Here is a 55,604-nt window from a genome sequence, read left to right as displayed (position 1 = left end):
GGACCGGCAGCATGTAGCTCCATTTCACGCCGATCCGGTCGAGCTCGGCGAACGTCTCGTCGTGAGCGGCGACGCGGCGGGAGGCCACGTAGTCGGCGAGCAGGCGGACCTGCACTCCGCGCTGCACGGCGCGCTCCATCGCGGCGAAGAACCCTTTCGTCGTCGCGTCGAACGAGACGATGTAGAACTCCGCGTTCACGAACTGCGTGGCGGTGTCGATCTCCGCGGCCATCGCGTCGATCGAGGTCGTGTAGTCGCCGAGAAGGGTCGCGCTGTTGCCGCCGGCCGCGGGCAGGGCGCCCAGGCTGTGGTTCTGGTGCACGAGGCCTGCGAACCAGCCGGGCCAGGCGGAGCGATCGCCGGTCAGGTCGATGTCGGCCGACCGCTCGGCGATCATCCTGTTCAGGTCGGCCTGCTTCTCACGCCGCTTCTTCGGCAGCTTCACGTTGCCGATGAGCAGGAACAGGATGATGCCGATGAACGGGATCAGGAAGATGGCCAGAAGCCAGGCCATCGCGGCCGTCGGTTTGCGGTCCCTCGGCACGATGATCAACGCGGCGATGCGGATCGCCAGGTCGATGAGGATCAGGATGCCGCCGATCAGGGGCGGTAGCTGATCGTTCACCATCAGTAGTCTTCTCGACCCTCTGCGTCGACGTCGAGCTTCTTCTCATCTGCGCCCCAGGCGCTGAGAGCCAGTTCGAGCTGGCGTCGCAGCCAGTCGGGCGGCAGTGCCTCCTGCGAGTCGAGTGCGGCGAGCTGTCGAGCCCGTTGGTCCGAGGTTCCGGTGAGATCGTCCATGAGCGTTCCCTTCCGGGACTGAGTCTGCCGTTTCATGGCGGCGCGCACAATCATGCGTCGATTATGGGGCGTCGAGGCCGGCGCGCACGGTGTCGACGAGGCGCTCCCACGACTCCGAGAACGTCGCGATGCCGGCCGTCTCGAGGGTTGCGGCGACATCCGTCAGTGCGATCCCTTGCGCAGCGAGTCCGTCGACTACGTTCCTCGCGTCGTCGTAGTTGCCGGTGATCGTGTCGGGCGAGATCGTGCCGTGCTCCCACACCGCCTCCAACGTCTTCTCCGGCATGGTGTTGACGGTCTGCGGGGCGATCAGTTCTTCGACGTAGACCGTGTCGCGCATCCGCGGGTTCTTCACGCCGGTCGACGCCCAGAGCGGCCGCTGCCGGTTGGCGCCGTCCCGTTCGAGCGCCAGCCAGCGCGGACGGCGGACGGACTGCTCGAAGGCCTCGTAGGCGAGCCGGGCGTTCGCGACGGCAGCGCGCCCGGAGAGCGGCGAATCCGAGGCGCCCGCCGATTCGAGTCTGCGCTCGACCTCGACATCCACCCGGGAGACGAAGAACGAAGCGACCGACTGGATGGAACGGAGGTCGATCCCCGCATCTCGTGCGCGCACAAGCCCGGTCAGGTAGGCATCGATCACCTGGGCGTAGCGCTCGAGACCGAAGATGAGCGTCACGTTCACGCTGATCCCGGCCGCTGTCGCGTCGGCGATCGCGGTGACACCCGCATCCGTCGCCGGGATCTTGACGAAGACGTTCGCACGGTCGACCGCCGACCGGAGGCTGTGCGCCTCGGCGAGGGTGGCCGCTGCGTCGTGTGCGACTGCCGGGCTCACCTCGATCGAGACCCGGCCGTCGAGGCCTCCGGTGGCGTCGAACGTCGGAAGGAGGACGTCGCAGGCGGACTGCACATCGTGGGTCATCAGCGCGACGGCGGCATCGGCCGCATCGGCGCCCGATCGACGCAACTCGGCGAGCTGGTCCGCGTAGGCCCCGCCCTCGGCGAAGGCGTTTGCGAAGATGGTCGGGTTGGTCGTGATGCCGACCACGTCGCGCTCGGCGATCAGCCCGGCGAGTCCGCCCGAGAGGATCCGCCGGCGTGACAGGTCGTCCAGCCAGATGCTCACCCCGGCACGTCGCAGGTCGGCGGTCGCACTCATGAGCCGATGCCCTCGCTCACTGCCGTGACCTGGTCGAGCGGTACGTCCGGATCCTGCAGGGCGCCCAGGTCGACGGCGGCCTCCGACCGGATGAGCTCCCGGATGGCCTCGTTCACGTCCCAGGTGTTCACGTTCATGCCGGCGACCACCCGCGACCCGGTCATCCAGAATGCGATGAAAGCGCCGGATTCCCGATCACCGCGGTAGACGACGGTGGCATCCTTCGTCAGCGGCGCGAAACCCGAGTACTCCATCCCGAGGTCGAACTGGTCGGTGTAGAAGTAAGGGATGGCGTCGTGCACGGCGGGCTGGCCGAGCATCGCACGCGCTGCGACCGCACCACCGGTGAGCGCGTTCGCCCAGTGCTCGCTGCGCAGCCGCAGCCCGATCTGTGGGTGGTACGCGTTCGCGATGTCGCCCGCGGCGAAGATCCGGCCGTCGCTGGAACGCAGCGATGCATCGACGTCCACTCCGTTGCCCGTGCGGAGGCCGGCGTCGGCGGCCAAGCCGATCTGGGGGATCGCGCCCACCCCGACGAGGATCAGATCGGCGGGTACGATCTCGCCGTCACCCAGCCGGACGCCCGTCGCGATACCGCCGCTGGTCTCGATGGCCTCCACGACCATCCGGGTGCGGATGCGCACCCCTTTCGCTTCGTGCAGGCCGGCGAAGTAGGTGCCGAGCTCGTCGCCGAGCGCGATGGCGAGGGGGATGGGGTCGCGTTCGAGGATCGTCACCTCGTTGCCCAGTGTGCGGGCGGTCGCCGCCACTTCCATCCCGATCCAGCCCGACCCGATGAGGACGAGCGTGCGGCCCCCGCCGGCGATGGCCTCGCGCAGGCGGATGCTGTCGTCGACGGTGCGCAGGTAGTGGACGTTGGCCGCATCCGACCCGGGGATGGTCAGGATGCGCGGCTGCGATCCCGTCGCCAGCAGGAGACGGTCGTACCGCATCTGGACGCCCTCCTCATCCGTTACGGTCGCCGTCTGCGGATCGAGGCGGACGATGCGGGTGCCCAGCCGCAGCTCGACGTCGTTGTCGCTGTACCAGCCGACATCGAGCACGTCGATGGAGGCGCGGTCGTCGGTGCCCGCGAGGAACCCCTTGGACAGTGGTGGGCGGATGTACGGGATGTGCTCCTCGGCCCCGATGAGCACCACGCCTCCGTCGTAGCCTTCTTCCCGCAGCGTCTGGGCGGCGGTCGCGCCGGCGAGCGCGGCGCCGACGATGACGATGGGTTCTGCGGCAGTCATGGCTTTCTCTCGTTCTACTCGTGCCTCGGAAGCGAGGTCATGAAGCGTTCCCTGCCGTGCGCGGCGAGGGCACCGGTGAAATGCGAGGTGCGCGTCCGTGCGGTCGGCGCCAGCGCGCCCCGGATGGACATGCAGAGGTGCTCGGCTTCGAGCACGACGCCGACCCCGTTGGGCGACAGCTGCGTCTCCAGGTAGTCGGCGATCTCGACGGTCAACCGCTCCTGCAACTGGAGGCCGCGCGAGAAGTGCTCGACCACCCTCGCCAGCTTGGAGAGCCCCAGGAGCCGGGAGCCGGGAAGGTACCCGACATGGGCGACGCCGCGGAACGGCAGGAGGTGGTGCGCGCAGAGCGAGGTGAAGGGGATGTCGTGCACGAGCACCAGGTCGTCGTAGCCCTCCTCGTTCGGGAAGGTGGTCATGGTGAGCGGTTCGCGGTGCAGGAGCTCCCGGTACGACGCGGCGACCCGGCGCGGGGTGTCGGCGAGGTTGGGGTCGTCGAGATCCTGCCCGAGGGCGAGGAGCAGTTCCGCCACCGCGTTCTCGGCGCGCCGACCGGGCAGGGCCGCGATCCGGTCGGTCGTCTCCTGGAGCAGCGACATCGCCGCCTCCTTCTCGTAGCATCGGCTGTGTGCTGAGCGTAAGTTCGTCTCGTTTCTTTTGTCAAGATTTACTTTTTTAGAGATAGGATGGCCGCATGAGCCAGCCCCCAGAAGCGGACACGGCGACGCGCGCCCTCGCGGCGCTCGCCGACCCCACGCGGCGCGCACTGTACGACGTGCTGCGGCGAAGCGACCACGCTCTCGGACGCGACGAGCTCGCCGATCAGACCGGACTCGCACGTGCGACGGCGGCATTCCACCTCGACCGGCTCGTCGCCGTCGGCGCTCTCGAGGTCGAGTTCGAGCGACGCTCCGGCCGAACCGGGCCGGGCGCCGGCCGGCCGGCCAAGCTCTACTCGCTCGCTCGTGACGAACTGACCGCATCCGTTCCGGCCCGGCAGTACGAGCTCGCCGGAGACCTGCTCGCTGCGGCCGTCGAGTACTCCGACGAGGAAGGCGTGCCGGTGCGGGATGCCCTGGTCACGACCGCTGAGCAGCGCGGGCACCTGCTCGGCTCTGACGGCATCCCGCTCGTCGAGACCCTCGCGGGCGTCGGCTATTCGCCCGTCGACTGCGATGAGGGTGGATTCCGGTTGACGAACTGCCCATTCCACCACCTCGCCGCCCGTCACAGCGACCTCATCTGCACGGCGAACACCGCCTTCGTCCGCGGACTCGCCGACGAGTCGGGCGAATCACGCGACGTCTGGCTCGAACCGACGGCGGGGGAATGCTGCGTGCGCATCGGGGAGCTGCGTTCGTGAGCGGCGGCTTGACGACCCTGCTCGGGGTCGATGTCCCCATCGTTCTCGGGCCGTTCGGTGGCCTGTCGTCGGTCGAGCTGACCGCAGAGGTGAGCGAGCTCGGAGGCCTGGGCTCGTACGGCCTCTACGGCTACGACGCGGGCCGGATCGGCGAGACGATCACGGCGATCCGGGCGAAGACCTCGCGGCCGTTCTCGGTCAACCTCTGGCTCCCGGGTGACGAAGCGTCGGTCGACGACGAGGAGTTCGCCCGGTACGCTGAGGCGCTCCGCCCGTTCTTCGACGAGCTGGAGATCCCCGTCCCTCCGCGACCGACACAGTTCCTGCCCGCGTTCGACGAGCAGCTCGACGCGACCCTCGCGGCCGGACCTGCCGTGATCAGCTTCGTCTTCGGCGTCCCGTCGGATGCTGTCGTCGAGCGCGCTCACGCGCAGGGCGCCATCGTGCTCGGCACTGCCACGACGGTCGCCGAAGCGGTGGCGCTGGAGCGCGGCGGGATGGACGTGATCGTCGCGACGGGGATGGAGGCGGCCGGTCACCGGGTCTCGTTCCTCCGTGCGCCCGAGGACTCCATCGTCGGCACGTTCGCCCTCATCCCGCAGGTCGTGGACGCTGTGAGTGTTCCCGTGGTCGCGGCGGGCGGAATAGCCGACCGGCGCGGTGTGCGTGCGGCATTCGCCCTCGGTGCCGCGGGCGTTCAGGTCGGCACGGCCTTTCTCGCGACCCGGCAGTCGGCGGCGAACGACGCGCATCGTCGCGCGATCGCGGATGCGGCCGCCGATGTCTCCGTGCTGACCAGGGCGATGAGCGGGCGGTTGGCGCGAGGGCTGCCGAACCGGGCGATCCGCACGATCGAGGAGAGCGGCGTGGTCGCGCCGTTCCCGGTGCAGAACTGGCTCACCGGACAGTTCCGTGCCGAAGCCGGACGGCGGGGGATGGGCGACCTCCAGTCGCTCTGGCTGGGCCAGGCGGCCTCGCTCTCGCGGTTCGCCGAGGCGCGAGAGGTTCTCGGTGAACTCGCAGCGGGGATCCCTTAACAAACACCTATCACAGTGCAACAATTGCGATAGCGCAATGATAGGAGGTGACGCTCATGTCTGCGTCATCCGAGCAGCAACCGCTCGTCGCGTCTGAGCGCGACGGGCTAGAAGGAAAGTACACCCAGGTCGAGCCGGAGACGGCCGAACCTCGGACAGTGCCAGGACAGTACACCGAGCACGACGGGACCGGCCCCGATGGGACCATCGTCGGAACATACATCGGAGCCGAGCGCGACGGCCACGGGCCCCTCGTGCGCAGTTCCACGATGCGCCACGGCAACTTCCCCAAAGCAGAGCACTGACGGCCATCGCCCCTGTCGGCCACCCCGTGCCGGCGGGGGCGATCCTTGCACCGGCGCAGAACTGGGTGTAGACCGAGAGCTGTCTGATTCCGGACGTCGAGCGAGCACTCAGGGGTGTGCATGACAGACAACGGACCCGCTCCCGAAGCGTCGACACCATCTGCAGCGCCGCCACCTGCGGCGCCGGCTACCGGACCCGCGCCGCGCCGGCGCAGGCCGTGGCTGGTCGCAGTCATCGCGGTCGTCGTCGGGCTGGTCGTCGGAGGGCTGCTCGGCTGGGGAATCGGACGCATCGGTGCCAACGCGGCCTCGACCCCGAGCGCGAGCGGTCCTGCGAGCGGCAACGGGAACACCTGCGACGCGATCACCGTCTCGAACCAGGTGCTCCCCGCGGTCGTGACCGTCTCCGCCATCGGGGAGTCGGGTGGGGGCACGGGCACCGGGGAGATCATCCGCAACGACGGCTACATCGTGACCAACAACCACGTGATCTCGGGGGCGGTCGCGGGCGGTACCATCAGCGTCCTCCTGTCGAGCGGTGTGCAGTCGCCCGCGAAGCTCGTCGGGCGCGACCCGCGGTCCGACCTGGCGGTACTGAAGATCGACGCGTCGTCATCGCTGCCGACGGTGCCGTGGGGGCAGTCCGCTGCAGTGGTCGTCGGCCAACCGGTCGTCGCGCTGGGAGCCCCGCTCGGACTCTCCGGTACCGTCACGTCCGGAATCGTCAGCGCCCTCGGGCGCACAGTGCCGGTTCCGAGCGACAACGGTCAGAACGCCATCCTAGCGAACGCGATCCAGACGGATGCGTCGATCAACCCGGGCAACTCCGGCGGCGCCCTGGTGGACTGCGCCGGCAAGCTCATCGGGATCAACTCCGCCATCGCGACGGTGCCGAATTCGGCCGGTCAGGCCGGCGGCGGAAGCGTCGGGATCGGCTTCGCCATCCCCGCGGACTTCGCGCACGCGATCGTCGACCAGATCATCGCCACCGGCAAGGTCACCTACCCGTACTTCGGCATCTCGGTGGCGCCCCTTCCGCCTGCCGCAGCACAGGAGCTCAACGTGCCCGGCGGACTCTACGTCTTCTCGGTGGTCGACGGCGGCCCCTCTGCGCAGGCGGGGCTGCAGGCCGGCGACGTGATCGTCGAGGTGAACGGCCACGCGGCGACGAGCGTCGATGTGCTCACGCAGACGGTCATGACGACGAAGGCGGGCACCTCGGTGCCGGTGAAGTATGTGCGCGACGGCCAGACCCACACGACATCCGTGACCCTGCAGAACCCCGCGTCCTGACAGGAAGTTCGGCAGGGAGAGCTGACGGCGGGGGGCTGGGGGGCTTAGATGCCCGCACCCCCAACGTGAAGCTCGCTAGGTCGAACGGGCAAGCCCATCCCGCCGCTGAACTCCGAGCAGCGTCAGTTGCCATCGACGATATGAGCCAACTCGACCGTCGGATCACTCGTGTCCCCCGAGGCAGCACACAACTCGATCTGGCGACCCGGCCAAGTAACCGTGACAACGACGGCGTTCGCGTCGCCATGCGAATGGTCTGAGACATTCGGGCCTTCACTTTGCGGGACAACCGACTTTGCGTTCATTGGCAAGGGCGCGATCGTGGTGCCGTCGCTCGACTTCGGATACTCGTCGGCGCACGCCTGGAACACGTTCGCGACATCGAAGCCGTTCACAGTGGCGACGGCAGGCGCCGGCTCATCAGTCGCATCAGGGGTGTCCGATGGGAGCGATGACGGCTCATCAGTCGGTGGCCCCACCGGGGCATCCGCCGCTGCCGTTGAATGGCTGTGGACTGTCGCCGCCGTGCAACCAGTCAGGCTAAGCCCGACGATCAACGCTGCCGCCGCGAGAACCGTAACCTTCATGTCTACCCCCATCTCATTGGGCCAGCATATGCGGCAAAGATACGCGACCGCGAAGGGCCAGCGGGTATTGCGCGTGCCGCGTCGGCGCCAGCCGATCTTCTTCCCCCCAAATCAGCAGCTCCTGCCGAACTGGCCTGACAGGATGGGGCCATGCCCATCCTGAACAAGGACATGCAGGTCTGCATGTCGCTCGCAGCCCGGCCCAGCAACCTCGGCACGCGGTTCCACAACTACCTCTACGACGAGCTGGGGCTGAACTTCATCTACAAGGCGTTCACCACCACCGATCTCGAGGGCGCGGTGCGCGGGATGCGGGCCCTGGGCATCCGCGGATGCTCGGTGTCGATGCCGTTCAAAGAAGCGATCATCCCGCTGGTCGACGTGATGGAGCCGTCGGCCGTCGCCATCCGATCGGTGAACACGGTCGTCAACGACGGCGGTGTGCTGACGGCCTCGAACACCGACTACGAGGCCATCGCCCAGCTTCTCGCCGAGCGGAAGGTCGACCCGGCCCAGCGCGTTCTGCTGCGCGGCTCGGGCGGGATGGCCTCCGCCGTGGCAGCGGCCTTCCGCGATGCGGGCTTCGACCGCGTGACCATCGTCGCGCGGAACGCTGCTGCAGGCTCGGCCCTGGCCGAGCGCTACGGCTTCCACTGGGTCGCCGAAGACCCCGAGCCAGGGTTCGACGTCCTCGTGAATGTGACGCCGCTGGGGATGCGCGGGGACGCGGAGGACGTGCTCGCGTTCGGTGCGGATCACATCGAGCGAGCGTCGACCGTGTTCGATGTCGTCGCGTTCCCGTCGGAGACGCCCCTGATCGCGGCCGGGCGCGCGGCGGGCGCGGACCTGATCACGGGCGCCGAGGTGATCGCCCTGCAGGCGGCGCGTCAGTTCGAGCGCTACACGGGCGTGTCCCTGACGCCGGAGCAGGTGGCCAGGGCAGCGGAGTTCTCGCGCTCCGAGTAAGTGTCAGAGGCGGAGCGCGGCCGTCAGGCCGAGGCCCGACCTGGCGCATCGGTCACGCGTGCAGCACGCGGGACTCAGCCCTCGTCGTCGGCCTCGGCGATCGCCTCGATGGCTGCCTCGATCTCGATGGCGAGCGCCTGGACGATGTTCCCGGTCGCCGCCGCGACGCGCGGGGTGCCGACGATCGGCGCGATCGCAGTGAGGACGCCGCGGATCGCCTCGGCGTCGAGTCCCACCTCGCCGGCCGCACCGATGTTCAGCACATAGGAGACCGGCGGTGCATCGACCGCGACGAGGGCCGCGATGCGGACCAGCATCAAGGTCTGGGGATCGAGGGAGGAGGCCGCAAGGGAATCTGCGGTCAGTTGGGCGATCAGGTCGAGAACGGGGGCATCGTCAGCCATGATGGGTTCCTTCGTCGTGTGGTGGATGATGAACGTCTCCATCGCATCGGAAGCCGCTGCAGCGCGCATCACCTCATCAGGGTGAAACGTGCCTCAGGCGCCTAGGCTGTGGCTCATGGCTGGGCGGAAAGGCTGGGCGATCCCTCCGGTCCAGCGCGTCGCCGGGGAGCGCCCGCATCCGTCCTGGGCCCGGCGCAATTTCGTGACGCCCCAGTTCGTCTCCGGCACCGTGCTCGTGAGCGTCATCATCTCGGTCGCCGACGAGAGTCGCGGCCTGGCCGACGTGTTCACGATCACCATCGTCAGTGTGCTGGTCTTCTGGGCGACCGACGTCTTCGTGCAGGCGGTCGCGGCCGAGGGCAGGCGACCGGATGAGCCCATCCACCTTCTCGTCTCCATGCGGTTCGCCCTGCACCGGGCGAAGGGACTCCTGTACGCCGCGGTCGTGCCGCTCTTCTTCCTGGTCGCAGGCGTCAACGGGCTGCACGGCGGAGAGGCCGCGTACTGGGCAGCGCTGCTCTCCGGCGTCGTCATCCTGGCGGCGGTCGGCTGGGTGGCGTTCTCGAAACGTGGCATCCCCTGGTACGGGCACGTTCTCGGCACAGCGGCGACCGCGAGTCTCGGCGCCCTGGCGATCATCCTCAAGATCCTCCTGAAGTAGCGGCGGCGGCGACTCCGCCCGGCGGATCAGTCGTCGAGGCTGCCCATCGTCAGGTTGACGACCGTCCCGGTCAGTCCGCTCGCGCGGTCCGACGCCACGAAGGCGGCGACGTTCGCCGCCTCGTCGAGGGCCATCGTGCGGCGCGGATGGGTCGTGCTCGCCAGGAAGGCCTCGAACTGCTCCCAGGTCATCCCGGGCGGCCTGGTCTCGTACGAGTGCCGCATCGTATCGGTCTCGGGGATACCATGGGGCCGGATCGCGACCACCCGCACTCCGGAGGGTGCGAGTTCGGCGGACAGGTCGCGCGTCATCGCCTCTTTGACCGCCTGTGCCGGGCCGTATCCGCCGTTCAGCAGCGTGCCTTTGCGTGCCGGCAGCGCGGAGAGCGTCATGATCACGCCCGACCGGTTCGGAACCATCCGCCGGGCCGCCAGCCGGGACGTCAGGAAGTACGAGGTCGCGTACGCGGTGATGGGCAGCACGAAGTCTTCGGCGGACAACTCGGTGAGCGGGACGCCGAGGACGGTCGTATCCCGGAGGCCGACGGCGTTGAACGAGATGTCGACGCGACCTGCCCTGTCGATCACGGATTGCAGGTGATCGTCGATCGCACGTTCATCCAGTGCGTCGACGTCCGCCGCTTCGGCCTTTCCTCCGGCCGCGGCGATCGAGCCGGCGACCTCGTCGACGGCTGCGCGGCGACGGCCGGTGACGTGCACTTCCGCCCCCTCCGCCGCGAACGCGCGGGCGATCGCGCCGCCGATGGCGCCTCCTGCTCCGTACACCACGGCCACTTTGTCGTTCAGCAACATCTCTGTTCTCCCTGTCGGTCTGTGACGTACCCTCGGATCGTCCGGGTCGTCGATGATGCAGACACCATGCGGTGCGGAAACTGGGCGCGCCGCGACCGCCCAGTTCCGTGGCCGCCCGGTGTCAGTACAGCTGTAGGCAGTCGAAAGAAGGGTGGCGCTGGGATGACCGTTGTCGCCGGTGAGCTGATGACCAGGGCGCGGGCCGGGGACGGTGATGCCTTCCGCGAACTGGTGGAACCGCATCGCCGGGAACTGCAGGTGCACTGCTACCGGATGCTCGGGTCGTTCCAGGACGCGGAGGACGCGCTCCAGGACACGATGCTGACCGCCTGGCAGGGCCTCCGCGGTTTCGAGGGACGTTCCTCCCTGCGCACCTGGCTGTACCGGATCGCGACGAACCGGTGCCTCAACGCGCGTCGTTCAGCCGCTCGCCGCCCGGCGAAGGAGTGGGACATCCCTGACGTCGAACCGCCCGAGCCCACGAGGATGGGCGAGATCGTCTGGCTCGAGCCATACCCCGATATCCTCCTCGAGGGTTCGGCGAACGTGCCGCCTGGGCCCGAGGCCCGCTACGAGCAGCGGGAGTCCATCTCGCTGGCGTTCGTGACCGCCCTCCAGATCCTGCCGCCGCGCCAGGTCGCCGTGCTCATCCTGCGCGACGTTCTCGGGTTCCATGCCGCCGAGGTGGCGGACATGCTCGGCACGACCGTCGAATCGGTGAACAGCGTGCTCAAGCGCGCCCGTGCCGGGCTTCGCCGCACGCTGCCGGAGACCGACCGGGAGGCCATGCCCGCCGTGGACTCACCCGAGGAACGCGCACTCGTGGCAGCGTTCACGCACGCGTACGAGTCGGGCGATGTCGACGCTCTGGTCGGGCTGCTCACCACCGATGTGCGCATGACGATGCCGCCGATGGCCATCGAATACCTCGGTCGTGAGGCGGTCGGCGCGTTCTTCGAGACGGTCGTCTTCCGTCCGGGAAAGATCTACGATCTGGTCCCGACGCGGGCGAACGGCCAGCCCGCCTTCGCGATGTACCTGCGGGTCCCGGCCGGGGGCATCCGCCACGGGGTCGGGTTCTTCGTGCTCGACGTGCGCAGCGACGGAGTGAGCGGGATCACCCGGTTCGAGGGCAGCGTGCTGCCGTCGTTCGGTCTGCCACGCTCGCTGCCCGCGTAGCCGAGCCCGCGAACACGCGATGCTTGCGTCGAGTCGTCGCTAAGGAACCTCTCCGCGCGGCGTTTCGGTCGGTTAGCGCCGACTCGATCGGGCGGCGAAGCCGTTAACTGCCATGGCGCGGCTTGCGCGGCGCCCCGTCCGACCGGTCATCGCGCGGACCGCGGTCGTCCCGCCTGGCTCCGCGGCCACGGTCGGGCCGGATCTCGATGAGCTTGCCGCTGATACGCGTGTCCTTGAGCTTCGCCAGCACTCCGCCGGGGAGGTCGGCCGGAAGCTCGACGAGCGAGAAATCGGGAAGGATCTTGATGGCGCCGAAGTCCTCGCGGCTGAGACCCCCCTCATTGGCGAGCGCCCCGACGATCTGCCGCGGCTCGACCTTCTGCCGCCGGCCGACCTCGATGCGGTAGGCCGCCATCGGACCGCTGCTCGGTCGGGCGCGGCGCTCCGGGCGCTCCGGCCGCCCTCCGCGATCGCCGCGACCGCTGCGGTCGTCGCGGGCGCCGCGGTCGTCGCCGGCCCGGTCATCCCTCTCGAAGCGGCGGGAGAGTGCGTCGTCGGCGGAGAGGAGCAGCGGCTCGTCACCCTGGGCGACGACCGCGAGCGCGGCGGCGACATCGGCCTCCGGCACGTCGTGGTGCTCGACGTAGTGCCCGATGATGTCGCGGAAATGATCGATGCGATCCGCCTGTGCGAGTGCTTCAGTGATCGCGTCGTCGAACCGGGCGAGGCGGGTGACGTTCACATCCTCGACCGTCGGCAGCTGCATCTGGGTGAGCGGCTGGCGGGTGGCCTTCTCGATGGCGGAGAGCAGGCGACGTTCGCGCGGGGTCACGAAACTGATCGCGGCACCGCTGCGTCCGGCCCGGCCCGTGCGGCCGATGCGATGGACGTAGGACTCCGTGTCGATGGGGATGTCGTAGTTGACGACATGGCTGATGCGCTCGACGTCGAGTCCGCGAGCCGCGACATCCGTCGCCACCAGGATGTCCAGTTTTCCCGCCCTGAGCTGTTCGACCGTGCGCTCCCGCTGCACCTGCGCGACGTCGCCGTTGATCGCCATCGCGGAGTAGCCCCTGGCGCGCAGCTTCTCGGCGAGCGTCTCCGTCTCGTTCTTGGTGCGGACGAAGACGATCATCCCCTCGAAGTTCTCCACTTCGAGGATGCGCGTGAGCGCGTCGACCTTCTGCGGATACGACACCATCAGGTACCGCTGCGTCGTGTTCGCCGAGGTCGTGGTCTTGCTCTTGACCGTGATCTCCTCGGGGTCGTGCAGGTACTTCTTCGAGATCCGCCGGATCTGCGCGGGCATCGTGGCAGAGAACAGCGCGACCTGTTTGTCGTCGGGGGTGTCGGCGAGGATGGTCTCCACATCCTCGGCGAAACCCATCTTCAGCATCTCGTCGGCCTCGTCGAGCACGAGGTACTTGAGCTCCGAGAGGTCGAGCGTCCCCTTCTCGAGATGGTCCATGATGCGACCGGGGGTGCCGACGACGACGTGCACGCCGCGCCGCAGCGCGGAGAGCTGGATGCCGTAACCCTGGCCGCCGTAGACGGGAAGGACGTGGACGCCGCGGATGTGGGCGGCATGCTTCTCGAACGCCTCGCAGACCTGGAGTGCGAGTTCGCGGGTCGGGGCGAGCACGAGGGCCTGCGGGGACTTCTGGGACGTGTCCAGCCGGGAGATGATCGGCAGCGCGAACGCGGCCGTCTTGCCGGTGCCGGTCTGCGCGAGGCCGACGACATCGCGGCCGGCCAGAAGAAGAGGGATGGTCGCGGCCTGGATGGCAGACGGGGTCTCGTAGCCCACATCCTTGAGAGCCTTCAGCGTCGCATCGCTCAGCCCGAGCTCGGAGAAGGTGATCGCTTCGCTGGCAGTGTCTGCCTCGCTCGGCGCTGTTTCGGGAGGCGTCATCCTCCAACGGTAGTCCTTCGAACCCTAGCCATCCGCACCCGAACGGGTCGATGATGGGTTCGTGGACGAACGCGCTGCAGCGATCGGTGCCGGGTCATGAACCCGGCAGCGCGACGTGTGCAGCGCATCTACCTCACTCTGCTTCTCGGCAACACGCTGGCCGCATCGTTCATCTGGGGGATCAACACGATCTTCCTGCTCGACGCCGGACTGACGAACTTCGAAGCGTTCGCCGCCAACGCGTTCTTCACAGCAGGAATGGTGATCTTCGAGATCCCGACCGGTGTGGTCGCCGACACGATCGGCCGCAAGGCGTCCTACCTGCTCGGAACGATCACCCTGTCCGTCACGACGGGCCTGTACTGGCTGCTGTGGCTCTGGCACGCGCCATTCCCGTGGTGGGCGCTCGTCTCGATCCTGCTCGGGCTCGGGTTCACGTTCTTCTCCGGTGCGGTCGACGCCTGGCTCGTCGATGCGCTGGCGTTCACGGGCTTCACCGGGAGCCTCGAGTCGGTTTTCGGAAGAGGCCTGGTCGTCACGGGCATCGCCATGTTCACCGGCTCCGTGCTCGGCGGGGTGATCGCTCAGGCGACCAACCTCGGGGTCCCGTTCCTGATACGCGCGGGAATCCTCATCGTGATGCTGGTCTTCGCTGCCTTCGTGATGAAGGACCTCGGGTTCGCGCCCGACAAGTCGATGGGTCCGGTCAAAGCGACCAGGAACATCCTGCACATGTCGATCGAGCACGGCCTCAAGAGGCGCTCCGTGCGTTACGTGATCCTGGCCGCGCCCTTCGCATCCGGCGTCGGCATCTACGCCTTCTACGCTCTGCAGCCCTACCTGCTTCAGTTGTACGGCGACAAGACGGCGTACTCGGTCGCCGGTCTCGCGGCCGCGATCCTGTCGTTGTCACAGGTCGCCGGTGGAATGCTGGCGTCGCGCGTGCGCAGGCTGTTCGCGCGTCGCACCAGCACGATCATCGGAGCCTCGATCGCCAGCGTCGTCGCCCTCGTGGTGCTCGGCGTGACGAGCATGTTCTGGCTGGCCGTGGTGTTCCTGGTGATCTGGGGCTTCGTCTTCGCAGTCTCGGGGCCGATCCAGCAGTCCTACATCAACGACATGATCCCCTCGAAGCAGCGTGCGACGGTGCTGTCGTTCGAATCGCTGTTCGGGAGCCTGGGCGGTGTGTTCATCCAGCCCGCGCTCGGCCGCGCAGCGGACCTGTGGGGCTACGGAACGTCGTTCGTGATCGGCGGGGCGATCCAGCTGATCGGCATCCCGTTCCTCTTCGCCAGCAGGCGGCAGCACGATCCAGCCGATACCAACACAACGCGTGATGAAGCGGCCCCGGCCGCACCGGAGGTGGCGGAACCATGAGAACAGGCATCGCAGTCATCATTTCGTTCGTCCTCTTCGTGGGAGGGATCGTCGTGCTCGGCTATGCGACGACCCTGCCGGCGTGGCAGGGCCTCACCTTCTTCGGCGGCATCGTGTGCATCGCGCTGTCGATCGCGATCCCGGTGCACGTGCTGCCGAAGCTCGACTGACCCTGCGCATCACCCTGGCCGGATGACGACAGCCTCATCCGCCGGTCCTATCGTGAGGTCATGAGCCGCACGCGCGGCCGTTCCCGAGCGGACAGGGGCCGACCATGACCGGCGAGCAGACCGGCGCTGCAGACAAGACAGAGGCATTCAACGGTCGCCTCGCGCTGCTTCTCGCGATGGCGATGTTCGTGCTCGTCGTCGACACGTCGATCATGAACGTCTCGATCTCGGCGGTGGTGCGCGACCTCAACTCGACGGTGAGCAGCGTCCAATCCGCGATCGCGCTCGAAGCGCTGGTTTCGGCGGCGTTCATCCTGATCGGGAGCAAGATCGGCGACCTGATCGGCCGCAAGCGCGCCTACGTGATCGGACTCCTGGCCTATGCGGCCGGTGCCATCGCGATGACCTTCGCGCAGACGATCCTGGCGATCATCGTCTTCTGGGCGATCATCGGCGGGCTGGGGGCGTCGCTGCTCCTGCCGGCGATGCAGTCGCTCATCCACGGGAACTTCCGCGGTGCGGGCCAGACCCGCGCGTATGCGCTCGTCGGCGCATCCGCTGCGATCGCCGCGGCTGTCGGGCCTCTCCTCGGCGGGTTCATCACCACCTTCCTGTCGTGGCGCGTCGCCTTCGCGCTCGAAGCCGTCATCATCGCCGTCGTGCTCCTCGGCATCAAGCTCGTCCACGATGTGCCGTACACCGGTTCGCGCTCGGTCGACTGGGTGGGCTCGCTGCTCTCGGTCGTCGGGATGGGCGGCATCGTGCTCAGCATCCTCGCCTGGCAGGAAGGCCTCGGCTCGGTCGGCCTGCTGCTGGCGGTCGGCATCCTCGGGCTGGGCGGACTCGTCTTCTGGCTCCGTCGGCGTAAACGGCTGAGCAAGGCCACGCTGCTCGACCCGGAGCTCTTCAGGTCCAAACACTTCCGGTTCGGTATCTCGCAACAGATGCTCCAGCAGATCGCGCTCGGCGGAACGATGATCGTCTTACCGATCTACCTGCAGATGGTGTTCGAGTACAACGCCCTGCAGGCGGGCCTGTCGATCGCACCGCTGTCGCTGACGATGTTCGCGATCGCGGCTCTCGCCGGTCGTCGTGCGGGGCGCCGCAGACCGGTGGTGCTGATCCGCTGGGGCTTCGCCCTGCTGTCGCTCGGCCTCATCATTCTGATCCCCATCGTGCCGCGCGCCGACTCGGGGTGGTGGTTGCTCGGGCCGCTCGTCATCGCGGGGGCCGGCCTCGGCTTCCTGGTGTCGCAGCTGAACAACTACACGCTGTCGCCGATCTCGGATGAGCGGGTCAGCGAGGCGGCGGGCGTGAACTCCGCGGCCGGCTCGTTCGGGCTGTCGTTCGGCCTCGCGTTCGCCGGGGCGATCCTGCTGGCGGCTCTCGTGCCGATCTTCTCGGGGATGGCCACCTCGAGCACGGTGCTGCCCGAGTCGGACCAGCAGCAGGTCGTGCAGACCCTCGAGCACGACGCCCAGGTGATGAGCAACACCCAGCTCGAAGAGCAGCTGGCCGGCCAGCCGCAGGACGTCAAGGACGAAGTGATCCGCATCAACACGGAGGCGCGGCCGATCGCCCTGCAGATCGCGCTGCTCGTCCCCCTCCTGGCCGGGCTGATCGGGTTGTTCCTGTCGTTCCGGATGCTGCGGCTGCCCGACATCCAGATCAAGGAGATGCCGGCGCTCTAGGCGCCACCCGCCGAATGCGTCGCGCGCGTTTCGGGATGCTCTCATTTGGCTGAGTCCGGACCAATCGTCCCGGCGCGGGTTTAGCCTGAAAAGGTGACCAACTCGGTGACCCAGGCTCCACCCATCACGACACTCGGAGAGCTGCGTGCCTCCGGTCATGTGCAGAAGCCGCTGCGGGTCGAAATTCGCGACAACCTCCTGGCGAAACTTCGGGCCGGTGAAGACCCCTGGCCGGGCCTCCACGGTTTCGAGTCCACCGTCATCCCGCAACTCGAACGCGCCCTCATCGCCGGCCACGACGTCGTGCTCCTGGGCGAGCGCGGACAGGGCAAGACGCGCATCCTGCGAACGCTCGGCGGCCTGCTCGACGAGTGGACGCCGGTGATCGACGGGGCGGAGCTGGGCGAGCATCCGTACGATCCGATCACCCACGAATCCCAGCGCCGGGCCCTGGAGCTCGGTGACCGGCTCCCGGTGGCGTGGCGGCATCGCGACGAGCGCTACGTGGAGAAGCTGGCGACGCCGGACACGTCGGTCGCCGACCTGATCGGCGATGTCGACCCGATGAAGGTTGCGGAGGGGCGTTCCCTGGGCGATCCCGAGACCATTCACTTCGGGCTGATCCCGCGCAGCCACCGCGGGATCGTCGCGATCAACGAACTGCCGGACCTCGCCGAGCGCATCCAGGTCGCCATGCTGAACGTGATGGAGGAGCGCGACATCCAGGTGCGCGGTTACGTGCTGCGCCTGCCATTGGATGTGCTGGTCGTCGCGAGCGCGAACCCCGAGGACTACACGAACCGCGGCCGTATCATCACGCCGCTGAAGGATCGGTTCGGCGCGGAGATCCGCACCCACTACCCGACCAGGCTGGACGCCGAGGTCGCCGTGATCCGGCAGGAGGCCGACCTGGTCGCCGACGTTCCCGACCACCTGATCGAGATCCTGGCCCGCTTCACCCGCAACCTCCGCGAGTCGTCATCGGTCGACCAGCGCAGCGGTGTGAGCGCGCGGTTCGCGATCGCCGGAGCGGAGACCATCGCGGCGGCGGCGCTGCACCGGGCGACCCTTCAGGGTGAGGATGACGCGGTCGCGCGGGTGGTCGACCTGCAGGCGGCGGTCGACGTGCTCGCTGGCAAGATCGAGTTCGAGAGCGGTGAGGAGGGGCGCGAGTCCGATGTGCTCACCCACCTGTTGCGGACGGCGACGGCGGATGCGGTCCGGCAGCACTTCGGCGGGCTCGACTTCGGTCCTCTGGTGGCCGCGATCGAGGACGGCGCCATGGTGACCACCGGTGAGCAGGTGGCGGCGCGGCAGTTCCTCGACGACCTCCCGGTGCTGGGCGAGTCGGAGCTGTACGACGACATCGGCGACCGGCTCGACGTGCAGAGCGACGGCGAACTGGCGGCCGCGATCGAGCTCGCCCTCGAAGGCCTGTACCTGGCCCGCAAGGTCGGGAAGGACACGGACGGGATCGAGACCGTCTATGGCTAGGGGACGGACGCACTTCCGGCGGTACGACGGCGGGGACCCGCTCGCGCCGCCGGTCGACATCGCCGAGGCGTTGGATGCTATCGGCGAATCGGTCATGGGCGGAACCTCGCCGGAGCGCGCGATGAACGAGTTCCTGCGCCGGGGCGGCAGGCACCAGACCGGGCTCGACGACCTGGCACGACGGGTGGCCGAGCGCCGCCGCGACCTGCTCCGCCGGCACAACCTCGACGGCACGCTCAACGAGGTGAAACAGTTGCTCGACCATGCCGTGCTCGAGGAGCGCAAACAGCTCGCCCGCGATGCCCTCATGGATGACGACGATCGCGCGTTCGCGGAGATGCGGCTGGAGAACCTTCCCGCGTCGACGGCGGCTGCGGTGACCGAGCTGAGCGACTACCAGTGGCAGTCGCCGCAGGCGCGGGCCGACTACGAGAAGATCAAGGACCTGATGGGCCGCGAACTGCTCGACCAGCGGTTCGAGGGCATGAAGCAGGCGATGGAGAACGCGACGGATGAGGACCGGGCGGCGATCAATGACATGCTCACCGACCTCAACACACTGCTGGAGAAACATCGACTCGGTGAGGACACCCAGCAGGACTTCGACGACTTCATGTCCAAGCACGGCGACTTCTTCCCCGACAACCCGCAGAACGTCGACGAGCTGATCGACTCGCTCGCGAAGCGCTCCGCGGCGGCGCAGCGGATGCTCAACTCGATGACCCAGGAACAGCGCGACGAACTGATGCAGCTCTCCGCCCAGGCGTTCGGCACACCGGAGCTGATGGACTCGCTGTCGCAGCTCGACGCCAACCTGCAGGCGCTCCGGCCGGGGGAGGACTGGCTCGGCTCGCAGCGTTTCGACGGCGAACAGTCGCTGGGCCTCGGGGACGGCACGGGCGTCCTGCAGGATCTGGCGGACCTCGACGAGCTCTCCGAGCAGTTGTCGCAGTCGTATCGAGGCGCGCGGATGGACGACATCGACCTCGACACGCTCTCGCGCCAGCTCGGCGATGAGGCTGCGATCTCGGCACGTACGCTGCGCGAGCTGGAGAAGACGCTGCGCGAGAGCGGAACGCTGCGCCGGGACTCGGCGGGCGCGCTCAAGCTCACCCCGAAAGCGATGCGCCAGCTCGGAAAGTCGCTGCTGCGGGACATCGCGACGCGCTCCTCCGGGCGGCAGGGGCAGCGGGAGCTGCACCAGGCCGGTGCAGCGGGGGAGTCGTCGGGAGCGACGCGCCCGTGGGAATTCGGCGCGACGGAACCATGGGACATCCCGCGCACCATCCTGAACGGCGTCCGCCGACGCATCGGCGACGGGGGAGGCCGCCTGGTGGCGGTCGACGACATCGAAGTGCAGGAGACAGAGGACCGGACCCAGGCGGCGGTCGCCCTGCTCGTCGACACGTCGTTCTCCATGGCGCTCGACAACCGGTGGATCCCGATGAAGCGCACGGCGCTGGCGCTCCACACGCTCATCCGGTCCCGCTTCCGCGGCGACCACCTGCAGCTGATCGGCTTCGGCCGCCACGCCGAAGTGATGGACATCGAGCAGCTGACCGCCCTCGACGCGATGTGGGACAAAGGGACGAACCTGCACCACGCGCTGCTGCTCGCGAACCGCCACTTCCGCAAGCATCCGAATGCCCAGCCGGTGCTGCTGATCGTCACCGACGGCGAACCGACGTCTCATCTCGAGCCGGACGGTTCGGTCAGCTTCTCCTACCCTCCCCATCCGCGCACGATCATGCGGACGTTCGAGGAGCTCGACAACTCCGGGCGGCTGGGCGCGCAGACCACGTTCTTCCGCCTGGGCGACGACCCGGGGCTGGCCCGGTTCGTGGCGTCGATGGCCAAGCGGGTGTCCGGTCGTGTGGTGGCGCCGGAGCTGGACGATCTGGGTGCGGCGGTCGTCTCGTCGTACCTGGGGTCGCGCGCATCCGCCCCCGACGCGGATTTCGGCAGCGAATACGGCGAATGGTTCGGCGGCCGCGGCTTCTGGGTCGGCGGTTAGGCGAACCTCGCGCGAGAAAGCCGTGTTTTCCACGCTGTGCGCCCGCAACGGGCTGCGCACGATTGAGAAATGAACACTGTCGCAGAACTTCTGCCGCCTCCGTCACGACAGCTGAGTAGAGTGTCGCCCGTGGAACAGCGAATCGGCGAGGCCGCGCTGCGCGATGGAACCAGCGTCGCCTACGCCGCCAGCGGGGATGGCCCACTGCTCGTCTGCGTCCCCGGATGGGTCAGCCACCTCGACCTCGGCTGGTCGACCCCGCCCGAGCGCGGATTCTACGAAGCGCTCGCACACGACCGCACCGTCATCCGCTACGACCTTCCCGGATGCGGCTTGTCCGGCCCGCATCGAGGCGCACCCTCGATCGCGCTGGAACTCGAGACGCTCGACGCCGTGGTCGAGGCGGTCGGCGGCGTACGCTTCGACCTCTTCGGCGCCTCGCTCGGGGCCGCGGTCGCCGCGCGGTGGACGGGCGCGCATCCGGATTCGGTCGACCACCTGGTGATCTACGGAGCATGGGCGGACGGCGCGCAGATCGCCCCTCCGGACGTGCAGGAGCACGTCCTGGGGCTGGTCGCCGCCAACTGGGGTCTCGGGTCGGATGTGCTGGCCGACATTTTCGCGCCCGACGCGGACGCGCGGACCCGCGCGATGTTCGCCCGTTATCAGCGTGCGTCGGCATCCGCAGCGACCGCCCGCGATCTCCTCGCCCTCTCTTATCGGGTCGATGTGTCCGCTGCCCTCGGCGCGATTCGCGTGCCCACCACGGTCATCCACCGTGAGCACGATCGCGCGGTGCCGGTCGCGCAGGGACGGGCTGTCGCCGAACTCATCCCTGGGGCCCGTTTCGTCGCGCTGCCCGGCCGGGCCCACCTGCCGTACGTCGGCGATGTGGATGCGCTCGCCCGCGAGGTGCGGCGTGCCCTCGGGCTCGGACCGCTTCGCAGCCACGCGCTCCCGACCTTGACTCCGCGCCAACGGGAGGTCGCCGCTCTCGTCGCCGACGGCATGACCAACCGCGAGATCGCGGCCAGGCTCACCATCACCGAGCGCTCGGCCGAGTCGCACATCGAGCGGATCTGCGCGCGCATGGGCTTCCGTTCACGCTCCCAGATCGCCGCCTGGTACGCGGCGCTGCCGCCCGACGGCTTCGTCGCCTGAAGACGGGAACGGAACGATGGACGACAACGTCGACATCGCGGTTCTCGGCGCTGGCATCGCCGGAGTCGGGGCCGCGTGGCAGCTTCTCGAGAACGGCTTCACCGATTTCGTCGTGCTGGAACGCGCCGGCGAGGTGGGAGGCACCTGGCGGGACAACACCTACCCAGGCGCCGCGTGTGACATCCCGAGCGACCTCTATTCCTTCTCGTTCGCGCCGAACCCGTCGTGGAGTTCCGTGTTCGGCGGGCAGCCCGAGATCCTCGACTATCTGAAGGCGGTCTCCCGGAGGCCGGGACTGCGCGAACGGATCCGGTTCGGATGCGACGTGCTCGAAGCCGCCTGGAACGCCGGGGAACGCCGATGGAAGATCGTCACGTCGGATGGCACGGTGACCTGCCGCGTCCTGCTCTCCGGGCATGGACAACTGGTCGATCCGCACCTGCCGCCGATCGAGGGACTCAGCTCTTTCGCCGGCCCGAGTTTCCACTCCGCGCGCTGGGACCACTCGGTCGAGCTCAGCGGCACGCGGGTGGGGGTGATCGGAACCGGCGCGTCCGCCATCCAGATCGTGCCGGCACTGCAGCCGACAGTGGGGGAGCTCACTGTCTTCCAGCGGACGCCTCCGTGGATCATCCCGCGCCACGACCGGACGACCAGCGGCCGGCGCCGGCGCCTGTTCGCGGCGGTCCCGGCCCTGCAGTGCGCCCGCCGGGCGCTCACCTTCACCGTCTACGACAGCAGGTGGTTCGGGTTCGCGCACCCGCGCCTCGGCCGTGCGATCGAACTGCTCGCCACACGGCACCTGCACGCGCAGGTCGCCGATCGCGGGCTCCGCGAGCGACTCCATCCGGACTACCGCGTCGGCTGCAAACGTGTGCTCGTCTCCGATGACTTCTACCCGGCCGTCCAGCGGCCGAACGTCGACTACGTGACCGACCGCGTCGAACGGATCACACCGGATGGAGTGGTCACCTCCGACGGCGCGCGGCACCCGCTTGACGTGCTGGTCTTCGCCACCGGTTTCGAGCCGACGCGACCCCGGATCGCGGAGCACATCGTCGGAGCGGACGGCACGACGCTGGCGGATGCCTGGAGCGACGGGATGTTCGCCCTGCGCGGCGCGACAGTGCCCGGCTTCCCGAACCTCTTCTTCCTGCACGGACCGAACGCCGCGCTCTCGCATAACAGCGCGGTCTACATGATCGAGTCGCAGATCGGCTACGCGCTCGACGCGCTGCGGCGGATGCGCGGCGATGCGGTGGCGGATGCGTTGCCGGAGTCCGTCACCGCGTACTACCGGTCGCTCGGTCGCGCCTTGACCGACGGGGTGTGGTCGAGCGGATGCGGGAACTTCTTCCTCGACCCGGGCAGCGGGCGCAACACGGTGCTGTGGCCGGGCAGGGCGGCATCGTTCCGGCGCATGGTGCGCCGGTTCGACCCGAGCGAGTACCGGATCGCGTGAGAACCGCGAACTAGCCGCAGAGCCCGACGCCCGGCGAGGTGAGGACCACCGAGCGGTTCTGCTGGGCGAGCGCGTCCGAGTACGCGCCGCTCGCATCCGTCTCGCTCTTCCAGCCGCACCAGTCGTGCCCGACGCCGGCGGTCTGGAGGAGGGATGCTGGCACGCCCAGCTGCACGAGCGCGGCCTTCACCGCATCCGCCCGCTGCCGCGACAGGGCGAGATCGGCGGTGTTCGTCGTCGCCTGGTCCTTCGACGCGGTGCCCGTGATCGTGACCAGCTGGCCGTTCTGCTCGATCGACGGCACCAACTGGGCGAGGACGCCCTGCGCCTTCGTCGGATCGGCGAACGTCGCGGTGTCCTTCACGAACAGCAAATCGCTGTTGCGGATGACGATCGGATGCGTCCAGTCTGTCTTCGTCTGCACCGATTCGATCGGCACGGTCGAGACCTCGGGCAGGCCGGAGACCGCGGTTCCGGAGGACGGTTCCGGCAGCAGCGACAGCGTGCCGCCCGCCGCCCTGATGATCGCCGTCCAGACCGCGATGAGGTTGCTGCGCGCCGGGATCGTCAGGGGTGCCTGCGCACCGGCGACATCGCCCATGCCGGACCAGTAGACGGTGACGCCGTTGAGGTCCGTCGGCAGGAGATTGCGCGACTTCAGGTCGCTGACGACCTGGGCGGGCTCGGCGTAGAGCACACCGCTGGTCGCGAAGTCGAGCGGGTCGGTGGTCTGCAGCCCGCTGCCGACCACGAGCACGCCCATCGGCTTCGACCCGAGGTCGCGGGCGGCACGGTCGATCGACCCGAGGAAGTCGACCTGCGGCACCGTGGCCTTCAGGCCGTTGATGTACGCGGTGATCTGGGTGAGCTTGTTGCGCTGGTCGTTCTGGCAGACGATCGCATCCTGCGCCGTCGAGCCGACCAGGGTCGTCCCCATCACCTGCGGCGTGCCGGAGGGCACGACGACCGTCACGCTGCCGTTGCTCTTCGAGACGGCCGTGAGCTGTTCGACCGCCGAGGAGGCCAGCGTCGTCGCGGGGGCGTTCGCGGTGCTGCCGGCGACGACGCCCATGTTCCGTTTCTGCGACTGGTCGCACGCCGCGCCGGCGGCGGTCGCCGAGGCGCAGGCGGTCAGTCCGCCGCCGAGCGCGAGGACGGCGGCGATGGCGAGGCCGGCTCTGGCGATTCGACGGGTGATCATTCTTCGGTCCTTTCGGGGCCGGACGCGTTCGAGGTCTTCGGAGGCGTCCGGAGGCGTTCGGTCAGTCGGTGAGCTGCGACGGCTGTACGCTCGGCGCGACCTCGGGCGTCTCCGGGGTCGTCGGAAGGTCGGGCATCCGCCGCGCGCGCAGCTCCCGGATGATCTGGCTGGTGCTCTCCGGGTCGCGCTCGTGCTGGGCGAGACGGGTCGCCAGTTGCGCCCGGAGCAGGTCGACCCGCGCCGCGAACGTGATGCGCGCACCGGTGTAGCGCACCGCATCCTCGTGATCGAGGCGGAGCGCCTGCTGCGTCGCCTCGCGGGCCTGCACGGCTTCACCGAGGAGCTGGTCGCGGTAGAGGCGGAGCTTGTCGGCGTGGGAGTGCGCCTTCTCGGCCGCACTCAGCAGTGGACGTGTGGTGAGCCAGGCGACCATGAAGCTGACCGCGCCGGAGGTGGCCAGCACGCCGAGCATGAGGAACGCCATGATCGTGTCGGGCGCCGACCACGAGAAGCCGGTCGTTCCGGAGGAGGTCGAGCCTCCCACGAGGCCCGTCAGGCCGCCCGCGTTCTGGGCGTCGATGCCGGCCTTGATCCGAGCGATGGTGATCGCGGCGAGGATGGCGACCCAGACGAGAGACAGCCCGATCGCGAGGATCGACCAGCGGCGCGACATCACGCCCGCCTGGATCCGCCGCATCAGGATGGCGACGACGTGGGGGAGCGCGACGACCGCGAGCGAGATGCCGAGGGTGATCACGTACATCTGCAGGCCGATCGAGCCGTACTGGCTGTCGTTACGCAGCAGGAGCGTGAGCGCCTGCGCCAGCAGGATGTAGTCGACCGTGATCATGCCGAGCAGCAGCAGGTACACGAGCACGTGGGCGAACGGCGAGATGTGACCTATCTGCGACCGGATCCGCGGCGGTTTCGAGACGATGTCCCTGGCCATGGTGTTCTCCTTCAGCCGATCACGCGTAGTTGTGCAGCTCGGGATCGCGCCCGAGGAGCTTGGCATCGAGGCGTTCGACCGCGAGGTCGGCGCGCTTGATCTGGTCGTCGGTGCGCACGATCGCCGCGCGGATCAGCTCTTCGCGCTTCTGGGAGTCCGAGACCCTCTCAGCGCAGGTCGCGACGTTGCGGCTGCGTTGGCGGTCGAGTTCGGCGATCCCCGCCCGCTCGAAAGCGGAGAGCTCGTGTTCGAAGACCTCGAGGGTCTCGACGTCGACGGCGTCGCGCATCCGTCGCAGCCGCCAGAAGAGGCGACGGCGGATGCGCCCCGTCTTGGGAACGTCGTAGTCGGCCACCGGCCGGTCACGTCTGGGCATCGGTTCTCCCTTGCCAGAGTTCGAGCAGTTTGGTCTGTTCCTTGGTCGTCAGCCAATCGGAGCGCCGCAGCACAGGGGCGCGGTCGACGGGGCGATCGTGGGTGCCGGAGCGCCGGTAGGCGCCCCAGTAGATGGCGATCTTCTCGTCCGAGTGGTCGTAGTACCGGCTCGCGCGCAAGCGGGCGGCCGTGAAGCGGGCCTGGATGACGGCCCTCAGCTCGTCGACGCGCCTGCGGCCCCGGCTGATGCGGCGCTCCAGCCTTCGCAGCTCTTCGAAGGTCGGCCCGTGACCTTCGGCGATGGCCTCCCGATCGGGCGGAGCGAGCTCGTCGGTCTTCGCTTCGTAGCTGGCGATGTCGTCGTCGAGTGCCCTGACGAGCATCCGGTACTCCGTGAGCTCCGCGCTGACACGCGAGTGGAAGCGCTGCTCCTCCCGGCGTGCGTAGCCGTTGGCGTGCGCCTGGATCGCCTGCACGGTCGGTGTGGACGGCTCCGCCTCACCGTCGAACCGCCCGGTCGACGCCCCCACCGCTGAGTCCTGCCGCGCAAGACGCTCGAGCCGCTTGCGGGAGATCATCCCGACGCGCAACGGTGCACGTGAGGCCCGGGGGACGTTCTGCGAACCAGTCGCCATGCCATCCACCCCATTCCTCGATCCCGGCACATACCGGCGGACCTCGAAGCGTACGCACAGGTCCTGACAAAGTTCTAGGGGATTGTCGAAGATCTCCCGATAATTCTCGTCAGGCTGCCGGGGGAGTGAGCCCGACTGCAGGCAGCAGGACGCCGTCGATCAGGGAGATGAGGTAGCTGCGGTCGACCGATTTGCGCTGGATGAGCGAGCGGTATGCGGCCATCGACGGAGTGAGCAGGGCAAGGGAGTCGATGTCGATGTCTGCGGAGATCTCGCCCCGTTCGACTGCGCGGCGGAGGAAGACCCGGTTCGCTTTGGCGCGGGGCTCCACGATCGCAGCGTTCACCGCGTCGGCGAGCTCCGGCGTGCGCGACAGCATCGACATCAGGCCGCCCATCACCTGGAGTTTCTTCTCGCTGTCCTCGATGGAGTGCGGCTTGATCATCGCGAGCATGTCGCCGCGGAGCGTCCCGGTGTCTGGAAGGTGGTCGAGGTCGAGGTCGGCGGTCTTCATGCACGCCACCGCCTCGACGACGAGTTCGCCCTTCGACGCCCACCGCCGGTACAGCGTGGCCTTGCCGGCCTTGGCGCGGTTGGCCACCATCTCGATGGTCATGCCGTCGTAGCCGGTCTCGGCGAGGACCTCCAGCGCGGCCTCGAGGATCTCGGGGTCACGGGTGTGGTCGCGTTTGCGGCCGAGCTTGGTCGGCTCTGCGGCCGCCTCGTTCTGGGTGAGGTCGAGCTGCGTCATTGCGGCCATCTCCCTTTGTGATCCGGTTGTTCTGATTCATTCTAACATTTATGGAACTTTTTATATCCGAAACTGCGTAGTTCCGGATATAGTGGTTCTCATGCCTCCCACAACATCTCCCACGTCCGTCGTCGCGCCGGCGCCCACCTCGGCCCGCCACTGGTGGACGCTCGCCACCGTCGGTCTGGCCCAGCTCATGGTCGTGCTCGACTCTACGGTCGTCAACATCGCGCTCCCGTCCGCCCAGGCGGACCTCGGATTCACGAACGCCGAACGCCAGTGGATCATCACCGCGTACTCGCTCGCCTTCGGCAGCCTCCTGTTGCTCGGCGGCCGCCTGTCCGACCTCATCGGGCGCAAACGCACTTTCATCATCGGCCTGATCGGTTTCGCCGGGGCGTCCGCTCTCGGCGGCGCGGCGAACACCTTCGGGCTGCTCGTCGGCGCCCGGGCGCTCCAGGGCGCATTCGGCGCCCTCCTCGCCCCCACCGCCCTGGCGGTTCTGACGACGACCTTCACCATCCCCAAGGAACGCGCCAGGGCGTTCGGCGTCTTCGGCGCCATCGCCGGCGCAGGCGGGGCCATCGGGCTCCTCCTCGGCGGCTTCCTCACCCAGTACTTCAGCTGGCGCTGGAGCCTCTACATCAACGTCTTCATCGCCCTGGTCGCGATCGTGGGAGCCATGCTCTTCGTCACGTCGGTTGCCCGCAGCGGGCCGCGGCCGAAGCTCGACATCCCCGGAACCCTGCTCGTCTCCGGCGCCCTGTTCAGCCTGGTCTACGGCTTCTCGAACGCAGAGACAGAGGGCTGGGACTCGCCGCTCACCTGGGGCTTCCTCGCTGCCGCAGTCGTCCTCCTGATCGCTTTCGTGGTCTGGCAGCGCCGGGCTGCGCATCCGTTGCTGCCACTGTCGATCGTCCTGAACCGCAACCGCGGCGCCGCCTTCATCTCGGTGCTCATCGCCGGGGCGGGCATGTTCGGAATCTTCCTCTTCGTGACGTATTACATGCAGACGACGCTGCACTTCACGCCCATCCAGACCGGCCTCGGCTTCCTGCCGATGATCGCGATGCTGGTCACGTCCGCGCAGCTGTCGACGAACATCTTCCTGCCGCGGTTCGGGCCGAAGGTCATGGTGCCGTTCGGGATGACGCTGGGAGCGATCGGGATGCTGTATCTCACCCATCTCGACCAGCACAGCAGCTACGCCGCGGACATCCTGCCTCCGCTGCTGATCCTCGGATTCGCGATGGGGTCGATCATGCCCGCATCGATCCAGACCGCGACGCTCGGCGTCGACCGGTCGTTCGCGGGGGTCGCCTCGGCCACCGTCAACACGAGCCAGCAGGTCGGCGGCTCCCTCGGGACCGCGCTGCTGAACACGCTCGCTGCGACCGCGGCCACCGACTACGTCGCGGCGCACCTCCCGCCGAGCCCGAGCGTGATCACGGACGCTGCAGTGCACAGCTACTCGGTGGCGTACTTCTGGGGCGCCTCGTTCTTCGCCGTCGGCGCCATCATCGCGGCCCTCCTGTTCCGTCGCCGCGGTCCGGTGGTCGCACGCGCCGTCCACGACGCAGCGCCGGCGGTCAGCGCAGCAGAACCGGCCGTCGTGCACTGACGTCCCGCGCGCTACGCACGCACGCCTGGCGGCGACCTCTCGGGGGGTCGCCGCCAGTGCTGTCAGCGCAGCAGCCCGAGCTCCTGCGCCCGGACGATCGCCGCGCTCCGGTTCGGCACGTCGAGCTTGCGGTAGATGTGGACCATGTGCGTCTTGATGGTGTTCACCGAAACGTAGAAGCGTTCTGCGAGCTCGCCGTTGGTCGACCGGCTCGGCAGGCAGGCGAGGATCTCGAGCTCGCGCTCGGTGAGCGGATCGCTGAGGGCGGATGCGGCGGCCGGCACCAGGGACTCGGTCGCCCGGGCCAGCACGCGTTCCACGAACGCGGAGCGTGCACCCGGCAACTGCGAGAGCTGGCCGACAACGTGCGGACCCCCGCGGAGGAAGACGTCGACGAGGATATGCTCCTCCGCCAGCGCGACCGCCTTTCCGAGTCGGCGTTCGGCCGCGGCCGGCCGACCTTCCGCATCCGCGAGCCAGGCACGCAGGATCAGCCGCTCGACGACGACCAGTGGTTCCTCGCTCGGCGTTTCCGGACCGGCTTCGAGCAGAGCCCTCGCGCGTTGCGGCTGCTGGGCCGTCATCGCGGCGGCGGTGTGTTCGAAGCGCGTCGCCGGGGTGTCCTGGGTGTCCGATTCGGCCGACCACGGGAGCGCATCCCGCCCCGACAGCCGGCGTTCGCGCTGGCGCACCGCGGTCAACCGATCGCGCACCACGGGCGGCGGCGGCCCCTCGGGCACGCCCGTCAGTTCTGCCGCGGTGTCGGCCTCTCCCAGCATCGCCCGGAGGAGGTGCGCGATCCACATGAGCTGGGTGCGCTTGTTCGCCACGGCGCGGGTGAGGCCCTTGGCGAGGCTGAGCTCCGCTCGCTCCGGCTCAGAGCGCTCGATGGCGGCGAGGCACTCGGCGAAGTACGCGTCGGCGGTCGACGGATGCTCGTCGAGGTCCGCCTCCCTGGCGATGGCCAATGCTTCCTGTGCGAGTTCTTCCGCACGGACCGTGCGCCCGCACCAGGCCTCGACGAGCGCGAGCGAACCGAGCGAACTGATCTGCCACGGTGCGTAGCCTGCTCCTTCGGAACGGGTCGCGCGCTCGAGCCAGCTGCGGGCCTCGACGAGGTCGCCGGCGAGGAAATGGGCGCGGCCCCCCGAGAACAGGGTCATCGTCAGCATCGAGTCGTGATCGGTGATCCCCAGCAGGTCGGGCGTTCGCGTCCCAGGGTTCGCTTCGAGGAGATCCAGCGAGCGGATCGCCGCATCCACCGATGCGTCCGGGTGCGGGCTCCACCATGCCTGGCCTGCGAGCACGGCGTGCGCGACGAGTTGCTGGCCGAGGGTCGCGTCGGGGTCGTTGATCACCCGGCGGAGCGACTCAACGGCGGTGACCGTCTGCCCTCCGAGCCCGCGGAGCACCCCGAGCAGCAATTGGAGGTCGAGCCGGTCGTGCACCACCGAGTCCGGTAGCTCGGCCATCCAGCGGCTCACGGTGGCCAGTTCGCCGTGCTCGAAGATCTCCGCCCCGCGCGTGCGCACCATCATGAGCGCCCGCTCCCACTCATGGGCCCGCAGAAGGTATTCGACCGAACGCTGTACGTCGCCGCGCGCCAGGTACCAGTCGGCCGTTCCCGCGAGGAGCGTGGCTTCTGCACCCGGCTCCTCCGCGCGCAGGTGGTACCGGAGCAGGTCGCGGAACAGGTTGTGGAAACGGAACCACTCGCGCCGGGTGTCCAGCGGGACGAGGAACATCGATTCGCGTTCGAGGGACTCGAGCCATGCCTGTGCGCCGTCCTCGCCGGTGACCTCGGTGATCAGCTCGGCCGACATCTCGTCGAAGGCGGACACCCTCAGCAGGCTCGTCCGCGTGCGGGAGGGCTGCACCTGCAGGACTTCGTCGGTGAGATAGTCGGCGATCATCCGGTCCGTCCCGCCGAACTGCTTGATGAACTCTTCGGGATCGTCATGCCCTTTGAGCGTCATCGCCGCCAGCTGGATGCCCGCCACCCAGCCTTCGGTGCGGGCGACGAGGGTGTCGACGGATTCGCTGTCGAACTGGCGTCCGCAGAGTCGCACCAGAAGCTCGCTCGACGCCGCGGCGTCGAAAGCGAGGTCGGCGCTGCGCAGTTCGACGAGGTCGCCGTTCAGGCGATGACGGCTCCAGCCGAGGGGGAGGTCGACCCTGGTGGAGAAGACGGTGTGGATGTTCGGGGGTGAGAACTCGACGATCCGCTCGAGGTCGTCCAGCAGGCTCCGGTTGGTCAGGTGGTGCACGTCGTCGAAGATGATGACGGTCTCGGGCAGCGTGGCCAGACGCGCGGGCAGGAGCTCGAGGAAGGCCTCACCCAGGCGGCCTCCGGTGATCGCCACGGGGACGGACGCATCCAGGGGATCCGGGGTGGCGGCGGAGAGAGCCGAGGTCAGTCGGCCCCCGAAATGAGCCGGATCGTTGTCGGCCGCAGTGACGTCGAACCAGATGAAGAGCCGGCCGGGGTGGCCCTGCGCCCACTGCTCGAGAAGGACGGTCTTGCCCGCCCCTGCAGGCGCTACGACGAGCGCCAGAGGCTGCGACAGGACCCCGTCGAGCACTCCCCGAAGTGTCGGCCTGTCGATCGCGTGACGCGGAACGCTGCGGTTTGCACCCATAACCCAGCTCTCTCTATCTCCTTCAGTGTGTCAGGAGATGGGGTCGGTGGCTACACCCGAAGTGGGGTGAAGCCGAGGTATCACCCTTCTCGGATGATGCCATCGGCGTCCTGGTTCGTCGACACTGAACGGGAAGGGTCGGAGCCAGGTGGAAGAGGGCGTCGTGCTGAACGAAACGTACGAGATCGTGATCCGGGGGACTCTCAGCCCGGCCGTTCTCGGTGCGTTCCCTGGTTTCCATGTCAAAGAAGTGGACGAGGGTTTCACCCATCTGGTCGGAACCGTCCCGGACCAGGCGCGGCTCCACGGCCTGCTCGAGACCGTGGCCAGCCTCAACATCGAACTCGTCTCCGTGAACCCGCGCCCGCGCGACCTCACGGACGCCGACCACGAAACATCCACACGAAGGGAAGACACATGACAATCGCAGTTCAGGGCCGGATCACGCGTCGGGGAGTGGATCATGGCTGAGTTCGAATACGGACCGGTGGAGATCTTCCTCATCGGATTCGACGGCGAGCGGCCAGGACCGGATGTGGTCAACGCGATCGTCGACGTCGTCGAGAGTGGAGCAGTGCGGTTGCTCGACCTGCTCTTCGTGTCCAAGTCGGAGGAGACCGGCGACGTCGTCGTGCTCGAGATCGACGAGGTCGCCGATCAGTACGGACTCCCCGAGTTCGAGCTCCTCGAGATCGGCATCGCCGGTGAAGAGGATGTCGCCGATTTCGCCGATGACCTGGAGCCTGGAACGTCGGCGGCGCTGCTGGTCGTCGAGCACCTCTGGGCCCGCAACTTCGCCGAAGCCCTTTTCAACGCCGGTGGAGCGGTGCTTCGCACGGAGCGCATCCCGGCCCCGGTGGTCAACGAAATCGCAGCGCTGAGCAGCGCCGAATAGATCGACTGAAGGAGAAAGCTATGTTGGGTCGACGGATGGGGCGCGGCGGGCTGGTGCGCGCGGCAGCCACCACGGCGGTCGTGGCGGGCACGGCGACAGCCGTGTCGGGCGGGATGCGCAACCGGCAGAACGCGCAGCAGCAGCAGCAGGCGGAGGCGCAGGCCTACGAGCAGCAGCAGCAGCAAGCGCAGATGGACCTTGCGGCCCAGCAGGCGGTCGCGGCGCAGCAGGCGCAGATGGCCGCTGCCGCGCCTCCGGCTGCGGCGGCGCCGCCCGCGAACGACATGATGACGCAGCTGCAGAACCTCGCCTCAATGCACTCGCAGGGCATCCTGTCGGACGAGGAGTTCGCAGCCGCTAAAGCGAAGCTCCTCGGCTAGCGGGGGTGCTGGCCGAGGTCCGAATGGGTCAGGAACGGCTGGTGCGCTTGGGCGCGACCAGCCATTCCTGACCCTTTTCTGCGGATGGGCGAGGTCAGACCGCGGACCAGCCTCCGTCGGAGGGCAGGATCACGCCGTTGACGTTCACGCCGTCGTCGCTGAGGAGGAACGTGATCGACGCTGCGAGCGCATCCGCCTCGACCGGGTCGGGCAGCACCGTCATCGCGAGCTGGACGCGCTCGGCCCCGAGCGCTGAGGCGAAGCGCGCCTCGATGTTGGTGATGGTCGGCCCTGGGGCGACCGCATTCACGCGGATTCCGCTCGGCCCGTACATGAATGCGCTGCTCTTGGTGAGGCCGGCGACGGCGTGCTTGGAGGCGGTGTACGCCGCCCCAGCTGCCGAGCCGCGCAGGGCGGCCTCGGAGGCGATGTTGACGATCGATCCGTAGGCCTGGACAAGCATCGTGGGGACGACAGCCCGCATCAGCTTCATCGTTCCCTCGACGTTGATCGAGAAGACCCGGCGCCACACGTCGTCTCCGACCTCGTGCACGGGGGTCATGTCGTCCATGATCCCGGCGACGTTGGCGAGACCGTCGATCGTTTCGCCCGCTGCGGCGACGATCGAGGCGATCGCGGCGTCGTCGGTGATGTCGCCGGCAACGGGGATGATCTGCGCGGCAGGGAGCTCGGCGACGAAGGCGTCGAGACGCTCCTGCGAGATGTCGACCGCGATGACGCGGCCTCCCTCGCGGGCGATTCGGGATGCGGTGGCCCGGCCGATGCCGGAGCCCGCCCCGGTCACGATGACGGTCTTGCCACTGAAGCGACCTTCCGTCGGCTTCTCGACCCAGACCGGGGTCTCGGCCACCGGCGCGGCCGGCTCTGCGTCGGTTTCGTCATCGGCGTCGTCCGCACCGGCGGACTCGGCCCCGGACGCGGATGCGGCGGCGGCGCGCTGGACGAGATCATCGACCATCTCGGCCGTGAAGGCGCCCTGGCTGAGCTTGATCAGCCGCTTCAGCGCCAGGCGGCGGACGGGCTTCATCACCGAAGCGTCCTGGCCGGACTGCGCGAGCAGCTCGGTGATGATCGGGCCGCCGATCGGGTCGTCGAGCCAGGTTCCGATCGACGAGTCGCCGGTGAGCTGGGTTTTCTTTGCCATGGGGTTGTTCCTCCTGATATGTGGGGAGCGTCGTCGGGCGCTCAACCGGACAACGTTGTCCGGTAGTACGCTACACCCGTGCCGGAGAAGACGAAAACGAACCGCGGCCCCAGTGCGGGCCCCGCGAACAGGCATGCGCTCATCGTCGCCGCCCGCGAGGTCTTCGCGGAGTCCGGCTACAGCGCCCCGCTGAGTGCGGTGGCACGCCGGGCGGGCGTCGGGCAGGGGAGCCTGTACCGCCATTTCCCCGACCGGATCGCCCTCGCGGTGGCCGTCTTCGACGACAACATCACTGAGCTCGAGGCGCTGGCGGCCACCGAGGATGTGACGCTCAGTGACCTCTTCGACGCTGTCGCCCAGCAGGCGCTCGGTTCCACAGCGCTCATCGAGGTGGTCTCGTCGGGTGGCGGGGATCCCCGGTCCGACCATCTGGGCGAGCGCGTGAACGCGGTCGTCGAGACGATCCTCGTGCGTGACAGCGCTGCCGGTCGGATCGGCACGCACGTGACGAGCGCCGACGTCATGCTCGCCTTCACGATGCTCGCCTTCCTGCTGGCACGGACGCCGGCGGATGAACGACCCGCCGCCGCCGCGCACGCCCGGTCGATCTTCCGAGCGGCCTTCGCGCCGCGGACAGCAGGCGAGTGACCGACCCTCGTCACTCCAGGAGCGCTGATTCGAGGGAATCGGCGACGTACCGGCCGAAACGTTCGGGTGACCACCCGGAACGCAGAACGAGGAGGTCGAACAGCTCCGGCGAACTGAATGCCCACATGACGTCGGCGGCCTCGTCGACCGTGACGCCGCGCCGGAGTGTTGCTCGGCCTGCCAGCCGCTGCGCGTTGTGCCGCATGCGAGCGCGCCGGCTGTCGTCGCTGTCGCGCAGCAGGGCGGCCATTTCGGGATCTGCGGCTGCGGCATCCCTGACCAGCAGATGGATGGGCGCGACCAGCGGAGCGACCTCGGCGGTCAGCGTGCCCCAGCCGCGGACGATCGTTCGCGCATCGACCTCGCTGTTCTGCAGTTCGTCGGAGCGCAGCGGGGCAGCGGTCGGTCCGCTGCCCAGGAGGCTCTCTTCGTAGATCGTTCTGACCAGGCCGCCCTTGCCTCCGAAGGTCTTGTAGACGGTGTCGATCGACAGTTGGGCGTCGTCGGCGATCGCCGCTATGGTCGTCGCCGCGTACCCGTCGGCGAGGAACCGTTCCCTGGCGGAGTGGAGGATGGCTGCGCGATTGCGGTTCGCCTGCGCCTTGCGCGCGCGGGAGTCGTAAGGCCGACGCTTCGATTCCGTGGACATGAGATTCATTCTATGCTACCGTATTGAATCTAGCCACTAATAATGGAATCGAGGCCTCCCATGCGAGGTTCGAACGACCCGCAAGCGGTCATCCGTCGGCTCGAGGTGGCGACGAACGCCCACGATCTCGCGGGGCTGACGGCCTGTTTCGCCGACGATTATGTGAACGTGACGCCCGCGCATCCTGGGCAGGGCTTCATCGGTTCGGCCCAGGTCGAACGGAATTGGTCGACCCTGTTCTCCGCGATGCCCGACCTGCAGTCGCACCTGCTTGCCACCGCGGTCGACGGCCCGACCGTGTGGAGCGAATGGGAGATGTCCGGCACCCGCCCCGACGGGTCCGCCCACCTGATGCGCGGCGTGATCGTCTTCACGGTGCACGCCGAGGTCATCGTGAGCGCGCGGTTCTATCTCGAGCCGGTCATCGAATCCGGCACCGGGGTCGACGCGGCGATCGCGCGCGCGACCGGCGCCGGTGGTCCCAGCGCGCGACCATGATCCTCGTCGTCGGCGCGAGCGGAACTCTCGGGCGCGCTCTCGTCGCCCAACTGGTGGCCCGAGGCGAGCAGGTCCGGGCGCTCACGCGGGATCCGTCCCGCATCCGGGACTCCGACGTCGAGGTCGCAGTCGCTGATCTTCGCGACGCCGAGGCTGTCGAACGTGCGATGTCGGGCTGCGACGTCGTGGTCCTCGCGGCGCACGGGTTCGTCGGTCCGCGCGGCATCAGCCCCGAAACCATCGACCGTGACGCGAACATCGCCGCGATCGGCCGTGCCGCGACGAGCGGTGTCCGCCACGTCGTCCTGGTCTCGGCCTACGGTGCGGCACCGGGGCATCCGATGAGCCTTCACAGGGCGAAATCCGCCGCCGAAACCGCGCTCAAGGCGAGCGGACTCGCGTGGACGATCATCCGTCCGACGCCGTTCCTCGAAACGTGGACCGGGATCATCGGGGCCCGGATCGACGACCGGCACCGGGCCATCGTCTTCGGCAGGGGAGTGAACCCCATCGATTTCGTCAGCGTCGCAGTCGTGGCCGACGTGATCGTGGCGGCGGTCTGCACGCAGTCGCCGCGGAACACCGAACTCGATCTGACGAGCGGGCGGACCCGCACCTTCACGGAACTCGCGGAAGAGGCGATCGCGGCGTCACCGTCGCCCGCCCGCATCCAGCACATCCCGCTCGGACTGCTCCGCCTGCTCGCTATCGCCGCGAAGCCGTTCTCTCCCGCGTTCGCGCGCCAGGCGCAGGCCGCGGTCGTCATGAACACGACCGACATGACGGCAGTCCGCGATCCGATGCCGTTTCATGCGCCCGCGCCGGACGGTCGGTGAGAATCGACACTCGGCGCGACTCGCCCTCACGTGTTCGTTGCGCTCCGTCCGCGGCGGGGAAGATACTGGGCTGACACCGGCTCCTGCCGGCCGCACGGCACGATCTCTACGGCTGCAGAAGCGGGGCAGAAAATGAAGAAGTGGTCGGTCGTCATCATCCTCGGTGCCGCACAGTTCGTGATGGTCCTCGACGGGACCGTCATGAACGTCTCGATCTCGACCGTCGTGGCGGATCTCAATACGACCGTGTCGGCGATGCAGGCGGCCATCACCTTCTACACGCTGACGATGGCCTCGGTGATGCTGCTGGGGGCGAAGCTGGGCGACCTGTGGGGCCGAAGGCGCGCGTTCGTGATCGGCTCGATCGTCTACGCGCTCGGGTCGCTGACCACGGCGATCGCTCCGAACATCGTTGTGCTGTTCATCGGCTGGTCGGTCGTCGAGGGCCTGGGCGCTGTGCTCGTGATCCCGGCGATCGCCGCCCTCGTGGCAGACAACTACACCGGGCACGACCGGATCACGGCGTACGCGATCATCGGCGCCACGTCGGGCGCCGCCGTCGCCGCCGGACCGCTGATCGGCGGCTTCGTCACCACCTACCTCAGCTGGCGGTACGTCTTCGTCGCTGAGGTCGTGATCATGGCGATCGTCGTGCTGTTCGCGCGCGTCATCGTCGACAGGGCGGGGCGTCGCGCCGAGCGCATCGACGTCTGGAGCGTGCTGCTCTCGGCCGCCGGCCTCGTGTTCGTGGTGCTCGGGATGCTGCAGAGCAAGACCTGGGGCTGGGTCACCCCGCTCGCGTCCCCGGAGATCAACGGGGTGCCGATCGCGCCGTTCGGGATCTCGCTCTCCGCCTGGCTGATCCTCCTGGGCGGGGTCCTGCTGTGGGCGTTCCTCGCCAGGCAGCGCCGGCTCGTCGCGACGGGGCGCCCGCCGCTGGTGCACGTGAGTCTCTTCGACATCCGCCAGTTGCGCAGCGGGCTGAGCGTCCTGGGCGCCCAGTACGCGGTCACGGCCGGCCTGTTCTTCATGGTTCCGGTGTACCTCCAGATGACGCTGGGGCTGGATGCGCTGCAGACGGGCATCCGGATCTTCCCGCTCTCGATCTCGCTCATCCTGTTCTCGATCATCGGCACGCGGCTGTCCCGTATCTGGTCGCCCCGGCGGATCGTGCGGGTCGGGCAGTGGATCCTCGTCGGCAGCGCCATCCTGCTGCTCGCTGCCGTCTCGCCCGACCTTCAGAGCCTCCTGTTCGGTATCGGCATGTTCCTGGCCGGCGCCGCGCTCGGCCTGCTGGCCTCCCAGCTCGGCGCGGTCAACATGTCGAGCGTGTCGGAGAAGGAGACGAGCGAGGTCGGCGGCCTGCAGGGCGTGTTCCAGAACCTCGGTTCGTCGCTCGGAACCGCTCTGATCGGGTCCATCCTCATCGGGGCCCTGACGACGTCGTTCGCGTCGGGGGTCGCCGCGAGCTCCCTGCCGGACGACGTCAAGTCCACGATCAGCGAGCAGACGCAGGGCGGCGTCGCGATCGTCCCGGCGGCGACAGTCACCGAGATCGGCAAGGAGAACGGCCTGACCTCCGACCAGTCGGACCAGCTCGCGAGCATCTACACCGACTCTCAGCTCTCGTCGCTCGGTGTCGCGTTCTTCGGCCTGATCGCGATCACGTTGCTCTCCCTGCTGCTGTCCAAGGGCATCCCGACCGAGGTGGCCGGACGCAAGCGAGATGAGGCGAAGACAGGGTGAGCCGGTCCGCCGGCGCCACGTCGCCCTGTGGACCTGATCAGTGTTTTGGGCGCTTCGCCGCCGAAGACGTACAGTGACATCATGAGCCTGGTCAGCGTTGGCATTCCCCGGGTGCGGCGCGACCCGGCGCAGATGCCGAGCCTTGCGGATCGACCGGACGTTCCCGGCCTCGTCGACCGTTTCGGTCGCGTCGCCCACGACCTGCGCATCTCCGTCACCGAGAAGTGCTCGCTCCGCTGCACCTACTGCATGCCGGAGGCCGGGCTGCCCCCGATCGCGCGCGAAGACCTCCTCACCCCGGCCGAGATCGCGCGGCTCGTCGCCATCGGTGTGCGCGAGCTCGGCATCCGCGAAGTGCGGTTCACCGGAGGCGAGCCGCTGATGCGAGCCGATCTCGAAGAGATCATCGCGCGGAGCGCGGCCGTCGCTCCCGGGATCGACCTGTCGATCACGACCAATGCTGTCGGCCTCGAGCACCGGGTGGCGCGCCTCGTCGCGGCAGGGCTCACGCGGATCAACATCTCCCTCGACACGGTCGACCGCAGGCATTTCGCTGAACTCACCCGGCGCGACCGGCTCGATTCGGTCTTCGCGGGCATCCGCGCGGCGCACGCAGCGGGCCTGGCTCCGCTCAAGCTCAACGCGGTGATGATGCGGTCGACCCTCGACGACGCGCCCGACCTGCTGCAGTGGGCCATCGCGAACGGCTGCCGGCTGCGGTTCATCGAGCAGATGCCGCTCGACGCCGACCACACCTGGACCCGCGACAACCTCGTCACGGCGGCCGAGCTCCTCGACAAACTCGGCGAGCGGTTCGACCTGACCGAGATCGGGCGCGACGACCCGTCGGCCCCGGCCGAGGAATGGTCGGTGGACGGCGGTCCCCACACGGTCGGGATCATCGCCTCGGTGACACGCCCGTTCTGCGAGGCGTGTGACCGCACAAGGATCACGGCGGAAGGCACGGTCCGCTCGTGCCTGTTCAGCGACGAGGAGACGGACCTGCGCCCCCTGCTGCGCGGAACCGCGCCCGACGACGAGATCGCCCAGTGGTGGCGCGCCGCGATGTGGGGCAAGTGGGCCGGCCACGGCATCAACGCGGCCGACTTCATCCCCCCTGAGCGCAGCATGGGCGCCATCGGCGGCTGAGCGGGCACTGCCGCACCCGGCGCTCGGCCCGCGCAGCCGCGACCCGCGAGTACAGGAAAAAGCATCCCGAATCGCGACGATGGGATGCTTTTTCCTGTGCTCGCCGTGCGTTATGCGCGGGTGAGGGCGTCCTCGAGGGCGACCCAGGGGAGCATCGCGCACTTGATCCGCGCGATGTAGCGGGACGCCCCGGCCAGCACCACCGCGTCGCCGAGGAGGTCTTCGTCGCCCTCGCTCGTCCCTTTCGACTGCATCATCGTGCGGAACGCGTCGATCCGTGCCTTCACTTCGCCGCGGTCGAGGTCGTGCACGAGGTCGAACAGCAGGGATGCGGACGCCTGCGAGATCGCGCAGCCGTGGCCCTCCCAGCTCAGGCCGACCACGCTCCCGCTCGACGCATCCGTGAGCACGCGCACCGTGACCTCGTCGCCGCACGTCGGGTTGACCTGGTGGGACTCGGCGCTCGACGGGTCGGCGAGCCCGTAGCCGTGGGGCTTGCGGGCGTGATCCATGATCACTTCCTGGTAGAGGTCGCGCAGCGGCATGCCCTCCGCGCCGTGATCGCTCATCGGCCGACCCCGAAGAACGGCCGGACGTCGGCGACGGCGTTCAGGAAGATGTCGACCTCGTCGGGTGTCGAGTACAGGTAGGTGCTCGCGCGGGTGGTCGCCGTGATGCCGAATCGCCGGTGCAGCGGCTGGGCGCAGTGGTGGCCGACCCGCACCGCGATCCCGAGTTCGTCGAGATACTGGCCGACGTCGTGCGCGTGGACGCCGTCGACGTCGAAGCTGGCGAGGCCGGCCCGGTCCTCGCCGACTGCCGGACCGAGTACCCGGATGCCCGGGATGCCGGCGAGGCCGGCGACGAGCCGCTGGCCGAGGGAGGTCTCCCAGTCGTGCACTCGGTCGAGGCCGACGTCGTCGAGGTACCGGACGGCAGCAGCCAGACCGATCGCCTGCGACACCCGCTGCGTCCCGGCTTCGAAGCGCTGCGGGGCGGGGAGGTATTCTGCGTGGTCGAGCGTGACCGTGCTGATCATCGAGCCCCCGGTCAGGAACGGGGGGAGGGCGTCGAGGAGTTCCGCCCGGCCGTAGAGCACGCCGACGCCGGTGGGGCCGAGCATCTTGTGTCCGGAGAACGCCGCGAAATCGACACCGAGCGCGTGGAGGTCGAGGGGGCGGTGCGGCGCGGACTGGCACGCATCCAGAACCGCGAGTGCGCCGGCGGCGTGGGCGAGTGCCGTCAGCTTCTCGACGGGGTTCACTGTGCCCAGCACGTTCGAGACGTGGGTGAAGCAGACGAGCCGCGTGCGGTCGCCGATGACGCGGCCGGCCTCGTCGAGGTCCAGCGCGCCGTCGTCGGTGATCGGGATGACCCGAAGGGATGCGCCCGTGCGCGCCGCCAGTTCCTGCCAGGGGATCAGGTTGGCGTGGTGCTCCATCTCCGTCACGACGATCTCGTCGCCGTCGCCCAACCGGAAACGGTATGCGGCCTCGCCGCCCCGGCCGGCCGTCGCGTTCGACATCGCGTAGGCGACCAGGTTCAGCGCTTCGGTAGCGTTCGACGTCCAGACGATCTCGTCGTGGCCGGCTCCGACGAAGGACGCGACGGTGGTCCGCGCATCCTCGAACAGCTCGGTCGCTTCCGCTGCGAGCGTGTGCGCACCCCGGTGCACGGCCGAATTGTGGTGCTCGGCGAACTCCACCTCGGCGTCGATCACCGCGCGGGGGCGCTGGGAGGTCGCGCCCGAGTCGAGGTAGACGAGCGGATGCCCGTTCACCCGCTCCTGCAGGATCGGGAAGTCGGGACGGAGGCGGTCGACATCCTCCGTCGTCAGCGCCCGCGTCGTCGGGTCGGCAAGTGTCATCGTGGTGCAGTCCTGTTCTTGTGGGCGCGCAGCAGGTCACCGGCAAGGATCACGGCGCCGCGTTCAGCACTCCAAGGCTACGCCGAGGAACGGTCCGGTGGGCCGCCTGAGACATTGTTGCGAGCCCGCGGACCGTCGCCGCCGGCGGCGTACATTCAGAGGCGGAAGCCCGATAGGAGAACCGTGATGACTGTGAAACTGGGAATCCTCGCACTGCTCGAGGCGAAGGACGGAAAAGGCGCGGAGCTCGGCGCCTTCCTCGAAGGTGGCAGGGCGATAGCCGAAGCGGAGGACGGGACCATCACCTGGTACGCCTTCAAGGTCAGCGAGACGACCTACGGCATCTTCGACACGTTCGAGACCGAGGAGGGCCGCCAGGCGCACCTGAACGGGGAGATCCCGAAGGCCCTCGGGCAGGTCGCGCCGGATCTGCTGGCGAAGGATGCGGACATCCGCCCCATAGACATCGTCGCCGTGAAATAGGTGAACGACCGGCCGACGGTCCATGAAAATCTCTACAGGTTTCCCACGTCGGCGTCAGGCAAACACAAGGAAACCGGTGGGACTGTGGGAGCGTGGACACCTCCCCGCTCTCCTTCCGTCGTGACCGCATGGCCGACCTCTCGAGACGGCTCGAGCCTCTGCGGCGCTACGAGATCACCCCGGCCAGCACCAGACTCGGCCTGTATGCGCAGATCGTTGTCGCCTGCCTCATGGCGGCGGTCCTGGTCGCGGCCGTCGTCCTCCCCGGCTTCCTGGGAATCGGGGCGGCGGCGTCGGCCGGGATCAACGGGTTCAACCAGCTCCCGTCAGAGTTGAAGATCACCCCCTTCGCCCAGGACTCCGCGATCTACGCCAAGAAGGGCGGAGTCGAGGTCCCCATCGCATCGTTCTACGCCCAGGACCGCGTGAACGTCGGGTGGAACGCGGTCGCCCAGACGGTGAAGGATGCGACGGTCGCCGCCGAGGACCCGCGCTTCTATTCGGAGGGCGCGGTCGACATCCTCGGCACCGTGCGCGGCGCGCTCTCGACGGTCAGCGGCGGTTCGGTGCAGGGCGGGTCGTCCATCACCCAGCAGTACGTGAAGAACGTCGAAGTGCAGCAGTGCGACGCGCTCACGGACGTGAAGGCGATCCAGGCCTGCTACCAGAACGCGGCGGGCGTCACCCTGTCGCGCAAACTGCAGGAGATGCGCTACGCGGTCGGACTCGAGAAGGAGTACAGCAAGAACCAGATCCTGATGGGCTACCTCAACGTCGTCGGGTTCGGCGGCCAGGTCTACGGGATCGAGTCCGCCGCCCACTACTACTTCGGCACCACTGCCTCCCAGCTGAACCTCGTGCAGGCGGCGACCCTTGTGGCCATCCTGAACAATCCGGCGAATCTGCGCATCGACCAGCCGAAGAACGCGGACAACGGTGCAGCGAACGGCTACAAGCTGACCAAGGAACGTCGCGACTACGTGATCGACCGGATGTACGTGAACCACAAGATCACGGCGGCCCAGCGCGCCGCCGCAAAAGCGACGCCCGTCAAGCCTACGATCACGCCGACCACGTCGGGATGCGCGACCGCGGTCCGCTTCAACGCTGCCTTCTTCTGCGACTACGTGCGCGACGTCGTCCTCAACGACCCTGCGTTCGGCGCGACGTCGTCCGACCGCTGGGCGACGCTCAACCGCGGCGGGCTGAAGATCTACACCACTTTGAACCTCGACCTTCAGGCGGTCGCCCAGCAGTCGCTGAGCTCGTACATTCCGGCGTCCGCGAACGGCATCGACCTGGGGGCGTCGAACGTCTCGACCGAGACCGGCACCGGCCGCATCATCACGATGGTGGAGAACCGCGCCTTCAACAACACGGACCAGGCCGTCGCCGGAACGACGGCGGTCAACTACAACACCGACGAGGCGTACGGAGGGTCGCAGGGGTTCCAGACCGGGTCGACCTTCAAAGCGTTCGACCTGGCGGCGTGGCTCGAGGCCGGGCACAGCCTCTACGACACGATCGATGCGACGCAGCACGACTTCCCGACCTCGGACTTCACCAACACCTGCGCCGACATCTCCGGGCCGGACTGGCAGGTGTCGAACGATGAAGGGTCGGGCGGCTACCTGTCCGTCATGTCCGCGACGGCGCAGTCGGTCAACACGGCGTTCGCGATGATGGGCACCAAAATCGACCTGTGCTCAATCCTGAACGCGGCGAAGGGGCTGGAGGTGCATCCGGCCTCCGCGGGCAACCCGCTGAACTCGTACCCGTCGATGATCCTCGGAACCAACTACCTGTCGCCGCTGACGATGGCGACCGCCTACGCCGGCATCGCGAACGGCGGTGTCGTCTGCACGCCGGTTGCGATCGACCGCGTCATCAACGCCGACGGTACCGTCCGGCCGGTGACGCCGTCGAAGTGCACGCAGGGCATCGCGCCGAACATCGCGGCGGGGGTGGCCTACGCGCTCCAGGGGGTGCTGCAGGGCGGCGGGACGGCCGCGAGTGCGAACCCGTACGACGGCGTGCCGATCATGGGAAAGACGGGAACGACCGACAACTCGCTGCAGAACTGGCTCGTGACCTCGACGAGCAAGGTGTCCACCGCGACGTGGGTCGGCAACGTCTCTGGTGCGACCCCGCTGCGCAGCCTGGCGTTCAACGGCGTCGGCGGTGGTGACGTCAAGTTCCACATCGCGCGTCCCATCCTCCAGGCGATCGACTCGACGTACGGCGGCGCGCCGTTCGCACAGCCCTCGGATGCGCAGCTCTACGGCACGCGCGTCACGATCCCGGATGTGTCCGGCCAGACCCCGCAGACAGCCCAGTCCGAACTGCAGAACCTCGGCCTCACCGTCACCATCGACCCGAACCAGGTGAACAGCCAGCAGCCGGCCGGAATGGTCGACTCGACGAACCCGTCGGCAGGCAACCGCGTCAACAGCGGCGACACGGTCACGATCGAGGTGAGCAACGGCAGCGGCGCCCAGAACCCGACACCGGGGCCGTCCGGGCAGCCCACGCCGACGGCCCAGCCGTCCGGGCCGCCGACGAGCGCCCCCGGCGGCTGATCGCCGCACGAGACGGCGGGATGCCGCGCGAGGCGGCCGGATGCCGCGGAGGGGACAGCAGGCGCTGGTGCCCGCTCCGCGCACTAGCGGAACCTGGCCCCTCTGTGGGCGCGTCGCGGCCATGCGAGCGGCGCGCTCAGCCCAAGGCGCGAACCGGTCGGCACCGGGAATAACGACCACGGCCTGTTGTTGAAGTTGAGTGAACACGACTCAACTTCAGAGAAACAGGAGACCTCGTGCCCGACAACTTCACGCCGGAGAGCGACAGCGGCAACTCGTTCGACGAGTTCCTCGCGCGTTACCTCGCCGGTGAGCGCGCCCGCTCGGCGCGCTCGATCGACATCAGCCGCTTCCTCAGCCGCCGCACCCAGGAGATCCTGGCCGAGGCCGGCCGCTTCGCGCTCGAACACGGCCACCAGGAGCTCGACTCCCTGCACATCCTGCGGGTCATGGTCGAGCAGGGGCCCGCAGCCGACGCGATGCGCCGGATCGGTGTCGACCCTGCCACGGTCGCGGCCGCCGCTGAGCAGCGGCTCCCGCAGAGCGGCAGCATCGTCGATGCGGACTCCGCGTCGATCACGCCGTCCGCCCAGCGTGCGCTCTTCCACGCGTACCAGGTGGCCCGCGCATCCGGTGCGACCTACATCGACCCCGAGCACCTCTTCTTCGCTCTCGTGCTCGTACAGGATTCGCCCGCCGGGCAGGTCCTCCAGTCCGCTGGTGTGACCCCAGAGGCGCTCACCTCCGCCATGCGGCAGACCACGAACGTGGGCCCGGACGGCTCGCCGGCACCTGACCAGGGTGCTGGGGCGTCGGACACACCCATGCTCGACCAGTTCGGCACCGACCTGACCGCGCTCGCGCGCGACGGCGGGCTCGACCCGGTGATCGGCCGCCTCGACGAGATCGAACAGACCGTCGAGATCCTCTCCCGGCGCACCAAGAACAACCCGGTGCTCGTCGGCGAAGCCGGCGTCGGCAAGACCGCGATCGTGGAAGGACTCGCCCAGGCCGTCGTCGACGGCGCCGTGCCCGAGCAGCTCCGGGGCAAGCGCGTCATCGCGCTCGACCTGCCCGGAATGGTCGCGGGGACCCGTTACCGCGGCGACTTCGAGGAGCGGATCACCAAGCTCATGGATGAGATCAGCGCCCGGCGCGATGAGCTGATCGTCTTCATCGACGAGCTGCACACCGTCGTCGGCGCAGGCGGCTCCGGTGACGGGGGCGGCATGGATGCTGGCAACATCCTGAAGCCGCGCCTCGCCCGCGGCGACCTGCATCTCGTCGGCGCGACCACCCTCAAGGAGTACCGCCGCATCGAGAAGGATCCCGCGCTCGAGCGGCGATTCCAGCCGGTGACGGTCGGCGAGCCCAGCACCGAGGACGCGGTGCTCATCCTCGCCGGCCTGCGAAAGGTCTACGAGGAGCACCATGGTGTGCGCTACACCGACGACGCCATCCGTGCGGCCGTCGAGTTGTCGGCGCGCTACGTGTCCGACCGGTTCCTGCCGGACAAGGCCATCGACCTGATCGACCAGGCCGGCGCTCGGCTGCGACTGTCGCTCGGCAAGCGGATCGACGCATCCGCCCTGCTCGAGCGCCTCGCGAACCTGGAGGCCGAGAAGAACTCGGCCGTCACCGCGGAGCACTACGAGGATGCGTCTCGGCTGCGTGACGAGATCGAGGCCGTCCAGGCCGAGCTCGACACGATGAGCACGCAGCCCCAGGTGGACGCGGTCGTCGACGAGCCCGAGATCGCCGCCGTGATCTCGCGGGCGACCGGCATCCCGGTCAGCCGCATCGGCGACGCGGACCGCGAGCGCCTCGCACGGCTCGAGACCGAGCTGCACGAGCGCGTGATCGGTCAGGATGACGCGGTCGTCGCGGTCTCCAAGGCTGTGCGGCGCAACCGCACCGGGATGGGCGACCAGCGGCGCCCGGTCGGCAGCTTCCTCTTCCTGGGGCCCACGGGCGTCGGCAAGACCGAGCTCGCGAAGGCTCTCGCCGCGTCGCTGTTCGGTGACGAGAAGGCGATGCTGCGCTTCGACATGAGCGAGTTCGGCGAGCGGCACACCGTCGCGCGCCTGGTCGGCGCCCCTCCCGGATACGTCGGGTACGACGAGGCCGGGCAGCTCACCGAGCGCGTGCGGCGCAACCCGTATTCGGTCGTGCTGTTCGACGAGATCGAGAAGGCGCACCCGGACGTGTTCAACGTGCTGCTGCAGGTGCTCGACGACGGTCGTCTCACCGACGGCCAGGGCCGCACGGTCGACTTCCGCAACACGGTCGTCATCATGACATCGAACCTCGGTTCGGAGTTCCTCGCCTCGAGGAGCGGCGCGCTCGGATTCGTGCCGGTGGGGGCATCCGCCGACGCGTCAGGGTTCGCCTCCGAGAAGGATCTGCGCGACCGGGTCATGGGCAAGCTGCGCGAGGCCATGCGCCCCGAGTTCCTGAACCGGATCGACGAAATCGTGCTGTTCCGCAAGCTGGACACGGCTCAGCTGCGCGACATCGTGCGCCTGCTGCTCGCAGCGACGGCCGCCAGGCTCCAGCAGCGGGACGTCGTCTTCGAGGCGACGGAGGCCGCCGTGGCGTGGATCGCGGACAACGGGTACGAGCCCGAGTACGGTGCACGACCGCTGCGACGGCTCATCCAGCGCGAGCTCGACGACCGCATCGCCGACCTGCTGGTCAGCGGTGAGCTGGTCGACGGAGGAACGGTGCACGTGGATGCGCGCGACGGCGAGCTCGTCGTCGCCGCGTCGCTGCCGGTCGAGCTGCCCGCAGCGGCCTGACCGCAGAGCCACACACAACAGGGTTCGCCCCGAGGAGCGTGATCTCCTCGGGGCGAACCCTGTTCAGGCGTGTGCGGCCCGTGCGTCAGGCGCTTTTGGCGAGCGCGTTCGCCTTCAGCGTGTCGAATTCGGCCTGGCTGAGCGCGCCGGAGTCGAGAAGTGCTTTCGCCTTCGCGATGTCATCGGCCGGCGACGAGGTCCCGGCGACGTTCCGGATGTACGAGTTGGTGTCGGCCTGCGCCGCCTGCATGGCTGCGCGCTGGCGTTCGGACATCTCGCGTCCCCGTGCGATCAGGTAGACCAGCGCGGTGAGGAACGGCAGGAAAATAAGGAAGATGACCCAGACGGCCTTCCACCACCCGTTGAGTTTGTGGTCGCGCATGAGGTCCCCGATGATCGAGAACAGGATCATCAGGTAGGCGATGAAGACGAACGTCCAGAAGAAGAACGATACGAAGTCCCAGAAATTCACGGCGTAGACCTTTCGAACGATGCGGACCCGACGGGAGCGCCAGTCGATTGACGGTAACCGTGCGGACGCCATCGCTGCATCACCCGCATCGGGTGATGTCGCAGGATCACACCGGACTCAGGTGACCGGGATGTTGTGGCGGCGGAGCACCGCATCCCGTTCGCTCTTCAGCGAGCGGAGCGTGTCGTCGTCGAGTCCCGGCTCGATGAGGTCGACGAAGGGGCTCGGCTGCCCCGTGCGGGTGTGCACCGCTTCGGTGTAGGCATTGGCGGCCGACTGGACGCGGGCGCTCGCCTTCTGCGCCTGCTTGATGGGGACGCGCGGGGCGCTCATCACCTCGGCGTGCTTCTTCAGCGCCTTGAGGAGCTCTTTGAGCGTGGAATCGATCTTCTTGGACACCTGCTCATTGTGACGTATCCGCGCCCTCGCGACCTAGCCCGCACCCGTGCGGGCGCTAGACGCGACTGGTCGCGGAGTCGCCGGAGAATCGCTGCGCGAGCCACACGGGGATGACCGCGACGACGACCAGCACGGCCGCGACGACGTTCACGACCGGCGCCTGGTTCGGGCGGAACAGGTTGCTGAAGATCCACAGCGGCAGGGTCTGGATGGCCGGGCCGGCCGTGAAGGTCGTCACGACGATCTCGTCGAAGCTCAGCGCGAACGCCAGCACCGCGCCGGCGATGAGTGCGCCGCGCACGCCGGGGAACGTCACCCGCCAGAAGGTCTGCCATCCGGATGCGCCGAGGTCGGCCGATGCGTCCTCGAGCGATGTCCCCACGCGGCGGAGCCTCGCCTGCACGTTGTTGTAGACGATGACGATGCAGAACGTCGCGTGCCCGATGATGACCGTCGCGAGCCCGAGCGCCACCCCGAACGGGCCGAGCACCTGCACGAACGTCGCGTTGAGCGCGATGCCTGTGACGATGCCGGGCAGGGTGATCGGCAGCACGACAAGGAAACTGATCGTGCTCTTGCCGAAGAACGCGAAGCGCTGCACCGCGAAGGCGGCCATCGTTCCGAGCAGGAGCGCGATGAGCATCGCGCACAGCCCCGCGATCACCGAGGTGCCGAGCGCCGCCAGCGCACCGCTGCTCTGTGCTGCCCTCTGCCACCATTCCAATGTGAACGACGTCGGCGGGAACCCGAACGTCCGCGAGCTGTTGAAGGAGTTCAGCACGATGAGCGCCAGTGGGATGTAGAGGAGCGCGAGCCCGATCACCATGCAGATGGTGAGGATGACGCGCAGCGAGAGGGGCAGTTTCATCAGACGTTCTCCAGGGCGCCCGTGCGGCGCATCGCGAAGAGGTACAGCACGATGGCGGCGAGCGGGATGAGCGAGAGTGCGGCCGCGAACGGCTGGTTGTTGGCTGTCACGAGCTGCCCGTAGATCAGGTTGGCCAGCAGCTGCGTCTTGCCGCCGACGATGCCGACGGCGATGTAGTCGCCGAGCGTCAGCGAGAACGTGAAGATCGAGCCTGCCGCGATCGCCGGGAAGACGAGCGGCAGAGCGACCGACCGGATGGTGCGCCAGGTGCTCGCGCCAAGGTCGAAGCTCGCCTCGACCAGGGAGTCGGAGACCCGGTCGAACCCGGCGTACACCGGGATGATCATGTACGGCAGCCACAGGTAGGCGAGTGTGATGATCACCGCAGTGAGTCCGTAGCCCGGGGTGTTCCCGCCGGTCACGGCCGCGAGCGGTCCGTTCGGGGCGAGCAGGATACGCCACGCGTACGCCTTCACCAGGTAGCTCGCCCACAGCGGTGTGGTCACCGCGACGACCAGCGCGATGCGGCCCCGCGGCGACGCCACCTTGCTCATGAACAGCGCCATCGGCACGGCGACCACCACATCGATGACCGTCACGGTGACGGCGACGAGGATGGTGCGCAGCGCGACCTCGCCGAACAGTGGGTCGGTGAAGAGCCGCGTGATGTTGTCGAGGGTGAAGGTGTGGACGACGGCGCCGGTGAAGTCGTCGACCGTCCAGAACGCCGACACCAGCATCACGGCGATCGACCCGAGGTACATCACCACGAGCCAGAGCAGCGGCACGCTGAGAAGCAGCGCGAGCCGTGCCCTGGGCCTCGTGGAGAGGTAGCTGGGCCGCCGTGCGGCTAGCCCCTGATCTGCTGCCACGCGTTCACCCAATCGGTGTACGAGGTGCAGTCGGTGCCCTTGCCGTCGACGCAGTCCTTCGTCGGGGTCGTCCAGTACGCGATCTTCTTCGCGTAGTCCGCGTCGGTGGCGTGGTACGTGGCGCAGAAGTTCGGGTCGCTCGTCTCGGTGCAGGCCAGGGTCTGAGCGGGTGCTTCACCGAACCATTCCGCGACCTGGGCGTTCACCTTCGCCGACGTGATCCAGTTCATCCACTCGTACATGCAGTTCGGGTGCTTGGCCTTCGTGGAGACCATCCAGGTGTCCGACCAGCCGGTCGCGCCTTCCTTCGGAATGACGGTGTCGACCTTGACCTTGGCGTCGGAGTTGATCAGGTTCGCGATGACCTGCCAGGTGGTGCCGACGACGGACGTTCCGGACTCGAAGGCCTGGACCTCCTTGGTGTAGTCGGACCAGTACTCCCCGACGTTCTGGTTCTGGTTCTTGAGCACGGCGACCGCCGCCGCGAGCTGCTTCGCGGTGAGCGAGTACGGGTCGGTGATGCCCAGCGACGGTTTCGTCGCCTTCAGGTAGAGGGCCGCATCTGCGATGTAGATTGGGGAGTCGTACGCGGTGACCTTGCCCTTGTACGCGCTGGAGTCGCCGAACACGGCGGACCAGGACGTCGGGGCCGGCGTCACGACGGACGGCGTGTACATCAGCAGGTTGGCGCCCCAGCCGTGGGGGATGCCGTACATCTGGCCGTTGACCGAGTTCCATTTTCCGTTCTTCAGGAACGGCGAGATCGTCTGGTAGTTGGGGACGAGCTTCGTGTTGACCGGGGCGACGTCGCCCGCGTAGATCAGGCGCAGCGTGGCGTCACCCGAGGCGGAGACGCCGTCGTACTGGCCGGTGCGCATGAGCTGGACCATGTCGTCGGAAGTGGCGCCGTACGTGGTGTGCACCTGGCAGCCGGTCTGCGCTTCGAACGGGTGGACCCAGTCGACCGTCTTGTCGTTGGAGCCGTCCTCGGCGTAGCCCGCCCAGGCGATCAGGTTGAGCTGTCCTTCGCCGGTGCCGACGGACGACTGCATCTTCTCCTTGGGCGGCTGCGCGCGGGTGCCCGTCGTCGTCGACGTGCCCGCGGAGCATCCGGACAGGAGGACCGTTGCGGCGAGCAGTACTGCTGCTCCGGCGCTCGCGGTGCGAAACATCGTTTTCATGACGTGCCTCTCGTTTTCTGCTGTGGGGGGTGTGGGGTGTGCTGTTGTGGGGTGCGGTGGTGCTCGGGTCGTGTTTCGGGTCGGTTTTCTCGGGTTCGTGCGGGTGCTGCTCGAGGGGTCAGTCCGCGATGCGGCGGAGGGCCGCTTCCGGCCAGGAGACGGTGACGTCGCTTCCGCGCTGGATACGCGGGTCGAGTCCACCGTGTGCGTTCAGCACCGTCGCGCTGAGGGCGAGACCGGCGGGCCCGTCGGTGACGATGCGGGTGACCGAGCCGGCGTAGACGACGTCGCGGACGACCCCGTCCGCGCGGATCGCGCCGGCCGGAACGGGTTCGCCGCGGTAGCTGATCGCGACCTTCTCGGGGCGGACGGCGAACGAGCCGGTCAGCCCGAAGACGGACTGCGCAGCATCCGCGTTGATGAAGTTCGACGAGCCGACGAATCCCGCAACGAAGGCCGTGGCGGGATGCTCGTACACGTCGCGCGCGGCACCCAGCTGCTCGATGCGCCCGTTGTTGAAGACGGCGAGCCGGTCGCACAGGGTGAGCGCTTCGTCCTGGTCGTGGGTGACGAAGACGAAGGTGATCCCGATGTCGCGCTGGATCGCTTTGAGCTCGAGCTGCATCTGCTCGCGCAGCTTGAGGTCGAGTGCGCCGAGCGGCTCGTCGAGCAGCAGCACGCGGGGGCGTTTCACGAGCGCGCGGGCGAGGGCCACGCGCTGCCGCTGGCCGCCGGAGAGCTGGTTGGGTCTGCGGTCGCCGAAGCCGCTGAGCCTGACCATCTCGAGTGCTTCGCCGACGCGGCGGATGCGTTCCGCCTTCGGCACCTTGTTGACGAGGAGGCCGTATTCGATGTTCTTGGCGACCGTCATGTGGGGGAAGAGCGCGTAGTCCTGGAAGACCGTATTGACGTCGCGACGGTAGGAGGGGAGTGCCGTGGCGTCCGTGCCGCCGAGGAGCACCGAACCCGAGGTCGGGGTCTCGAAGCCGGCGATCATGCGCAGCACGGTGGTCTTGCCGGAGCCCGACGGGCCGAGCATGGCGAAGAACTCGCCGTCGTACACGTCGAGGTCGACGTCGTCGACGGCCGTGATCGAGCCGAAGGTCTTGCGGAGTCTGCGCAGGGAGATCTGTGCCGTGCGGGAGTCCTGGGCTCCACCCGCGGTATCCGTCGAGCTGGTTCGGGTCAGCTCGCTGGTTGTAGCACCTGCTGATTCCGAAGGAAACTCGGGGTCTGCAGTGCGGAATTCGGTCATTTCACTCTTCTGGGGGACGATTTCGGTTGTCGGAATGAAAGTAATGCAATCACGCGGCCCGGGCCTCGTCAAGCTGGGGCGCGCCGCGGAACACAGTCATGCGCTCGCGGCTTCGCGGACGAGTTCCCGCCGCACCAGGCGCCGGATCACCCAGATGCCCGCGGCGACTCCGAGCACGGCGACGATGACGATGACGACCGGCGGCAGCCGCAGGTCGATCGCAGTCACGATGCAGAAGCCGTCGAACAACGAGATCAGCACGAAGCCGACGTGCCCGAGAAAGGCCGTGCGCCAGCCGGTCCGCTGGCGCACCAGGGAGCGACGCGCCTGCTCTACCCGGATGATCAGGTAGATGGCGAGCAGCGACAGGATGCCGAACGCGATGCGTTTCGTCGGCCCGAGCGTCGCCCAGTCGAGTGCGACCACGAGGATGAGACACGCCATGGCAGCATCGATGAGCGCGTAGTAGGAGATGAACCGGCGGGAGCGGGCGGTCCCCGGGAGCGTGGCCATCATCAGCGCCCCGAGGACGAATCCGGCCACCGCGAACGTCGCGTGCAGAACGATGAGGCCCGTATGCACCATGGCGCCCTCCCTGGGGCAACGCTAGACCCGCGCCGACCGGCAGCGGAAGCGCTCCGCGCGGGCACCCGATCAATCGAGCACAGGAAAAGTCACGTCATCCGCCAGGATCGAGATGACTTTTCCTGTGCTCGACGGCGCGGATGCGGGCATGATGGACGCGTGGACGCCGCCGACGCACTGAACGAGATCGCCTTCTGGCTCGAACGCGAACTCGCCCCGACCTTCAAGGTCCAGGCGTTCCGCAAAGCGGCGGTGATCGTTGCAGGGCTCGGGCCCGACGAGGTGACCGCGCGAACCCGCGACGGCCGCCTGAAGTCGATGAAGGGGATCGGTGACGCCACGTTCATGGTCGTCAGCCAGGCGGTGGATGGTGCGGTTCCGGAGCGTCTGCAGAGCCTGCGCGAGCGCAACGCGCATCCCCTCGCATCCGGCGGGGCCGAACTACGCGCCGCCCTGAAGGGCGACCTGCACAGCCACAGCGACTGGTCGGACGGTACGACGTCGATCGAGCTCATGGTCGACGGAGCGCGCTTCCTCGGCCGCGACTACCTTGCACTCACCGATCATTCGCCCACCCTGACGGTGGCGAGCGGACTGACCGCCGAGCGTCTCGCCGAGCAGCTCGACGTCGTCGCGGACATCAGCACGGCCGGCGGCGTCAGGCTCCTGAGCGGCATCGAGGTCGACATCCTCGAGAGCGGAGAACTCGATCAGGAGGCTGAGATGCTCGGCCGGCTGGATGTGGTGGTCGCCAGCGTGCATTCGAAGCTGCGGTCCGACTCGATCGTGATGACGCAGCGGATGCTCGGCGGCATCCGCGACCGGCACACGAACGTCCTCGGGCACTGCACCGGTCGCCTGGTCTCGGGTTCGCGCGCCCCACGGCCGCCGTCCGACTTCGACGCGGCACGGGTGTTCGCCGCGTGCGCCGAGAACGATGTCGCCGTCGAGATCAACTCGCGGCCAGAGCGGCAGGATCCGCCCGACGACCTCATTCAGCTCGCGCTCGATGCGGGCTGCCTGTTCAGCATCGACAGCGACGCGCACGCGCCCGGGCAACTCGACTTCCTTGCGTACGGCGCCGAACGCGCAGCCGCCAACGGAGTCCCCGCCGAGCGGATCATCACGACCTGGAGCGCCGACCGGCTGCTCGAGTGGACGCACGCCAAACGGTAGGTCAGGTCGCGGCGTCCTGCCGCACGTCCTCCGTGGTCATCGGGATCGTCGCCAGGTACGGGTACGCGGGCATGAGCGAGTAGTCCGAGTCGTCCTCGAGTTCGTAGACGTCGTAGGCGAGCGCGCCGCAGAAGGTGGTCGTGACGCGGATCTGCCCGGGCGGGCATCCGCCGATCAGAGGCACGAGGACGACACTGTCGAGGGTCTGGCCGTCCTCGTAGAGGAGTGCCGCTTTGATGGTTCGCGATGAAGCGTCCATGCGGCGCACACTAGTCCTGCCCGCCCGTGTCGTTCGCCATCCACGCCGTCGAGCACAGGAAAAGTTCCCCCGATCCTTGCCGAGAAGGTGACTTTTCCTGTGCTCGACGGGTCAGGGGACGGTCAGCCCGTGGACGACGACGGGGTTGTGGGTGAGGAAGTCCAGCTCGTCGGCCTGGGTGACCCCTGCCGGAGGAATCGTGTCCATCACCTTGGGCACGGTGTTGGGATCGCCGGCGCAGAGCGGGTTGGACACCCCGGTCGCGCAGACCCCGAAGCTGTACTGCCCCGGCGTGCTCGTGAACGCCCGCGTCTGGTCGACGCCGTGGGTGCCGTCCTGCCCGGTCAGCGTGACCGCGAAAGTCCAGCCGCTCGCGGGAGTGCCGCCGAGGGCCGCCTTGTCGACACTGAACGTGATGTACCGCGAGACCTGGTTCGCACCCACCGTGACCGTGCCGGTCGAGGTGCCGGACGCATCCAGGATCTTGCTGCCGGGGAAGCCCTGCGCCTCGATCAGCCGGCTCCAGGCCGGGGTGACCTGATAGTTCATCCCCGGGTAGCTCGACGCCGTCGAGGTGCTGGCGGCTCCGGGTTGGCCGACGTACACGTCTACGAGTTGCGCTCCGTTGGTCGACCCGAACGTCGGGGTGAGGTCGGCGGTCTGCACCCGGAAGGTCACCGTCGTGCCGGTGTCATACACCTGGAACTTCGTCAGGTCGAAAGCTCCGGCATGGAAGTCGCCGGCCGTCGGATACGCGTACGTCCCCGGCCCGTTGTCGTCGCCGGTCGGGTCGTCCGCGCTGAAGATGAGTGTTCCGTTGACGACGTCGTTCACGACGGACCGCACGGTCTGCGCCGTTCCGCCTCCCGGCGCGGTGCTCGTGACGACGAGCACGTTCGTGCCCGCTGCCGAAGTGAGGTCGATGCTGAAAGTACCGTCAGCGGCCGCCGTGGTCTTCGCGAGGGTCGTGGCCGAGTTCCCGTCTGTCGCCACATCCGCCACGTCGATCGTCGCGTGCGGAGCCGCGGTGCCGGCGACCGTGATGGTCGAGCCGGCGGCCGTTCCGTCGACAGGCGACGTGACGGTCAGGGCCGTGCCTTTCTGGCTGTGGGCGACGTACCGGTCGCGCACCTGCGCGGGCTGCTCGACGCTGCGTCCCGCTGCCAGGTCGGCGGTGAGCCGCACCTGCGAGGCTGAGCCCCACGACAGCGGCGACGCGGATCCGTCGGCCTCGCCGTTCACGAACCCGATGGATGCGGTGGCCGGGTCGGAGCCGTAGGGCGCCCGCGCCAGGTCGGGACGGTCCCACACCTGCTCGGGGACGAGGCCCGCGCCGGAGTTCATCGCATTGATCGCGACGAGGACCGAGGCGGCGCTGCCGGACTTGCCCTGGGCAAGGTACTGCTGCGCCCGCTCGGCGCCGAGCACAGGCCACGGGTGTCCCGTTCCACTGTTGCCGTTCGTCCACGGCGCACCGGTGATGGTGCATGCATTGCCCGAGCCTGCCACGCAGTCGCCGTAGCCGTCGCCGTTGTAGCGCAGCCAGCCGGGTCTGTTCGCCGTCTGGTGCTG

At 68.4% G+C, this 55,604-nt stretch carries 55 protein-coding genes (2 of these 55 cut by a window edge); 27 read left to right on the top strand and 28 right to left on the bottom strand.

Annotated elements, in window-relative coordinates; all coding sequences use genetic code 11:
- The 5 genes from cls to folE all read right to left on the bottom strand — a co-directional run.
- On the bottom strand, positions 1 to 628 hold the beginning of the coding sequence (cls, locus tag ACV7NN_RS03545) for a cardiolipin synthase (RefSeq protein ID WP_463348207.1). The gene continues 848 nt to the left of window position 1, outside the view; the window shows 628 of its 1,476 coding nt (coding positions 1-628); it begins with the start codon at positions 626 to 628; its stop codon lies beyond the left edge, outside the window.
- The gene (locus tag ACV7NN_RS03540; protein ID WP_463348206.1) at positions 628 to 801 is read right to left on the bottom strand and encodes a hypothetical protein; all 174 of its coding nucleotides are present in this window, start codon (positions 799 to 801) and stop codon (positions 628 to 630) included. The genes cls and ACV7NN_RS03540 overlap by 1 nt, the downstream gene beginning before the upstream one ends.
- Before the next feature lie 61 nt (positions 802 to 862).
- Positions 863 to 1,960 (bottom strand): transaldolase, encoded by a 1,098-nt coding sequence (tal, locus tag ACV7NN_RS03535; RefSeq protein ID WP_463348205.1) that lies wholly within the window; start codon positions 1,958 to 1,960, stop codon positions 863 to 865.
- Positions 1,957 to 3,213 (bottom strand): NAD(P)/FAD-dependent oxidoreductase, encoded by a 1,257-nt coding sequence (locus ACV7NN_RS03530; RefSeq protein WP_463348204.1) that lies wholly within the window; start codon positions 3,211 to 3,213, stop codon positions 1,957 to 1,959. The genes tal and ACV7NN_RS03530 overlap by 4 nt, the downstream gene beginning before the upstream one ends.
- A 14-nt stretch (positions 3,214 to 3,227) precedes the next feature.
- Complete coding sequence (gene folE / locus ACV7NN_RS03525) at positions 3,228 to 3,812, bottom strand: GTP cyclohydrolase I (protein ID WP_463348203.1); 585 nt, start codon at positions 3,810 to 3,812, stop codon at positions 3,228 to 3,230.
- A 95-nt stretch (positions 3,813 to 3,907) separates the two neighbouring features.
- On the opposite strand from folE, the gene ACV7NN_RS03520 reads away from it, so the two are divergent.
- The 4 genes from ACV7NN_RS03520 (at position 3,908) to ACV7NN_RS03505 (ending at position 7,211) form a co-directional block, all read left to right on the top strand.
- Entirely contained in the window at positions 3,908 to 4,576 is a 669-nt protein-coding gene (locus ACV7NN_RS03520) for a helix-turn-helix transcriptional regulator (protein WP_463348202.1), read from the top strand.
- Positions 4,543 to 5,613 (top strand): NAD(P)H-dependent flavin oxidoreductase, encoded by a 1,071-nt coding sequence (locus ACV7NN_RS03515; RefSeq protein ID WP_463348201.1) that lies wholly within the window; start codon positions 4,543 to 4,545, stop codon positions 5,611 to 5,613. Before ACV7NN_RS03520 ends, ACV7NN_RS03515 begins: the two co-directional genes overlap by 34 nt.
- A gap of 56 nt (positions 5,614 to 5,669) precedes the next feature.
- Entirely contained in the window at positions 5,670 to 5,918 is a 249-nt protein-coding gene (locus ACV7NN_RS03510) for a hypothetical protein (protein ID WP_463348200.1), read from the top strand.
- A gap of 120 nt (positions 5,919 to 6,038) precedes the next feature.
- Positions 6,039 to 7,211 carry a S1C family serine protease gene (locus tag ACV7NN_RS03505; RefSeq protein WP_463348199.1) on the top strand — a complete coding sequence of 391 codons (1,173 nt, stop codon included), beginning with the start codon at positions 6,039 to 6,041 and terminating at the stop codon, positions 7,209 to 7,211.
- A gap of 122 nt (positions 7,212 to 7,333) precedes the next feature.
- Here the strand turns inward: ACV7NN_RS03505 and ACV7NN_RS03500 are convergent, their stop codons facing one another.
- On the bottom strand, positions 7,334 to 7,798 hold the full coding sequence (locus tag ACV7NN_RS03500) for a hypothetical protein (RefSeq protein WP_463348198.1): 465 nt from the start codon (positions 7,796 to 7,798) through the stop codon (positions 7,334 to 7,336).
- Between the two features lie 150 nt (positions 7,799 to 7,948).
- Here ACV7NN_RS03500 and ACV7NN_RS03495 point away from each other — a divergent pair, with 150 nt between their 5' ends.
- Complete coding sequence (locus ACV7NN_RS03495) at positions 7,949 to 8,764, top strand: shikimate 5-dehydrogenase (RefSeq protein WP_463348197.1); 816 nt, start codon at positions 7,949 to 7,951, stop codon at positions 8,762 to 8,764.
- 74 nt (positions 8,765 to 8,838) lie between these two features.
- On the opposite strand, the gene ACV7NN_RS03490 is transcribed toward ACV7NN_RS03495, so the two are convergent.
- Positions 8,839 to 9,168 (bottom strand): carboxymuconolactone decarboxylase family protein, encoded by a 330-nt coding sequence (locus ACV7NN_RS03490; RefSeq protein ID WP_463348196.1) that lies wholly within the window; start codon positions 9,166 to 9,168, stop codon positions 8,839 to 8,841.
- 115 nt (positions 9,169 to 9,283) lie between these two features.
- Between ACV7NN_RS03490 and ACV7NN_RS03485 the strand changes: the two genes are divergently transcribed.
- Positions 9,284 to 9,829, top strand: coding sequence for a hypothetical protein (locus ACV7NN_RS03485; protein ID WP_463348195.1), 546 nt, complete (start codon positions 9,284 to 9,286; stop codon positions 9,827 to 9,829).
- A gap of 26 nt (positions 9,830 to 9,855) precedes the next feature.
- Here ACV7NN_RS03485 and ACV7NN_RS03480 read toward each other — a convergent pair whose 3' ends face one another.
- Entirely contained in the window at positions 9,856 to 10,641 is a 786-nt protein-coding gene (locus tag ACV7NN_RS03480) for an SDR family NAD(P)-dependent oxidoreductase (RefSeq protein WP_463348194.1), read from the bottom strand.
- A gap of 162 nt (positions 10,642 to 10,803) precedes the next feature.
- Between ACV7NN_RS03480 and ACV7NN_RS03475 the strand changes: the two genes are divergently transcribed.
- Entirely contained in the window at positions 10,804 to 11,820 is a 1,017-nt protein-coding gene (locus tag ACV7NN_RS03475) for a sigma-70 family RNA polymerase sigma factor (RefSeq protein ID WP_463348193.1), read from the top strand.
- A gap of 103 nt (positions 11,821 to 11,923) precedes the next feature.
- Here the strand turns inward: ACV7NN_RS03475 and ACV7NN_RS03470 are convergent, their stop codons facing one another.
- Positions 11,924 to 13,732 carry a DEAD/DEAH box helicase gene (locus tag ACV7NN_RS03470; protein ID WP_463348192.1) on the bottom strand — a complete coding sequence of 603 codons (1,809 nt, stop codon included), beginning with the start codon at positions 13,730 to 13,732 and terminating at the stop codon, positions 11,924 to 11,926.
- Positions 13,733 to 13,828: 96 nt separating this feature from the next.
- Here ACV7NN_RS03470 and ACV7NN_RS03465 point away from each other — a divergent pair, with 96 nt between their 5' ends.
- The 7 genes from ACV7NN_RS03465 to ACV7NN_RS03435 all read left to right on the top strand — a co-directional run bounded on the left by ACV7NN_RS03465 (position 13,829) and on the right by ACV7NN_RS03435 (position 23,101).
- Positions 13,829 to 15,109 (top strand): MFS transporter, encoded by a 1,281-nt coding sequence (locus ACV7NN_RS03465; protein ID WP_463348191.1) that lies wholly within the window; start codon positions 13,829 to 13,831, stop codon positions 15,107 to 15,109.
- Complete coding sequence (locus ACV7NN_RS03460) at positions 15,106 to 15,279, top strand: hypothetical protein (protein WP_463348190.1); 174 nt, start codon at positions 15,106 to 15,108, stop codon at positions 15,277 to 15,279. The genes ACV7NN_RS03465 and ACV7NN_RS03460 overlap by 4 nt, the downstream gene beginning before the upstream one ends.
- A 104-nt stretch (positions 15,280 to 15,383) precedes the next feature.
- Entirely contained in the window at positions 15,384 to 16,970 is a 1,587-nt protein-coding gene (locus ACV7NN_RS03455) for an MFS transporter (RefSeq protein ID WP_463348189.1), read from the top strand.
- A gap of 105 nt (positions 16,971 to 17,075) precedes the next feature.
- Positions 17,076 to 18,464, top strand: a complete 1,389-nt coding sequence (locus ACV7NN_RS03450; RefSeq protein ID WP_463351225.1) for a sigma 54-interacting transcriptional regulator — start codon at positions 17,076 to 17,078, stop codon at positions 18,462 to 18,464.
- The gene (locus ACV7NN_RS03445) at positions 18,457 to 20,478 is read left to right on the top strand and encodes a vWA domain-containing protein (RefSeq protein WP_463348188.1); all 2,022 of its coding nucleotides are present in this window, start codon (positions 18,457 to 18,459) and stop codon (positions 20,476 to 20,478) included. The genes ACV7NN_RS03450 and ACV7NN_RS03445 overlap by 8 nt, the downstream gene beginning before the upstream one ends.
- Positions 20,479 to 20,607: 129 nt before the next feature.
- Positions 20,608 to 21,639 carry an alpha/beta fold hydrolase gene (locus ACV7NN_RS03440; RefSeq protein ID WP_463348187.1) on the top strand — a complete coding sequence of 344 codons (1,032 nt, stop codon included), beginning with the start codon at positions 20,608 to 20,610 and terminating at the stop codon, positions 21,637 to 21,639.
- A gap of 16 nt (positions 21,640 to 21,655) precedes the next feature.
- A complete protein-coding gene (locus ACV7NN_RS03435; RefSeq protein ID WP_463348186.1) occupies positions 21,656 to 23,101 on the top strand; it encodes a flavin-containing monooxygenase in 1,446 nt (481 codons plus the stop codon).
- Between the two features lie 10 nt (positions 23,102 to 23,111).
- Here ACV7NN_RS03435 and ACV7NN_RS03430 read toward each other — a convergent pair whose 3' ends face one another.
- The 5 genes from ACV7NN_RS03430 to ACV7NN_RS03410 form a co-directional block, all read right to left on the bottom strand.
- The gene (locus tag ACV7NN_RS03430) at positions 23,112 to 24,302 is read right to left on the bottom strand and encodes an OmpA family protein (protein WP_463348185.1); all 1,191 of its coding nucleotides are present in this window, start codon (positions 24,300 to 24,302) and stop codon (positions 23,112 to 23,114) included.
- Positions 24,303 to 24,363: 61 nt separating this feature from the next.
- Positions 24,364 to 25,251, bottom strand: a complete 888-nt coding sequence (locus ACV7NN_RS03425; RefSeq protein ID WP_463348184.1) for a hypothetical protein — start codon at positions 25,249 to 25,251, stop codon at positions 24,364 to 24,366.
- A gap of 19 nt (positions 25,252 to 25,270) precedes the next feature.
- Complete coding sequence (locus ACV7NN_RS03420) at positions 25,271 to 25,627, bottom strand: hypothetical protein (RefSeq protein ID WP_463348183.1); 357 nt, start codon at positions 25,625 to 25,627, stop codon at positions 25,271 to 25,273.
- Positions 25,614 to 26,261 carry a hypothetical protein gene (locus ACV7NN_RS03415; protein ID WP_463348182.1) on the bottom strand — a complete coding sequence of 216 codons (648 nt, stop codon included), beginning with the start codon at positions 26,259 to 26,261 and terminating at the stop codon, positions 25,614 to 25,616. The genes ACV7NN_RS03420 and ACV7NN_RS03415 overlap by 14 nt, the downstream gene beginning before the upstream one ends.
- 109 nt (positions 26,262 to 26,370) lie before the next feature.
- Positions 26,371 to 27,012 (bottom strand): TetR/AcrR family transcriptional regulator, encoded by a 642-nt coding sequence (locus ACV7NN_RS03410; protein WP_463348181.1) that lies wholly within the window; start codon positions 27,010 to 27,012, stop codon positions 26,371 to 26,373.
- Positions 27,013 to 27,112: 100 nt separating this feature from the next.
- Here ACV7NN_RS03410 and ACV7NN_RS03405 point away from each other — a divergent pair, with 100 nt between their 5' ends.
- Positions 27,113 to 28,633 (top strand): MFS transporter, encoded by a 1,521-nt coding sequence (locus tag ACV7NN_RS03405; RefSeq protein ID WP_463348180.1) that lies wholly within the window; start codon positions 27,113 to 27,115, stop codon positions 28,631 to 28,633.
- A 62-nt stretch (positions 28,634 to 28,695) separates the two neighbouring features.
- On the opposite strand, the gene ACV7NN_RS03400 is transcribed toward ACV7NN_RS03405, so the two are convergent.
- Positions 28,696 to 31,215 carry a LuxR C-terminal-related transcriptional regulator gene (locus ACV7NN_RS03400; protein WP_463348179.1) on the bottom strand — a complete coding sequence of 840 codons (2,520 nt, stop codon included), beginning with the start codon at positions 31,213 to 31,215 and terminating at the stop codon, positions 28,696 to 28,698.
- 220 nt (positions 31,216 to 31,435) lie between these two features.
- Here ACV7NN_RS03400 and ACV7NN_RS03395 point away from each other — a divergent pair, with 220 nt between their 5' ends.
- Genes ACV7NN_RS03395 through ACV7NN_RS03385 form a run of 3 tightly spaced genes read left to right on the top strand, consistent with a single transcriptional unit; the run spans position 31,436 to position 32,547 of the window.
- Positions 31,436 to 31,693 carry a hypothetical protein gene (locus tag ACV7NN_RS03395; RefSeq protein ID WP_463348178.1) on the top strand — a complete coding sequence of 86 codons (258 nt, stop codon included), beginning with the start codon at positions 31,436 to 31,438 and terminating at the stop codon, positions 31,691 to 31,693.
- 42 nt (positions 31,694 to 31,735) lie between these two features.
- Positions 31,736 to 32,167, top strand: a complete 432-nt coding sequence (locus ACV7NN_RS03390) for a DUF6325 family protein (RefSeq protein WP_463348177.1) — start codon at positions 31,736 to 31,738, stop codon at positions 32,165 to 32,167.
- Positions 32,168 to 32,187: 20 nt separating this feature from the next.
- On the top strand, positions 32,188 to 32,547 hold the full coding sequence (locus ACV7NN_RS03385; RefSeq protein ID WP_463348176.1) for an SHOCT domain-containing protein: 360 nt from the start codon (positions 32,188 to 32,190) through the stop codon (positions 32,545 to 32,547).
- A 94-nt stretch (positions 32,548 to 32,641) separates the two neighbouring features.
- Here the strand turns inward: ACV7NN_RS03385 and ACV7NN_RS03380 are convergent, their stop codons facing one another.
- Positions 32,642 to 33,712: an SDR family NAD(P)-dependent oxidoreductase gene (locus ACV7NN_RS03380; RefSeq protein ID WP_463348175.1), complete on the bottom strand. Its 1,071-nt coding sequence runs from the start codon at positions 33,710 to 33,712 to the stop codon at positions 32,642 to 32,644.
- A 78-nt stretch (positions 33,713 to 33,790) separates the two neighbouring features.
- Between ACV7NN_RS03380 and ACV7NN_RS03375 the strand changes: the two genes are divergently transcribed.
- Entirely contained in the window at positions 33,791 to 34,360 is a 570-nt protein-coding gene (locus ACV7NN_RS03375) for a TetR/AcrR family transcriptional regulator (protein ID WP_463348174.1), read from the top strand.
- A gap of 10 nt (positions 34,361 to 34,370) precedes the next feature.
- Here the strand turns inward: ACV7NN_RS03375 and ACV7NN_RS03370 are convergent, their stop codons facing one another.
- Positions 34,371 to 35,009 (bottom strand): TetR family transcriptional regulator, encoded by a 639-nt coding sequence (locus ACV7NN_RS03370; RefSeq protein WP_463348173.1) that lies wholly within the window; start codon positions 35,007 to 35,009, stop codon positions 34,371 to 34,373.
- Positions 35,010 to 35,069: 60 nt separating this feature from the next.
- Between ACV7NN_RS03370 and ACV7NN_RS03365 the strand changes: the two genes are divergently transcribed.
- The 4 genes from ACV7NN_RS03365 (at position 35,070) to moaA (ending at position 39,238) form a co-directional block, all read left to right on the top strand.
- Positions 35,070 to 35,507, top strand: coding sequence for a nuclear transport factor 2 family protein (locus tag ACV7NN_RS03365; protein ID WP_463348172.1), 438 nt, complete (start codon positions 35,070 to 35,072; stop codon positions 35,505 to 35,507).
- Positions 35,504 to 36,343: an SDR family oxidoreductase gene (locus ACV7NN_RS03360; protein ID WP_463348171.1), complete on the top strand. Its 840-nt coding sequence runs from the start codon at positions 35,504 to 35,506 to the stop codon at positions 36,341 to 36,343. The genes ACV7NN_RS03365 and ACV7NN_RS03360 overlap by 4 nt, the downstream gene beginning before the upstream one ends.
- Before the next feature lie 132 nt (positions 36,344 to 36,475).
- A complete protein-coding gene (locus ACV7NN_RS03355) occupies positions 36,476 to 38,089 on the top strand; it encodes an MFS transporter (RefSeq protein ID WP_463348170.1) in 1,614 nt (537 codons plus the stop codon).
- 81 nt (positions 38,090 to 38,170) lie between these two features.
- Complete coding sequence (gene moaA / locus ACV7NN_RS03350) at positions 38,171 to 39,238, top strand: GTP 3',8-cyclase MoaA (RefSeq protein WP_463348169.1); 1,068 nt, start codon at positions 38,171 to 38,173, stop codon at positions 39,236 to 39,238.
- Between the two features lie 110 nt (positions 39,239 to 39,348).
- On the opposite strand, the gene sufU is transcribed toward moaA, so the two are convergent.
- On the bottom strand, positions 39,349 to 39,807 hold the full coding sequence (gene sufU / locus ACV7NN_RS03345) for a Fe-S cluster assembly sulfur transfer protein SufU (RefSeq protein ID WP_463348168.1): 459 nt from the start codon (positions 39,805 to 39,807) through the stop codon (positions 39,349 to 39,351).
- Positions 39,804 to 41,105, bottom strand: coding sequence for a SufS family cysteine desulfurase (locus tag ACV7NN_RS03340; RefSeq protein ID WP_463348167.1), 1,302 nt, complete (start codon positions 41,103 to 41,105; stop codon positions 39,804 to 39,806). The genes sufU and ACV7NN_RS03340 overlap by 4 nt, the downstream gene beginning before the upstream one ends.
- A gap of 186 nt (positions 41,106 to 41,291) precedes the next feature.
- Between ACV7NN_RS03340 and ACV7NN_RS03335 the strand changes: the two genes are divergently transcribed.
- From ACV7NN_RS03335 to ACV7NN_RS03325, 3 genes are all read left to right on the top strand, one after another.
- Complete coding sequence (locus ACV7NN_RS03335; RefSeq protein ID WP_463348166.1) at positions 41,292 to 41,588, top strand: putative quinol monooxygenase; 297 nt, start codon at positions 41,292 to 41,294, stop codon at positions 41,586 to 41,588.
- Between the two features lie 92 nt (positions 41,589 to 41,680).
- Entirely contained in the window at positions 41,681 to 44,167 is a 2,487-nt protein-coding gene (locus ACV7NN_RS03330; RefSeq protein WP_463348165.1) for a transglycosylase domain-containing protein, read from the top strand.
- 236 nt (positions 44,168 to 44,403) lie between these two features.
- Positions 44,404 to 46,965 (top strand): ATP-dependent Clp protease ATP-binding subunit, encoded by a 2,562-nt coding sequence (locus ACV7NN_RS03325; protein WP_463348164.1) that lies wholly within the window; start codon positions 44,404 to 44,406, stop codon positions 46,963 to 46,965.
- Positions 46,966 to 47,050: 85 nt separating this feature from the next.
- Here the strand turns inward: ACV7NN_RS03325 and ACV7NN_RS03320 are convergent, their stop codons facing one another.
- The 7 genes from ACV7NN_RS03320 to ACV7NN_RS03290 form a co-directional block, all read right to left on the bottom strand.
- The gene (locus tag ACV7NN_RS03320) at positions 47,051 to 47,437 is read right to left on the bottom strand and encodes an SHOCT domain-containing protein (RefSeq protein WP_463348163.1); all 387 of its coding nucleotides are present in this window, start codon (positions 47,435 to 47,437) and stop codon (positions 47,051 to 47,053) included.
- Positions 47,438 to 47,554: 117 nt separating this feature from the next.
- Entirely contained in the window at positions 47,555 to 47,836 is a 282-nt protein-coding gene (locus tag ACV7NN_RS03315; RefSeq protein ID WP_463348162.1) for a hypothetical protein, read from the bottom strand.
- A gap of 55 nt (positions 47,837 to 47,891) precedes the next feature.
- A complete protein-coding gene (locus tag ACV7NN_RS03310) occupies positions 47,892 to 48,704 on the bottom strand; it encodes an ABC transporter permease (RefSeq protein WP_463348161.1) in 813 nt (270 codons plus the stop codon).
- Entirely contained in the window at positions 48,704 to 49,576 is an 873-nt protein-coding gene (locus ACV7NN_RS03305) for an ABC transporter permease (protein WP_463348160.1), read from the bottom strand. The genes ACV7NN_RS03310 and ACV7NN_RS03305 overlap by 1 nt, the downstream gene beginning before the upstream one ends.
- On the bottom strand, positions 49,555 to 50,757 hold the full coding sequence (locus ACV7NN_RS03300) for an ABC transporter substrate-binding protein (protein WP_463348159.1): 1,203 nt from the start codon (positions 50,755 to 50,757) through the stop codon (positions 49,555 to 49,557). The genes ACV7NN_RS03305 and ACV7NN_RS03300 overlap by 22 nt, the downstream gene beginning before the upstream one ends.
- A 118-nt stretch (positions 50,758 to 50,875) precedes the next feature.
- Positions 50,876 to 52,012 carry an ABC transporter ATP-binding protein gene (locus tag ACV7NN_RS03295; protein WP_463348158.1) on the bottom strand — a complete coding sequence of 379 codons (1,137 nt, stop codon included), beginning with the start codon at positions 52,010 to 52,012 and terminating at the stop codon, positions 50,876 to 50,878.
- Positions 52,013 to 52,108: 96 nt separating this feature from the next.
- Positions 52,109 to 52,597 carry a hypothetical protein gene (locus ACV7NN_RS03290; RefSeq protein ID WP_463348157.1) on the bottom strand — a complete coding sequence of 163 codons (489 nt, stop codon included), beginning with the start codon at positions 52,595 to 52,597 and terminating at the stop codon, positions 52,109 to 52,111.
- Positions 52,598 to 52,756: 159 nt separating this feature from the next.
- On the opposite strand from ACV7NN_RS03290, the gene ACV7NN_RS03285 reads away from it, so the two are divergent.
- Positions 52,757 to 53,773 carry a PHP domain-containing protein gene (locus tag ACV7NN_RS03285; protein WP_463348156.1) on the top strand — a complete coding sequence of 339 codons (1,017 nt, stop codon included), beginning with the start codon at positions 52,757 to 52,759 and terminating at the stop codon, positions 53,771 to 53,773.
- Between the two features lies 1 nt (position 53,774).
- On the opposite strand, the gene ACV7NN_RS03280 is transcribed toward ACV7NN_RS03285, so the two are convergent.
- Positions 53,775 to 54,032 (bottom strand): hypothetical protein, encoded by a 258-nt coding sequence (locus ACV7NN_RS03280; protein WP_463348155.1) that lies wholly within the window; start codon positions 54,030 to 54,032, stop codon positions 53,775 to 53,777.
- A gap of 111 nt (positions 54,033 to 54,143) precedes the next feature.
- Positions 54,144 to 55,604: the end of a glucodextranase DOMON-like domain-containing protein gene (locus tag ACV7NN_RS03275; protein WP_463348154.1), read on the bottom strand. It continues 1,848 nt past the right edge of the window; the window shows 1,461 of its 3,309 coding nt (coding positions 1,849-3,309); its start codon lies off the right edge, out of view; its stop codon occupies positions 54,144 to 54,146.

The sequence above is a fragment of the Leifsonia sp. Ger2509 genome (genome assembly GCF_055231915.1).
This window is presented reverse-complemented; position numbering and strand designations above follow the sequence as displayed.

Coding starts and splice junctions, on each gene's coding strand:
- ACV7NN_RS03540 (WP_463348206.1), bottom strand. CDS start 801: ATGGACGATCTCACCGGAACCTCGGACCAACGGGCTCGACAGCTCGCC.
- tal (WP_463348205.1), bottom strand. CDS start 1,960: ATGAGTGCGACCGCCGACCTGCGACGTGCCGGGGTGAGCATCTGGCTG.
- ACV7NN_RS03530 (WP_463348204.1), bottom strand. CDS start 3,213: ATGACTGCCGCAGAACCCATCGTCATCGTCGGCGCCGCGCTCGCCGGC.
- folE (WP_463348203.1), bottom strand. CDS start 3,812: ATGTCGCTGCTCCAGGAGACGACCGACCGGATCGCGGCCCTGCCCGGT.
- ACV7NN_RS03520 (WP_463348202.1), top strand. CDS start 3,908: ATGAGCCAGCCCCCAGAAGCGGACACGGCGACGCGCGCCCTCGCGGCG.
- ACV7NN_RS03515 (WP_463348201.1), top strand. CDS start 4,543: ATGCTGCGTGCGCATCGGGGAGCTGCGTTCGTGAGCGGCGGCTTGACG.
- ACV7NN_RS03510 (WP_463348200.1), top strand. CDS start 5,670: ATGTCTGCGTCATCCGAGCAGCAACCGCTCGTCGCGTCTGAGCGCGAC.
- ACV7NN_RS03505 (WP_463348199.1), top strand. CDS start 6,039: ATGACAGACAACGGACCCGCTCCCGAAGCGTCGACACCATCTGCAGCG.
- ACV7NN_RS03500 (WP_463348198.1), bottom strand. CDS start 7,798: ATGAAGGTTACGGTTCTCGCGGCGGCAGCGTTGATCGTCGGGCTTAGC.
- ACV7NN_RS03495 (WP_463348197.1), top strand. CDS start 7,949: ATGCCCATCCTGAACAAGGACATGCAGGTCTGCATGTCGCTCGCAGCC.
- ACV7NN_RS03490 (WP_463348196.1), bottom strand. CDS start 9,168: ATGGCTGACGATGCCCCCGTTCTCGACCTGATCGCCCAACTGACCGCA.
- ACV7NN_RS03485 (WP_463348195.1), top strand. CDS start 9,284: ATGGCTGGGCGGAAAGGCTGGGCGATCCCTCCGGTCCAGCGCGTCGCC.
- ACV7NN_RS03480 (WP_463348194.1), bottom strand. CDS start 10,641: ATGTTGCTGAACGACAAAGTGGCCGTGGTGTACGGAGCAGGAGGCGCC.
- ACV7NN_RS03475 (WP_463348193.1), top strand. CDS start 10,804: ATGACCGTTGTCGCCGGTGAGCTGATGACCAGGGCGCGGGCCGGGGAC.
- ACV7NN_RS03470 (WP_463348192.1), bottom strand. CDS start 13,732: ATGACGCCTCCCGAAACAGCGCCGAGCGAGGCAGACACTGCCAGCGAA.
- ACV7NN_RS03465 (WP_463348191.1), top strand. CDS start 13,829: ATGAACCCGGCAGCGCGACGTGTGCAGCGCATCTACCTCACTCTGCTT.
- ACV7NN_RS03460 (WP_463348190.1), top strand. CDS start 15,106: ATGAGAACAGGCATCGCAGTCATCATTTCGTTCGTCCTCTTCGTGGGA.
- ACV7NN_RS03455 (WP_463348189.1), top strand. CDS start 15,384: ATGACCGGCGAGCAGACCGGCGCTGCAGACAAGACAGAGGCATTCAAC.
- ACV7NN_RS03445 (WP_463348188.1), top strand. CDS start 18,457: ATGGCTAGGGGACGGACGCACTTCCGGCGGTACGACGGCGGGGACCCG.
- ACV7NN_RS03435 (WP_463348186.1), top strand. CDS start 21,656: ATGGACGACAACGTCGACATCGCGGTTCTCGGCGCTGGCATCGCCGGA.
- ACV7NN_RS03430 (WP_463348185.1), bottom strand. CDS start 24,302: ATGATCACCCGTCGAATCGCCAGAGCCGGCCTCGCCATCGCCGCCGTC.
- ACV7NN_RS03425 (WP_463348184.1), bottom strand. CDS start 25,251: ATGGCCAGGGACATCGTCTCGAAACCGCCGCGGATCCGGTCGCAGATA.
- ACV7NN_RS03420 (WP_463348183.1), bottom strand. CDS start 25,627: ATGCCCAGACGTGACCGGCCGGTGGCCGACTACGACGTTCCCAAGACG.
- ACV7NN_RS03415 (WP_463348182.1), bottom strand. CDS start 26,261: ATGGCGACTGGTTCGCAGAACGTCCCCCGGGCCTCACGTGCACCGTTG.
- ACV7NN_RS03410 (WP_463348181.1), bottom strand. CDS start 27,012: ATGACGCAGCTCGACCTCACCCAGAACGAGGCGGCCGCAGAGCCGACC.
- ACV7NN_RS03405 (WP_463348180.1), top strand. CDS start 27,113: ATGCCTCCCACAACATCTCCCACGTCCGTCGTCGCGCCGGCGCCCACC.
- ACV7NN_RS03390 (WP_463348177.1), top strand. CDS start 31,736: ATGGCTGAGTTCGAATACGGACCGGTGGAGATCTTCCTCATCGGATTC.
- ACV7NN_RS03385 (WP_463348176.1), top strand. CDS start 32,188: ATGTTGGGTCGACGGATGGGGCGCGGCGGGCTGGTGCGCGCGGCAGCC.
- ACV7NN_RS03380 (WP_463348175.1), bottom strand. CDS start 33,712: ATGGCAAAGAAAACCCAGCTCACCGGCGACTCGTCGATCGGAACCTGG.
- ACV7NN_RS03370 (WP_463348173.1), bottom strand. CDS start 35,009: ATGTCCACGGAATCGAAGCGTCGGCCTTACGACTCCCGCGCGCGCAAG.
- ACV7NN_RS03365 (WP_463348172.1), top strand. CDS start 35,070: ATGCGAGGTTCGAACGACCCGCAAGCGGTCATCCGTCGGCTCGAGGTG.
- ACV7NN_RS03360 (WP_463348171.1), top strand. CDS start 35,504: ATGATCCTCGTCGTCGGCGCGAGCGGAACTCTCGGGCGCGCTCTCGTC.
- ACV7NN_RS03355 (WP_463348170.1), top strand. CDS start 36,476: ATGAAGAAGTGGTCGGTCGTCATCATCCTCGGTGCCGCACAGTTCGTG.
- moaA (WP_463348169.1), top strand. CDS start 38,171: ATGAGCCTGGTCAGCGTTGGCATTCCCCGGGTGCGGCGCGACCCGGCG.
- sufU (WP_463348168.1), bottom strand. CDS start 39,807: ATGAGCGATCACGGCGCGGAGGGCATGCCGCTGCGCGACCTCTACCAG.
- ACV7NN_RS03340 (WP_463348167.1), bottom strand. CDS start 41,105: ATGACACTTGCCGACCCGACGACGCGGGCGCTGACGACGGAGGATGTC.
- ACV7NN_RS03335 (WP_463348166.1), top strand. CDS start 41,292: ATGACTGTGAAACTGGGAATCCTCGCACTGCTCGAGGCGAAGGACGGA.
- ACV7NN_RS03310 (WP_463348161.1), bottom strand. CDS start 48,704: ATGAAACTGCCCCTCTCGCTGCGCGTCATCCTCACCATCTGCATGGTG.
- ACV7NN_RS03300 (WP_463348159.1), bottom strand. CDS start 50,757: ATGAAAACGATGTTTCGCACCGCGAGCGCCGGAGCAGCAGTACTGCTC.
- ACV7NN_RS03295 (WP_463348158.1), bottom strand. CDS start 52,012: ATGACCGAATTCCGCACTGCAGACCCCGAGTTTCCTTCGGAATCAGCA.
- ACV7NN_RS03290 (WP_463348157.1), bottom strand. CDS start 52,597: ATGGTGCATACGGGCCTCATCGTTCTGCACGCGACGTTCGCGGTGGCC.
- ACV7NN_RS03280 (WP_463348155.1), bottom strand. CDS start 54,032: ATGGACGCTTCATCGCGAACCATCAAAGCGGCACTCCTCTACGAGGAC.